This is a genomic window from Methylorubrum sp. B1-46 (assembly GCF_021117295.1).
Lineage (GTDB): Bacteria > Pseudomonadota > Alphaproteobacteria > Rhizobiales > Beijerinckiaceae > Methylobacterium.
In genome coordinates this window covers 4658176-4713291 of the sequence record NZ_CP088247.1, presented here as the reverse complement: position 1 = coordinate 4713291, position 55116 = coordinate 4658176, and the positions used below count along the sequence as shown (strand labels likewise).

Below are 55116 nucleotides of genomic sequence, written 5' to 3'. Positions count from 1 at the left end.
CCGGCCTCGATCGACTCCGCCTTCGCGGCGACCGCCGAGGTGTTCCCGGAAGGGATCGATTTCGTCGTCCACTGCATCGCCTTCTCCGACAAGGACGAGCTAACGGGGCGCTACCTCGAGACCTCGGAGGCGAACTTCACCAAGTCGCTGCTGATCTCCTGCTACTCGTTCACCGCGGTGGCGCAGCGGGCGGAGAAGATCATGCGCGAGGGCGGCTCGATGCTGACCCTGACCTATTACGGCGCCGAGAAGTGGATGCCTCACTACAACGTGATGGGCGTCGCCAAGGCCGCGCTGGAGGCCTCCGTACGCTACCTCGCCGCGGATCTCGGCCCGAAGCAGATCCGCGTCAACGCGATCTCGGCCGGGCCGATCAAGACGCTGGCGGCGTCGGGCATCGGCGACTTCCGCTACATCCTCAAGTGGAACGAGTACAACGCGCCGATGCGCCGGACCGTGACCATCGAGGAGGTCGGCGAGACGGCGGCCTACCTGTTCTCCGACATGTCCCGCGGCATGACCGGCGAGATCCTCCACGTCGATGCCGGCTACCACGTCGTCGGCATGAAGAACCCCGACGCGCCGGACATCACCCGCGAGCGGGACTGAGGCTCAGCCCTCTTCCCCGAGCCTGCGGCGCCAATCCTCCACCGCGCCGCTCGCGAGCCTGCGGGCGGCGAGCGAACGCCAGGATTCGGTGAGCGCCGCGAGGCCGGCGATCTCCCGCAGGGCCGCCGCATCGAGGCGATCGACGTAGAAGTGGTGCAGGAGCCGCGACAGCGGCCAATCCGGGTGCGGGCGCTCGACCAGGTCCAGCGCATCGCCGGCCGCCACGAACCCTTCCTCGATCACGCGATAGTACCAGCCGGTGCGCCCGCTCGCCTGCACCCTGCGCGCCATGTCCGACACGCCAAAGCGCAGGTTCAGCTTGAAGCAGGGCTGGCGCGCCTGAGAGACTTGGAGCAGGGCGCTGCCCGCGCGCCACAAGTCGCCGACGCAGACATCATGCTCGGTGAGGCTATGGGTCGAAATATTTTCACCGAAGGCACCGGGCCGCTCCAGCAGGTCGGGCAGGCCCGGCAGCTCCGCTCGCCAGGCGGCGGCGTGGTCGAGGGCGTAGTGGTGAACGGCCTTTTCCGGGCCGCCATGGAAGCGGCGGTCGGCCTGCGCGTCGCCTGAGAGACCGAGCGGCCCCACCGCGACGGGTCCTTCCACGGAGGTCTTGGCGATGGCGCTCGTCGCACTCCCATCCCCGAGCGGCGCGACGCGCCCGGTCAGAACGGCCCCGATCACGATCCGCATCGCTCACAAATCCTCGTCGGAAAACCCGCCAGAGCGCCGCAGGCCGTCGATCGCCGTCGCCCCCTCACGCTTGAGCACGAGGCGGGGGCTCACGCCACCGGTCTCGGCGACCGCCGCGGCGAGCCGCTCGGAATGGGTCACGAGCCAGACCTGGCTGCGCTTCGAGGCGTCCACGATCATCCGCGCCAGCGGCTCCATCAGGTCGGGATGCAGGCTGACCTCGGGCTCGTTGAGCGCGAGGAAGGGCGGCAGCCGGTAGGCGAGCAGCGCGCCCGCGAGCGCGAGGTAGCGCAGCGTCCCGTCGGAGAGTTCGGACGGATCGAAGATCCGCTTCGGATATTCGGAGAAGATCACGCCGAAGCGCGCCTCGCGATCCGGTGGCGGGACTACGAGGCGGGCGCCGGGAAAGGCGTCGGCGAAAGCCGCGTCGAGGTCGCCCGTGTCGCCACGGATATGGGCTAGCGTCGCGAAGACGGCAGCGAGGTCGGCACCGTCGGAGGCCAGCATCGGCGTCGTCACCGCGAGGCAGGGGCGGCGCAGCGGCGAGGCGGCATCGGTGCGCACGTCGTGGTAGAAGCGCCACGCGCCGAGCGCCTGCCGCACGATCTGCAATTCAGGAAAGCGCACCGCGTCCTGCAACGCGGCGAGCGCCGTCTCGGTCGGCAGCAGATCGGTGCCGAACGGGCGCTTGCGGCCCTCCTCGTCGCGCACGAAGCCAGCCGGCCCGTCGCGGTCGAGCACCGTGACCGGCCGCGTCCCGGCCTGCACGACGAGCCGCTCGGTCTTCACCTGCGGTTCCAGGGCGAAGGCCGCCCCGTAGGTCGCGCCGCCCACCTGCGGCACGAGGCCGACCTCGACCGCGTAGGTGAAGGTGTGGCCGGTCGCATCGTCGGACAGCTCGGCGGACAGCCGCACCCGTACCGGTTCGCCCCTGCGGCGGGCGCCGGCCCAGAGCACGGATTCCATGCCCCCCTCGGCCGCAAGCGCCCGCGTCAGCGTGCCGGCGGCGGCCGCCTGGAGCAGGGAGAGCACGCGGTAGAGGTTGGTCTTGCCGGTGCCGTTGCCGCCGACGAAGACCGTGAGCGGTCCGACCGGAAAGCGGATACTCCTCAGCGAGCGGTAGCCGGCCGCCTCGATCTCGCGAACCGTCGGCATCGGCGCTTCCCTCAAGCCTGGGTGGGCGTCGATCTAAACGGCCTCCAGAACGATTCTGGAAGGCGTTCCCGTGAGGACGCTCGAATTCAATCCGGTACCTTGATGCCCTCCAACCCCGCGCGCGGCTCGGGAAAGCGCGGATCCATCGCCTCCAGCGTGTCGGCGATGGTCTGGGCGACCATGACGTTGCGGGCCCATTTGCGGTTGGCCGGCACCACGTGCCAGGGGGCGTAGGGCGTCGAGCAGCGGGCGAGCGCGTCGTTGAAGGCGGTCTGGTAGGCGTCCCAGCTCTTGCGCTCCACGAGGTCGGCGGGGTCGAACTTCCAATGCTTCTCCGGGTCGGCGAGGCGCGCTTCCAGGCGCTCCTTCTGCTCGTCCTTGGAGATGTGGAGGAAGAACTTGAGGATCACGGTCCCTGAGAGCGTCAGCAGCCGCTCGAAATCGTTGATGAGCCCATAGCGCTCGCGCCACGTCTCCTCCGGCACAAGTCCCTTCACCCGCACCACCAGCACGTCCTCGTAATGGCTGCGGTTGAACACGCCGATCAGGCCGCGGCCGGGCGTGCGCAGGTGGTAGCGCCAGAGGAAGTCCTGATCGAGTTCCTCCGCGTTCGGCACCTTGAACGACCAGACCCGGCAGCCTTGCGGGTTCACCCCCTCCAGCACGTGGCGGATGGTGCCGTCCTTGCCGCCGGTGTCGATCGCCTGGAACACCACGAGCAGGGAGCGGCGGCGCTCGGCGTAGAGCTTTTCCTGAAGGAGCTTGATCCGTGCGCGCTGCGTTTCCAGCGCGGCCTTGGCCTCGGCCTTGTCGAGGCCGCCGGTGGCGCTGGGATCGATCGCGGCGAGATCGACGCTCCGGCCGGGCTCGACCGTGACGATGCCGGGCGCGGCCGGCGGCAGCACCGGGTGGAGATGCGGCGACAGGCTCGGCGCCGTGCCGCTGCCCGCGATCGCGGCCCGGGCCCAGCCGGCGAAGGAGGGCGGGTGGTCGCGCCAGCCCGCCTGCGACCTTGTTTCCACGGCCTTGTCGGCCGCATTGTCACCGGAGGAGCCTCTACCGTCCTTGCCGTTCTTGCGCGCCATACCGAAGATTATCCGCTCACGAGCCATTCGCGAGGCCACCGATGCGGGCCCGCAGGAAGGGAAAAGCTTGGAGCCCCAACAGATGCGCCGCCTACGCCGTTCCCGATCCGGCGCATCGGGGTCCGCGCGGGGATGGGCCGGCCGCGTCGGAGCGGCGGCATGAGCGGGGTGCCGACGATCTGGTTCGTGCGCCACGGCCAGACCGACTGGAACGCGGAAGGCCGGCTTCAGGGCCACCGCGACACCGATCTCAACGCCAGCGGGCTCGCCCACGCGGCGGAGGCGGCCGAGCGCCTGCGCCGCATCGCCGGGGCCGAACTGCCGACGGCCGATTACGTGGCGAGCCCGCTCACCCGTGCCCGGAAGACGATGGAGATCCTGCGTACCGGCATCGGCCTGCCCTCCGCCGGATACCGTGCCGACGGACGGCTGAAGGAGATCGGGTTCGGTGCCTGGGAGGGCCAGACCTGGGCCGAGATCCGGCGCCGCGATCCCTCGGGCGCCGCCGCGCGCGACCGCGACCGCTGGGGCTACCAGCCGCGTGGGGAGGGCGCGGAGAGCTATGCCATGGTCGAGGCGCGGGTGGAGGAGGTGGTGACCGAATTACGCCGCCCGACCGTGATGGTCGCCCATGGCGGCGTCGCCCGGGTGCTGCTGGTCATCCTCGGCCATCTCGACATCTACGCCGCCCCGCGGCTCGGCATCCGCCAGGGCAGCATTCTCGTCATCGAGCCCAAGGGCTGGCGCTGGGCGTGAGCCTTCGAGACAGGCGCGGACAGGGAAAAGCTGCCGCGCGGGCAGGTGTCCAGAGCCGCTTGCCGGACGTATCGTGGCCAGACGTGTCCTGGGCGAGGTGTCTTGGCCGAAGTGTCTTGACCGGACGCGTCCGGGGCCGGTCAGGCCCGCGCGGCGCGACCGCGGGCGAGCAGCCGCACGGCGGTGACGGGCAGGAGGAGCGTCTTGACCGTCGCGGTCACGGCAAGGACGGCGACGACGGGCAGGATTGCGAGACAGATTCCGCTCACGCGCATCGGACACTCCCTGAAGCTTCTAACTCGGCGGCGCCGCGCCGCCCGGTTGATGACAATCCGCCACTCAATCGCGGCAAGACCAAGGTAAACGGGGCACAGTCACGCATTTCTGCGCTCCGCTCCGTGATGTTTGTTCGGTTCTCGCAGGCCGCTTGGCCGGGCAGCATAGCCGGCATCGGCGCCCGAGCCTTGCTCCGCGTCAATGGATGTCGTCGACGCCGGACCCACTTCGGGCCGCGGCGGCAGCCGGCGAGCGCGGGGATGAGCGTCCTCGAAGGCGCTCATCAGGCGGGCGGCATCGACCTTGGTGTAGATCTGCGTGGTCGAGAGCGAGGCGTGGCCGAGCAATTCCTGGATTGCCCGCAGCTCCCCCTGCCGGGCGAGCAGGTGCGTCGCGAAGGAGTGGCGCAGGGCGTGGGGGGTCGCGCTCTCGGGCAGCCCGAGCGCGCCGCGGAGTGCCGCCACGGCGTACTGCACCACCCGCGGCGAGAGCGGGCCACCCTTCACGCCGACGAAGAGGGGGCCTTCCGGATCGAGGGAATGGGGGCAGAGCGCGAGATAGGCCGCCACCGCCTCGGACACCGCCGGCAGCACCGGCACGGCGCGAACCTTGCCGCCCTTGCCTGTCACCCGAACCTCATCGATGCCCGGCACCGGCGCGTCGCGGGCGGAAAGCCCCAGCGCCTCGGAGATGCGCAGGCCCGAACCGTAGAGCATGGCGATCACCGCCGCGTCGCGGGCGAGCACCCACGGCGCGCGGGCGTCGTCGGGGCGGGTCTCGGGCGCGGTCATCGCCAGGGCGGCGGAGACGGGAAGCGGTCGCGGCAGCCGCCGCTCGACCTTGGGCGAGCGCACCGCGCCGAGCGCCGCCACGCTGCCGTGCCCCTCGCGTTCGAGGAAGCGGGCGAAGGAGCGCAGGCCCGCCAGCATCCGCATCAGGGAGCGTCCGCCGACGCCCTCGGCGCGGCGCGCGGCCATGAAGGCGCGCAGGTCGCGGGGCTTGAGGGCGATCAGGCCGGCAAGGGTCGGCGTGCCGGCGCGGGCGGCGCGGTGGTCGAGGAACTGGCGCAGGTCGCGCTCGTAGGCCTCGACGGTGTTGGCGGCCATCCGCCGCTCCCGCACCAGCGCGTCACGCCAGCCCAGCACCGCCGCGCGCAGGGCGGCATCGCCCGGCGGCAGCAGGGCGTCGGGATCGACGGCTCGGGGGGACGCGGCGCGCATCATCGCCGACGAGCAAAGATCCCTTAAGGTTGACGAAGGGTTAAGCGGAAAGGCCCTTTCCGCGCGGCCGCCCTCGCGCCAGATGAGCGCCGATCCGCTCAAGGGAGAGAGGGCCGATGGCCAAGCCCGTCCACACCATGATCCGCGTTCGCGACGAGGCGCGCTCGCGCGACTACTACGCCCGCGCCTTCGGCCTGGAACCGGCCGACCGCTTCGACTTCCCGGACTTCACGCTGCTCTACCTGCGCGACCCGTCCTCGCCGTTCGAACTCGAACTGACGGTCAACAAGGACCGCGCGGAGCCCTACAATCTCGGCGACGGCTACGGCCACCTCGCCTTCGTGGTGGAGGATGCGGCGGCCGAGCATGCCCGCTTCGAGCGCGAGGGGCTTCCGGTCACGCCGGTCAAAACCCTCAAGCACGGCGACACCGCGCTCGCGACCTTCTTCTTCGCCACCGATCCGGACGGCTACAAGATCGAGGTGATCCAGAAGGGCGGCCGCTTCGCCTGAGTTTCTTGCCGGACGCTACGGTGCCTTCTCCAGGCGCTCGAAGGCAGCCAGCGCCTTCTCGCATCCTTGCGCGGAAGGCGCCGGCAGGCTCGTCTCCAAACGCATCGCGTCGTCGAGCGCCAGCACGTAGCGCTCCTCGGTCAGCGCCCGGCCGACCGCCGCCAGCATGCGCGCGCGACCGGCCCGAAGCACCGCCTCGACCCGCTCGCGCGTCGCGCCGCAGGCCAGCGCCCGGCCCAGGATCTTACCCTGGCGCTCGCCCTCAAGCTGGGGGATGACCAGCGGCCGGGCAGCACCCGTGTCGGGTGGCGTCTGCGCGCGGGCCGCTCCGGCGGCGAGGAGAACGAGCGCGAGCCCGGAGAGGCGGCAGGCCGTTGAACGCATCGAACCGTTTTCTTCCTGTCTCTTACGGTTTGCGGCTGATTGGTTCGGTACAATCCCACCACCGTCTCGGGGTCGTTGACAAGCGAACCCGGAATGAAGGGGGAGGCAGGACCGAAAGAACCACTCGAGAATGGTATCGGAATCGCACGGGCATCGCGGGCCGCGTGCGTTCCCTCACGCTCTCCGAAACGAAACTCCGCCACGGTCAAGCCGGAAACGATAGGGGGCGGCAATGAGTCCTTCCGGCAATGCGACGACGGCAGATCACCCCGCGATCGAGCGGGGCAGCGGACATGTCCGTTCCCGCATCCCCCTGAGCCTCAAGCTCGCCTACTCGGCCTTCATGGCGGTGCTGGTCCCGGTTTACCTCACCCATTACGGGCCCACGAACTTCCTCTATTTCTGCGACATCGCCCTGATCCTGACCCTCGTCGGCATCTGGGCCGAGAGCGCGCTGCTCGTCTCCGTCTGCGCCGTCGGCCTCCTCGCGCCGCAAACGCTCTGGGTCGTCGATTTTGTGGCCGAGGCTGCGGGCATCCCGCTGACCGGCATGACCGCCTACATGTTCAACCGCGAGACCTCGGCGTTCCTGCGGGGGCTGTCGTTGTTCCACGGCTGGCTGCCGTTCCTGCTCGTCTTCCTCGTCTGGCGGCTCGGCTACGAGCGCCGCGCCTGGACCGCGTGGTCGGCGCTGGCGGTCGTCGTCCTGTTCGTCTGCTTCTTCCTCATGCCGCAGCCGCGGCCCGATCCGGGGCTGACGCCGGTCAACATCAACTATGTCTGGGGGATGAGCGATCATGCCGCCCAGACGATGGTGCCGGCCTGGGCGTGGTTGACCGCTCTGGTGATCGGGCTGCCGCTGCTGATCTGGTGGCCGACCCACCGGCTGCTGATCCGGCTGGTGCCCGGCGTTCCCGCCTCGTCCTCGATCACGTCCCCCGCGGCTTCGCCCGCCGGGTCGGCGCTTCGCTGAGCGGATCCTCCGGCCAGGGGTGACGCGGGTAGCGCCCCCGCATCTCCGATCTTACGGCGCTCCAAGACCCGCGCCAGAATCCCGGCAGGTCGCGGGTGATCTGGATCGGGCGGTGGGCCGGCGAGAGCAGGTGGAGCACCAGCGGCACACGGCCTCCACCGAGCGTCGGGTGCCGGTCGAGGCCGAACAGCTCCTGCACCCGCACCGCCAAGACCGGTTCGGGGCCCGACTCGTAATCGACCGGGATGCGCGAGCCGGTCGGCACCTCGATATGGCTCGGCGCTTCCGCCTCCAGGCGCGCCCGCAGCGTCCAGGGCAGGCGGTTCTGCAGGGCCTGGGCGAGATCGTCGGCGGTGATCGCGCCAAGCGAGGCGCGGCCGACGATGGACGGCGCCAGCCATTCCTCGACATTTTCGGCCAGGGCCGCGTCGGAAAGGTCCGGCCATTCCCCGCCCTCCGTTCCCCCCTGCGCCGCGTGGAGGAAGCGGATACGGGCGCGCCACTGCGCCAGGGCGGGCGTCCAGGGCAGGCGGTCGAGGCCGAGCCCGGCAATGCCGCGGGCGAGCACTCTTGCGGAGTCCTCGTCGGCGGGGACGGGGAGGGTGCGTTCGTCCAGCGTCACGGCCCCGAGCCGCCGGCCCTCGCGGGCACGCAAGGCGCGCGCCTCCCTGTCGAAACTGACGCTGCGCGCGAACGCGATCCGGTCGGCGAACAGCGCGTCGATGGCCTCCGACGCGATCGCGGCCGCCGAGAGGATGCGGGCGGAGGCAGCAGTTCCGGTGAGGTCGGCGACGACGATGAAGGGCTCGCGGGCGAGCGGGCTTGCCGGATCGACGAGGCCGGCGCGGCCATTGGCCATCAGGAACGCGCCCTCCCGGCCCCGCGCCCGCGCCACCCGGTCGGGATAGGCGAGCGCCAGCAGGGCGCCGGGCTCGGCGAGCCAGGGATCGCCCCCGGCCTCCGCTCCGCTCGCCGCCTTGGCCGCCTGCCGCGCCCAGCCCTCGGCGAGGCGGCGCATGTCGGCGGCCCGCCCGCCGCGGTCGCGGCGGAAGCGGTCGAGGCGTTCGGACAGATCCACCGCGTCGCCGCCGAGCCCACGCTCGACCAGCACGGCGGCAAGATCGGCCGCCGTGCGGGCCTGACCGGATTCGGCGGCGCGGGCGACCATCCGGGCGAGCCGGGGCGGCAGCGGCAGGCTGCGCAGGGTGTGCCCGGTCGCGGTGAGCCGCCCGTCGGCATCGAGAGCGCCGAGTTCGGTCAGCATCGCCCGCGCCTCGGCGAGCGCCGGCGCCGGGGGCGGATCGAGGAAGGAAAGGGCCGTCGGATCGGTGACGCCCCAGGCGGCGCAGTCGAGGGTGAGGCCGGCAAGGTCGGCGGACACGATCTCGGGCCGGGCGAAGGGTTCGAGCGCGGCGGTCGCCGCCTCCGGCCAGAGCCGCCAGCACAGGCCGGGCTCGGTGCGGCCGGCACGGCCCCGGCGCTGATCGACCGAGGCGCGCGAGGCCCGCGCGGTGACGAGACGGGTCATGCCGTTGCCAGGCTCGTAGAGCGGCACGCGGGCAAGGCCCGAATCGACGACGATGCGCACGCCCTGGATCGTCAGCGAGGTCTCGGCGATCGACGTCGCCAGCACCACCTTGCGCCGCCCCGGCGGTGCGGGCGCCACCGCCCGGTCCTGCTCGCCTTGGCTCAGCGCGCCGTAGAGGGGCGCGAGGTCGGTGTCCTCGGGCAGGCGGTCGGCCAACCGCTCGGCGGTGCGGCGGATCTCCGCCTGCCCCGGCAGGAAGGCCAGGACCGAACCGGGATCGGCCCGCAACGCCCGCAGGATCGCGGCGGCCATGGCGTCCTCGATCCGCTCGTTCGGATCGCGGTCGAGGTGGCGCGTCTCGACCGGATAGGCACGCCCCTCCGATTCTACGACCGGCGCGTCGCCGAGCAGCCCCGCGACGCGGGCGCCATCGAGGGTCGCCGACATGGCGAGAATTCGCAGGTCGTCCCGCAACGCGCCCTGCGCGTCGAGGGCGAAGGCGAGGCCAAGGTCGGCGTCGAGGGAGCGTTCGTGGAACTCGTCGAACAGCACCGCGCCGATGCCGGTCAGTTCCGGATCGTCGAGGATCATGCGGGTGAACACGCCCTCCGTGACGACCTCGATCCGGGTGCGCGCCGAGATCTTGGAGCCGAGCCGGACCCGCAGGCCGACCGTGTCGCCGACCCGCTCGCCGAGAGTGGACGCCATGCGCTCGGCCGCGCCGCGGGCCGCGAGCCGGCGGGGCTCCAGCAGGATGATCTTCCGTCCCCCGAGCCAAGGCTCGTCGAGGAGGGCCAGCGGCACCCGCGTGGTCTTGCCGGCGCCCGGCGGCGCCACGAGCACGGCGGAGGCATGCTCAGATAGGGCCGCGCGCAGGGCGGGCAGGGCGGCTTCGATCGGGAGCGCGGGCGACGACATGATCCGCGAGGTGCCGCGGTTCGCGCGCAGGCGCAACCGCCCCGGCCCCGTCACGACATCAGCGGAACCGCCCACGAAGATTTGTTAACATAGCTTGATTTCCACGCGGAACGGACGAGCGAATTACGACTTGTGGGCTCGGCGTGCGTCTGATGCACGCGACGGAGAGACACGACGATGCGTATCGCCCTGACACTCGCAGCCGGTGTGCTGCTCGGCAGCTTCGGTCTGGGAATCGGGGCCGCGTCGGCCGCCCCCGCGATGCCCGCCCCCGGCGTGATCGCCGGCGACACCATGGAGGTCGTGCGCGACCACGGCCGGCACCACCGGCGCTGGCACCGGTCCCACCGCAGCGTGCTGGGCCACCATCACTCGACCAAGGCCGAGCGCCATCGCCGCCGCATGAACACCTACCGCCACGGCAACCCGAACGCCCGCAATCCGGAGCGGCCCGGCTACCAGCAGCAGCTCGGCAACACCACGGGCGGCCCCCGCTACTGAGCCTTACCCCAGCGGGACGGACCGACAAGCCCGCGCGGCGCTGAGCGAAGCGAAATCCGCATCCCGAAGGGATCCATCGGATTTGTTACGAAAGGGGCCCGTCCGGCGCGATGCCGGGCGGGCCCCTGCCGTTGTCACGGTCCGGCACCACCGCCGCTTGCGACGGCTGGGGAGAGCGTCCACTTGTCCACGGTCTTCACGGGTGGCCGGCGGTGCCCGGCCGGGGCGGGGCTGCTAGCCTCGTTTCCATGCCCAGACCCCAGCGCTCCCAACCCCTCGAACGGCGTGCCCAGGCGGCGGATACCGTGACCTCCTCGCCCCTCGACATCCCCGGCGCCACGCCGATGATGGCGCAGTACATCGAGATCAAGGCCGCCAATCCGGACTGCCTGCTGTTCTACCGGATGGGGGATTTCTACGAGCTGTTCTTCGAGGATGCGGAGATCGCCTCCCGCGCGCTCGGCATCGTCCTGACCAAGCGCGGCAAGCACGGCGGCGCCGACATCCCGATGTGCGGCGTGCCGCTGGAGCGGGCCGACGACTACCTTCACCGGCTGATCGCGCTCGGCCATCGCGTCGCCGTCTGCCAGCAGACCGAGGATGCGGCCGAGGCGAAGAAGCGCGGTCCGAAATCGGTGGTGCGGCGCGAGGTGATCCGCCTCGTCACGCCGGGCACCCTGACCGAGGACCGCCTGCTCGACCCGACGCGGGCCAACCTGCTGCTCGCCATCGGCCGGCGAAAGGTCTCCGACACCCGCGAGGCCTACGGGCTCGCAGCCCTCGACATCTCCACCGGCCGCTTCTCCTTGAGCGAGGTGGAGGGCTCGGAACTCGCCGCCGCGATCGCCCGGCACGAGCCGCGGGAGATCGTGCTCTCGGAAGTCATCCACGCCGACTCCGCGCTGGCCAAGCTGTGGCGCGAGACCAAGGCGGCGGTGGTGCCGCTGGCTCAAGGGGAGCTGGAGCCGGCCTCGGCCGAGCGGCGCATCCGCGAGCAGTTCGGCGTCAAGACCCTCGACGGATTCGGCAATTTCAGCCGGGCAGAGATCGCCGCGGCCGGAGCGGCTTTGCTCTATCTCGAGCGCACGCAGCTCGGCACCCGCGTGCCGCTCTCCGCGCCGAGCCGCGAGGCGAGCGGCGCGACGCTCGCCATCGACGCGGCCACCCGCGCCAACCTTGAACTCACCCGCACGCTCTCGGGCGAGCGCAAGGGCAGCCTGCTCGACGCCATCGATCGCACGGTCTCGGCCGGCGGCGCCCGGCTGCTGGCCGAGCATCTGGCCGGCCCGCTGACGGATCTCACGAAGATCGGCCGGCGGCACGACGCCGTCGCCTTCCTGGCGCAGGACGGGGCGTTGCGCGCGCATCTGCGCGACGCGCTGCACGCGGCCCCCGACATCGCCCGTGCGCTGTCCCGCATCGGCCTGAACCGCGCCGGCCCGCGCGACCTCGCGGCGCTCCGCGACGGACTCATGGCCGCCGCGACGATCAGCGAGCGGCTATCGCGGGAGGACCTGCCGGACGGGCTCGTCCGCCTCGCCCGCCGCCTCGACAAAGCCGACCGGGAACTGGCCGAAGAGCTGGCTCGGGCGCTCGCCGACGACCTGCCGCTCAACCGTCGCGACGGTGGGTTCGTACGCGCGGGCTACCACGCCGAGATCGACGAGGCGCGCGGGCTCGGCCAGGATTCGCGAAAGGTCATCGCCGCGCTCCAGGCGCGCTATGCCGAGGCCACCGGCTGCCGGACGCTGCGGATCAAGCACAACAACGTGCTCGGCTACTACATCGAGGTGCCGCAGGCGGTGGGCGAGGCCTGCCTCAAGGGACTGATGCAGGACTTCGTGCATCGCCAGACCATGGTCGATGCGATGCGCTTCACCAGCGTCGAACTCGGCGAACTCGAATCGAAGATTGCGGGCGCCTCCGACCGGGTGCTGGCGCTCGAATCCGAGGTTTTCGACCGTCTCGCTGCACGGGTAGGGGAGCAGGCGGAGGCAATCGCCGACATCGCCGAGGCTTTGTCCGGCCTCGACGTCGCGGCGAGCCACGCGGAACTCGCGGTCGAACTCGACTGGACCCGGCCGGTCATCGACGACAGCCTCGCCTTCGAGATCCGGGGCGGGCGCCATCCCGTTGTCGAAGCGGCGCTGATGCGGGCCGGCGAGGCCTTCATCGCCAATGCCTGCGACCTCTCCGGCGACGAGGCCGGGCGCATCCGCCTCGTCACCGGCCCGAACATGGGCGGCAAGTCGACTTTCCTGCGCCAGAACGCGCTCATCGCCGTGCTGGCGCAGATGGGCGCCTTCGTGCCGGCGGCCTCGGCCCGGCTCGGCGTGGTCGACCGCCTGTTCTCCCGCGTCGGTGCTGCCGACGACCTCGCGCGGGGCCATTCGACCTTCATGGTCGAAATGGTCGAGACCGCCGCGATCCTCAATCAGGCGACGCGCCGCTCGCTGGTGGTGCTCGACGAGATCGGGCGCGGCACGGCGACCTTCGACGGCCTCTCCATCGCCTGGGCCTGCCTGGAGCACCTGCACGAGAAGAACGGCTGCCGCGCCCTGTTCGCCACCCATTTCCACGAACTGACCGCGCTGAGCCAGCGCCTGCCCCGCCTCGACAACGCCACCCTCAAGGTGGCCGAGGACCGCGGCGACGTGGTGTTCCTGCACGAGGTGGTGCCGGGGGTGGCCGAGCGCTCCTACGGCCTTCAGGTCGCCCGCCTCGCCGGCCTGCCGCCGAGCGTGGTGGCGCGGGCCGGCGCGATCCTGAAAGGGCTTGAAAGCTCCGAGCGCGAGCGCCCCGCCCGCCGCACGATCGAGGATCTGCCGCTGTTTGCAAGCCTCGCCGCTGCCCCACCGCCCCCGCCGGAGCCGGTGAGCCCCGAGCCGGACGACCGCCTCGGCCGGCTGATCGACACCATCGATCCCGACGCACTGACCCCGCGCGAGGCGCTCGACGCGCTCTATCGCCTTAAGAAGGAGCGGGCCGCGGGGTGAAGGCGGCGCGGTTCGAGGCCGCGGGGCGACGCGGCTCACGGGACGGGGAAGGTCTGTTATAGAGCCCTTCGCTAATGACGGCCGGCCCGCTCCGGCCCGACAGGCGTGCCTCCCTCGGTGATTTCGGACTCGCCGGAGACCGGAACATCCGCGCAGGGGGAGGGGCGCCGGGCCGCCCGGAAAACAGATCGATGCTCCGCCTCCTCCTCGCCTTCCTCCTGACGCTCGCCGCCCCCGGCCTTGCCGGGGCGCAGGGTGCCATGACGGCGGCCAAGGCCAAGGATCTCGTCCGCGCCAGCCTCGTGGCCGAGAGCGAGGCGCTGGTGCCCGGCCGCACGGTGACGCTCGGCCTGCACATGGCGATGAAGCCGGGCTGGCATGTCTACTGGCGCAATCCCGGCGATTCCGGCCTGCCGCCGGAGATGGGTTGGCGCCTGCCCGCCGGATACACGGTCGGCCCGGTGCAATGGCCGGTCCCGGAGCGCATCCCGGTCCAGACCCTGATGAATTTCGGCTACGAGGGCGCCGTCACCCTGCTGGTGCCGCTCACCGTGCCCGAAGGCGCGAGGGTCGGCGAGTCCGTGCGGCTCGCCGGCACGCTGTCCTACCTCGTCTGCGAGGAGATCTGCATTCCGGGCTCGTCGGAGCTGAGCCTCGACCTGCCGGTGGCGGCCTCCGCCGAGCCTGCCTCGGGGCAGGCCGCCCTGTTCGCCCGCGCCCGCGCCGCCCTGCCGGAAGCGGCGCCCGGAGCGTTTCGCACCACCCGCGAGGGCGAGCGCCTCGTGCTGCATCTCGACCGGCCGGGCCTCGCGGACGTGAGCGCCGCCGCCTTCTTCCCCTACGCCGAGGGCGCGATCGAGAACGCCGCGCCGCAGGATCTCGCCGTCGATGGCAGCGGCCTGCGCCTGACGCTCACGCCGGGCGAGGCCAAGGAGCCGCCGGAGGCGCTCGCCGGCGTGCTCGCGCTCACCGAGGACGGTGTGCGCAAGGCCTACGCCCTCGGGCTGGAGCCCGCCCCCGCACCGACGACCGCCGCGGCCGTTCCCACCGCGGAGGCGCCGGCCGCCGCGCCGGAGGACGAGAGCCTGACGCTGTGGAGCGCCGCCGGGCTGGCGCTCGTCGGCGGGCTTCTCCTCAACCTGATGCCCTGCGTCTTCCCCGTCCTCTCGATCAAGGTGCTGAGCCTCGTTCGGCAGGCGGGCGAATCCGCCACCCGCGTCCGCCTGCATGGCCTTGCCTACACTCTGGGCGTGCTCGCGAGCTTCCTCGGGCTCGCCGGCCTCCTGATCGCGCTGAAGGCGGGGGGCGCCGGGATCGGCTGGGGCTTCCAGCTCCAATCGCCGGTCGTGGTGGCGCTGCTCGCCTACGGGCTGTTCGCCATGGGTCTCAGCCTGTCGGGCGCGGTGCATCTCGGCGGCGGGATCGTCGGCCTCGGCGACGGGCTGACCCGGCGGGCGGGCTATCAGGGCTCGTTCTTCACCGGCGTGCTGGCAACGCTCGTCGCCACGCCGTGCACCGCGCCGTTCATGGGTGCGGCGGTGGGGTTTGCCCTGACGCAATCGACGCCCGCTGCGCTCACCGTCTTCGCCAGCCTCGGCCTCGGGCTCGCCCTGCCGTTCCTCGGGCTGACGCTGTTCCCGCAGGCGCTGCGGCTGCTGCCGCGGCCGGGCGCCTGGATGGACGTGCTCAAGGGCACGCTCGCCTTTCCCGTCTACGCCACGGTGGCGTGGCTGGTCTGGGTCCTGGCGCAGCAGGTCGGGCCCAACGGGCTCCTCGCCGGGCTGACCGGCCTCGTGCTGGTGGCGCTCGCCGCCTGGGCCTGGGAGCGGGCGCGCGGCGCCGGCCGGATCGGCACCGGCCTCGGCCGGGCCGCCGCCGTCGCGGCCCTCGTCGCAGCGCTCGGCCTCGTCGCCCTCCTCGACGGCGACCGCGCCGACGCGCGGAGCACCGCGTTGGCCCAGGGCGAGGAGGCGTTCACGCAAGCCCGCCTCGACGCGCTGCGGAGCGAGGGCCGCACGGTGTTCGTGGATATGACGGCGGCGTGGTGCATCACCTGCCAGGTCAACGAGCGCACGGTGCTGGCGCGCGACGGCGTGCAGGCGGCGTTCCGGGCCGGCAACGTGGCCTTTCTCAAGGGCGACTGGACCAACCAGAACCCGGAGATCACCCGCCTCCTGGAGCGCTACGGCCGCAGCGGCGTGCCGCTCTACCTCGTCTATCACGGGCAGGGCGAGGCCCAGGTGCTGCCGCAGATCCTGACGGAAGGGATCGTGCTCGCGGCGATCGGGCAGAAGGACGTCGCGGCGGCTCAGTAGGGGGCTCCAAGAGCCCCGTGTGTCCCCTCTCCCTATAGGTGGGGAGAGGGGAACGCGTTCAGCCTGCGAGCTTGGCCGCGATGCCGGCCACGTGGCGGCCCTGGTAGCGGGCGCCGTCGAGTTCGATCGCGGAGGGCTGGCGCGAGCCGTCGCCGTCGGCGATCGTGGTGGCGCCGTAGGGGGAGTTGCCCTTCACCTGCTCGACGCCGTTCTGGCCCGCGAAGCTGTAGGGCAGGCCCACCACCACCATGCCATGGTGGAACATCACCGTGTGAAAGCTCGTCAGCGTGGTCTCCTGGCCGCCATGCTGCGAGGCGGTCGAGGTGAAAGCGGAGCCGACCTTGCCGACCAGCGCGCCCTTGGCCCACAGGCCGCCGGTCTGGTCGATGAACTGCTTCATCTGCGAGGCCATGTTGCCGTAACGGGTCGGCGTGCCGAAGATGATCGCGTCGTAATCGGCCAGTTCCTCGACGGTGGCGATCGGCGCCTCCTGGTCGAGCTTGTAGTGGAACTGTCGGGCCACCTCGTCCGGCACCAGTTCCGGCACGCGCTTGACCGCGACCTCGGCCCCGGCCTCGCGGGCGCCCTCGGCCACGGCCTTGGCCATCTGCTCCACATGGCCCCAGGACGAGTAGTAGAGCACCAGAACCTTCGCCATCGTCGTCTCTCCTGTTCGCGGGCCCTGTGCCTCGCCCGAAACGGGTGTCCGCCCTGGGACGGAGGCGAGGCGCTCCATTCGAGCCCGAGCGTCGAATGCACCACCCATATGAAGGTTCGCCCTGTTTGCAGAAACGCCCTGCCGTGCAAGATCGTCCTTGCGAAGATGCAAGGAGGGCGCGGTGCCGGTGGCCTGGGACGAGTTTCGCCTCGTGCGGGCGATCGCCGATCGGGGCGGGCTGGCGCCGGCCGCGGCGCATCTCGGCATCAATCCCTCCACCGCCTTCCGCCGGCTCGCCGCGGTCGAGACCGAACTCGGCGCGCGCCTGTTCGAACGCCATCGCTCCGGGTACGTGCCGACGCCCGCGGGCGAGGCGATGGCGGCTGCAGCCGCGCGGATGGAGGAGGAGGTCGCCCGGTTCGACCGGGAGGTGGCCGACCGGGCGCAAACGCCCTCGGGCCTCCTGCGGGTCACCGCCGCCGCGACGCTGGTCACCGATCTCCTGATGCCGATGCTCGGCCGCTTCCGGGCGCGCTTCCGACAAGTCCAGATCGAACTCATCACCTCCGAGGAGGCGCTGAACCTGTCCCGCCGCGATGCCGACGTGGCGCTGCGCGCGACCCGCGAGCCGCCGCCCAACCTCGTCGGTCGCCGGCTCGGCACCATCGCCTGGGCGGTCTACGGACCCGCCCAGGGAAAGGCGGACGGCGCCGACGCCGACTGGGTCAGCCCGAGCGAGGCGGTGGCCGGCGGCCAATTCGCCCGCTTCGTCGCCGCCCGCGCCGGGCCGGAGCGCGTAGCGCTTCGTCTCAACAGCGTGCAGGGGCTGTGCGAGGCGATTTGCGAGGGCGTCGGCATCGGCCCGCTGCCCTGCTACCGCGGCGACCGGATTGCCGGCCTGCGCCGCCTCTCGGGACCGGAGCCGGAGTTGGCCGGCACGCTCTGGCTCCTGACCCATCCGGACCTGCGCCACGCGGCGCGGGTGCGCGCCTTCATGGATCACGTCGCCGCCGAGGTCGCCCCCTTGCGGCCGGCCATGGAAGGGCGTGCGGGCGGCCGTTCCGCATGATGAAGCAGACCCGGAACCAGATTGCGCAACGGCCGGTCCCGCCTGTATAAGCGGCGATCCCCTCATTCATCGCGACATGGGATCCTTCGGACCTGACCGGGCCGGAGGCCGCGGGAGAGCCTTTCCGGGCTCCCGCGCCACTCCCCGCCGCGAACCACGAAGAACCGCCTGGAGCTTTGTCCGATGTCCCAAGGTCCGCTGATGCCCAAGGCGACCGCCGTGTGGCTCGTCGAGAACACCTCGCTCGCCTTCGAGCAGATCGCCGACTTCTGCAAGCTGCACCCGCTCGAGGTGAAGGGCATTGCCGACGGCGAGGTCGCGGCCGGCATCAAGGGCCTCGACCCGATCACCACCGGCCAGCTCACCCGTGACGAGATCGAGAAGGCGCAGAAGTCGCCGCATTACCGGCTCAAGGTCGCGGTCTCGAAGGTCAAGCTGCCCGAGGTGAAGCGCACCACCAAGGGCCCGCGCTACACCCCGCTCTCGCGCCGCCAGGACCGGCCGAACGCCATCCTCTGGCTGATCCGCAACCATCCCGAGTTGAAGGACGCGCAGATCATCCGTCTGGTGGGCACCACCAAGGCGACGATCCAGCAGATCCGCGAGCGGACCCACTGGAACTCCGCCTCGCTCCAGCCGATGGACCCGGTGACGCTCGGCCTGTGCTCGCAGATCGACCTCGACTTCGAGGTGCAGCGCGCCGCCAAGGACCGCCCCGCCGTGCTGCCGACCGACGGCGGCGCCAAGCTGCTGCCGACCGAGATCTCGACTGCCCCGGCCGCCGCGGAGCGCGAGGAGGACCGCGAGGAGGAGGATCTGAACGCCGACGCCGTCTTCGCCAAGCTCAAGGGCATGAGCCGCATCGACGAGGACGACGACGAGGATTGATGTCTTTTCCAGGCCGACGCTGCGCAGCCGCCGCTAGAGCATCGTGCTGGATATCGGATCCAGCACGATGCTCTCACCTCTTGCTTTTGCATCGTCTTTTTCCCGAAAGCCGGCGGCCACCTTTCGGGACGATGCTCTAGCGGGTGAGCGGCCGCCCCCTTGAAAGAAACTGCTCGCGCCTACGCGCCAAATGCGAAATAATGCCTCTTTTCCGCTCTCGCGGAGCGGAGGCAGGCGCGAGGACGTGGCATGATCCACGGTGGCGTGACCGAGAGCGGCTCTCCCCCGAACGGCGCGAACCCCGGCGGCTTGGTCGAGGGCGGCGTAACCGACCCTCCTGCGGCTGCGTTCGATGGGCAGGCACCCGTCGCGCCTCTCGGCGAACCGGTGACGCTCGCCGAATCCCTCATGCGGGAAGCCGGCTGGGGGCCGGAGAATTTCGACACGGACGGCTCGAACCCGCCCTACCTGCGCATCGCCGGCAAATTGCGGGTGACCCTGACCGAATTCGAACCCTGCTTCGCCTCGTTCCGGCGGGACCGCGGCCCGTTCCGCTCGAAGGTCGCGATCGTCGATCATCTCGCCAAGTACGACGCGATCATGGTCGATCCCCTCGCCTTCGAGGAATGCTTCGGGCCGGGCGAGGGGACGGAGACGGTGTTCCCGTTCGGCGCGTGGCTGGAGATCCGGCGCGTCGGCTTCGGCGGCCTCGAACTGTGGGGCAAGCGCCAGGGCCCCGTGACGCTGCCGCTCGACGCGCTGGCGGTGGCCTCGGCGATCTGGCTGCGGCGGAAGGATACGGCACCGTTCTCAGGGCCGACATAAGCACCGAAGTCTTCGAGATGTATCGTTTGTAATCCGCCGGGCTCCCCCTCTCCCCGCGAGCGGGGAGGGGGATGCACGCCTGCTCTTCTGGAGACGTTACGCCGAGGCCAGCGGCTTCGACACGTCCTCGAGCGACTTGCCCTCGGCCGCCGTGCCCCAGATCCAGCCGACCACCGCCGCCACCGCCATCAGGGCCGCGCCGATGAAGTAGCCGACCAGCACGAGGTCGCGCGAGCCGGTCTCGACCAGGGCTCCGAACAGCAGCGGGCCGGAGACGCCGCCGATGCCGGTGCCGATGGCGTAGAAGGCGGCGATCGCCAGCGCCCGGATCTCGAGGGGGAAGGTCTCGGCGACCGTCAGATAGGCGGAACTCGCGGCCGCCGAGGCGAAGAAGAACACGCCCATCCAGGCGGCCGTCTGCCCCCAGGGGCCGAGCAGGTCGGCGCGGAAGACGAGGCCGACCACCACCAGCAGCACCGCCGAGATGCCGTAGGTCAGGCCGATCATCGGGCGCCGGCCCACCGTATCGAACAGGCGGCCGAGCAGCAGCGGGCCGAGGAAGGAGCCCAGCGCGAAGGGCAGCAGGTACCAGCCGACATCGCCGCCGGGCACATCGTAGAAGCGCTCCAGCACCAGGGCGTAGGTGAAGAACAGGGCGTTGTAGAAGAAGGCCTGGGCGATCATCAGCGCGAGCCCGACCATGGTCTGGCGGCGGCTCGTGACGAACATCGCCTGCGCCACCTCCGAGAGCGGCGTGTGGCTGCGGACCTTGAGCTTGAGGCGCCGCGACGGGTCGGGCGGGGGTAGGGTGATGCCCTCGTCCGTGAAGCGCTTCTCGATACCCGTCACCACCCGGTCGGCCTCCGCGGCGTAGCCGTGGGTGACGAGCCAGCGCGGGCTCTCGGGGATCCAGGTGCGCAAGAGCAGGATCACGAGGCCGATGCCGCCGCCGACGAAGAAGGCGATGCGCCAGCCCCAGGCCGGGTCGATCCATTCCGGGCGCAGGAGCGCGATCGACAGGAAGGAGCCGAGCGCTGCGCCGATCCAGAACGAGCCGTTGATGACGAGGTCGGTCCAGCCGCGCACGCGGGCCGGGATCAACTCCTGGATGGTCGAGTTGATCGCGGTGTACTCGCCGCCGATGCCCGCCCCCGTGAGGAAGCGGAACAGGCAGAAGCTGTAGATATTCCACGACAGGCCCGTCGCCGCGGTCGCCGCGAGGTAGAGGGCCAGCGTGATGAAGAACAGCTTCTTCCGCCCGATCCGGTCGGTGAGCCAGCCGAAACCGACGGCGCCGACGACGGCACCGATCAGGTAGGAACTCGCCGCCAAGCCGACGTCGAACTCGGTAAACGACATCGGCTCCTTGCGCAGCGCCCCGACGAGGGCGCCCGCCAGGGTCACTTCGAGCCCGTCGAGCACCCAGGTGATGCCGAGCGCGACGATGACGAGGGTGTGGAAGCGGCCGAAGGGCAGGCGGTCGAGCCGGGCGGAGATGTCGGTGTCGATCACCGTGCCGGCCGCGACCCGCTCAGGCGCCACCGCCCCGGCCTGACCTTCCGCTCGGCTCGTCATGGACCCTCCGTTTACCCTGACTCGGCAAAAGTGTTCGCAATTCCGGCCCAGCAAGGGTCTGCAGAGGGCGCGCGACAGCGTTCGGAAACGCTTCAGGTTGCGGAATGGCCCCATTCGCCGGGCCGCCCGCCATGACTTTTTTCGCACACCGTTCCGTCAGAACCCTGCTCCCCCCGATGACGGCCGGACTGGCCGCCATGGGAGCCGTGATCGCGGTCTCCACGCTGGCCAGTGCCAGCGGGGCCGAGCGCTGGGCGCTGCGCCCCAAGGCGCCGCCCGCCGCCTCCGAACCCGCCTCGATCGAGCCCGCCCCCGCCCTGCGCGGGTCGAAGGCGATCCCCGTATCGGATTTGCCCGGAGAGCGCCGCACGGTGCGCATCGTCTACCAGGGCTACCTGCCGGCCGAGTCCCGCTGAAGCCTGGGGTCGAGCGCCTCGCCGAGCCCGTCGCCGAGGCGGTTGAGCGCCACCAGGGTGACGACGAGGAAGCCTGCCGGTGCGGCGAGCATCCACGGCGCGGATTCGAGCGCCCGCGATCCTTCGGCGATCAGCACGCCCCAGGAGGTGTCGGGCTCCTGCACGCCCAGGCCGAGGAACGACAGGAAGCTCTCCAGCAGGATCACCCGCGGCACCAGCAGGGTCGCCGCGGCGATGATCGGGCCGAGGGTGTTGGGCACGACGTGCCGGGCGATGACCGCGCGCATCGAGAGCCCCAGGGCGTAGGCCGCGCGGACGAAGTCGCGGCCCTTCAGGGAGAGCGTCTGCGTGCGGACGATGCGGGCCATGTCGAGCCACTCGACCGCCGCCACCGCCACCAGCACCAGCCACAGCCCGGCGCGGAAGAACACCAGCAGCATGATGACGAAGAACACGAAGGGCAGGGCGTAGAGGATGTCGAGGAGGCGCATCATCAGCGCATCGACCGTACCCCCGGCCATGCCGGAGACCGCGCCGTAGGCGACGCCGATGAGGAGCGCGGCGAGCGCCGCGGTCAGCCCGATCAGCAGCGAGACCTGCCCGGCCGCGAGGCAGCGGGTGAGAAGGTCGCGCCCCAGCCCGTCGGTGCCGAGGAGGAAGTACATCCTTCGGATCGGGGCCTCGGCCACGATCCGGCGGCCGTCGGCGGACCGCTCCAGCACTCTAGCCTCGCCGAACAGGCCGGAGCGGGACAGCAGGCGGAAGGCGCGCGTGTCGATGGGTTTTGGCGCGGTCAGCGTCAGGCGCACCCGATCGCCGTCCTGCGCCACGTCCACCAGCGTCACCCGCATCCGGAAGGCGAGGCGCTGCAGCGCCGGGCGCAGCGCGTCGGGGCGCGGATGGGCAACGAGGCTCGGGGGCACCCGAACGAAGTCCGGATAGATCCGCTCCGGCGGGTGGCCGGTGAGAGACGGGCCGATCAGGCAGGCGAGCACGATCAGCCCGAGGCTCGCCAGCGCCGCGAGCGCCGGCCGGTCACGGGTGAGGCGGCGGCGGGCGAGACCGGCGAGCACGAGGCTCATGCGGTCACCCTCACCCGCGGGTCGAGGGCGGCGGCGATCAGGTCACCGATCAGGTTGAAGACGATCACCAGCACCGCCACCAGGATCACCGTGCCCATCACCAGGGTGTAGTCGCGGTTGAGCGCCCCCTCGACGAAGTAGCGCCCGATGCCGGGCAGGCCGAAGATGGTCTCGACCACCACCGAGCCGGTCATCAGCCCTGCCGCCAGCGGCCCCAGCGTCGCGACCACGGGGAGCAGTGCGCCGCGGAGCGCATGCCGGGCGATGCGGGCGCGCGACAGCCCCATGGCGCGCTGCGTGCGGATATGCGGCTGGATCAGCACCTCAGCCAGCGAGGCGCGGGCGAGCCGGGCGATGCCTGCCGCGTGGGGCAGAGCCAGCGTAAGGACCGGCAGGACGAGGTTTCGCGGCGCGCCGTCGGCCCAACCGCCGACGGGAAGCCAGGCGAGCCCGAGGCCGAACACGATCTGGAACAGGGGGGCGGTGACGAAGCTCGGCACCGCGAGCCCGAGGGAGGCGGCGAGCCCCACCATCCGGTCGGCCGTCCCGCCGCGGTTGAAGGCAGCGAGGCTTCCCAGCCCCAGGCCGATGGCGAGCGCGAGGACGAGCGCGAGGCCGCCGAGCGTCACCGAGACCGGCAGGCCGCGGGCGAACAGGTCGGTGACGGTGAGGTCGCGAAAGGTGAAGGAGGGGCCGAGATCGCCCCGCAGCAGGCTCGTGAGATAGCGTCCGAATTGCACGAAGAGCGGCTGATCGAGGCCGTAGACCCGACGCAGATTCTCCATCGCCGCCGGCGGCAGCGGCCGCTCCAGATCGAACGGGCCGCCCGGCGCCAGCCGGATCAGGAAGAAGCTGCCCGCCACCACGAGGAACAGCGTCGGCAGGCTCTGGGCGATCCGGCGCAGGATCAGCGGGATCATATCAGCGGGATCATGGATCGAGTCGGAGATAGCGGGTGGGGGCGACGTTGCGGATGTTCGGATGCATCCCGTGCAGCCGCGGCGAGACTAGCGCTTTGGAGCGGTAATGCAGCAGCGGCACCCAGGGCAGCTCGTCGAGCACGATTTCTTCCGCCTCGAACAGCATCCGCGCGCGGGCCTCCACGTCGCGTTCCCCCGCGGCTTGGCTCAGCAGGCCGTCGAAGCGCGGATTCGACCAGCGTCCCGCGTTGAAGCCGTCATTGCCGGTGCGGAGCAGGAACAAGAAGTTCTGCGGGTCGGAGTAATCCGCGACCCAGGACATCCGGGCGAGGTCGAAGGCGCCGCCGTCGCGCAGATAGGCGAAGTGGGTCTTGGCGTCGGTGGAGACGAAGCGGGTCTCGACGCCGATGCCGCGCCACGCATCCGCCAGCGCGATCGCGGTGTTGCGGTTGTTGTCGGTGACGTTGAAGCGATACTCGACCCGCAGCGGGTTGCCCGGCCCGTAGCCGGCCTGCGCCAAGAGCCGCAAAGCCTCCTCCTCGCGGTCGATCGGCCCGTCCTCGCGCCCCGGCAGGAGCGGCGGCGGCAGGGCGTTGTCGAGGCCCGGCGGGCAGAAGGAATAGGCCGGGGCCATGGTCTGCCCCCACACGATCTCGGCCAGGAACTCGCGGTCGATGGCGAGCGAGAGGGCGCGGCGCACCCGCGGGTCGTCGAAGGGCTTCTTGCGCAGGTTGAAGGCGATGGCGAGCAGGCCGAGCCCCGGCCCGAGCCGCACCTGCGCGCCGAAGCGCTGTTTCAGCGAGGCGATCTGGTCGGCGGGCAGGTCGGAGAGGGACTCGATCTCGCCGGCCGCATAGCGCCGCACCGCCGCGGCGAGGTCCGGGGTCGGGACGAAATCGACCCGCTCGATCGGGATCGCGGCGGCGTCGCGGTAATGCGGGTTTTTCGTGAGCGTGATGCGGTCGTTCGGCACCCAATCGACCAGGGCATAGGGGCCGTTCGAGACGAGGTTGCCGGGCCGCGCGAAGGCATCGCCCCAGCGCTCCAGGGACGGGCGGTGGACCGGCAGCGAGGTCTGGTGGGTGAGGAGTTCGAGCAGGTAGGGCACCGGCTCGGCGAGCCCGATCTCCAGGGTGCCAGGATCGGAGGCTGCCACGGCCACCGTCTCCGGCGGCTGCGCGCCCGCATTGACGGCAGCCGCGCCGCGGATCGGGAACAGCACCTCGGCGTATTTTGCCGCCGTCTTCGGATCGAGGATGCGGCGCAGCGAGAACAGGAAGTCGTCCGCCGTCACCGCATCGCCGTTCGACCATCGTCCGTCCGGGCGGAGATGGAAGCGGTAGGTGAGGCGGTCGTCGGAGACGGTCCAACGCTCGGCCATGCCGGGGATGATGGCGCCGCGGTTGTCGTAGGTCAGCAGGCCCTCGAAAAGATCGCGCAGGAGATGCGCCTCGGCGACCGTCGAAGTCTTGTGCGGATCGAGCGTTTCCGGGTCGGCGTCGTTGCCGCGGCGGTAGACGGGAGAGTCCGCCCGCGCGGAAGCGGGCAGGGCGAGCCCGGCGGCGAGCGCAACGCCGGTCTGCAGGAGGGTGCGGCGAGGGAGGGTCATCGGGTCACGTTTTGCCACAGCATCCCTTCTCCCCGCTGGCGGGAGCAGGGGACACGCGGCGCGCGCCTTCAAACACTGCCTTCAGACCCTCAAGCCCCCGTATCCCCCTTCAGCCCCGCCGCCTCGATGCCGGCCAGCGCGCAGATCTCGTCGTTGTCGGAGGTGTCGCCGGATACGCCGACCGCGCCGAGCAGGCGGCCGCCAGCGTCGCGGATCAGCACGCCGCCCGGCACCGGCACCAGGGCATCCGGGCCGACGAGGTGGCTCACCGCGGCCACGAAATGCGGCTGCTCCTCGGCGCGCTTGGCGATCGCCCGCGAGCCGAGACCGAGCGCGAGCGCGCCGTTGGCCTTGCCGCGGGCGATCTCGGCCCGGCGCAGCGAGGTGCCGTCCTCGGCGGCGAGGCACTTGAGCGCGCCGCGGGCGTCGTAGACCACCACCGCCAGCGGCTTGAGATTCCGTTCGCGGGCGGTCTTCAGGGCGGTCGCCACGAGGGTCTGGGCGGCGGCGAGGGTCAGGTCGGTCATCCGGATGTCCTCGAAGGATCGTGTCTTCGAGGACATGCACCGGCGGGACCGGTTGTGCCAAGCGCGCCTCAGGCGACCGTCACCTCGGTGCGCACGGAATTGGCGATGAAGCAGGTCTCGTGCGCCTGCGTGTGGAGGGCGGCGAGCCGCTCCGCATCGGGCGCCGGGCCGGTCCACGCGATGCGCGGGTGCAGCACCACCCGCGTCACCGCCTGCCGGCCGGGGGCGATCTCCGCCATTGTGCCCTCGGCATGATCGCGATAGGTGCGGGCAGAGAAGCCGGCGAGCCGGGCGACGTGGAGGAAGCTCAGCATGTGGCAGGAGGAGAGCGCTGCCACCAGCATCTCCTCGGGATCGACCGCGGCCGCCACCGCCCACTTGCCGACGACATGGGGCGAGGCCGAGCCGGCGAGTTCGACGCCGCCGTCGAAGCGCAGGGTATGACCGCGGCTGTAGCGCCCCGCGGAAAAGTCCTCGCCCGCCGCGAGCGCCCAGCGGACATCCGCGGTGTAGGTCGCCATGATGCTTCTCCCTCGCTGCTGCCAGCCTATCCGCGGCGCCATGCCCGGCAAAGGCGTCCGGATCGGCCCTGGCCGGCGGGTCAAGGCGGTCTAGTTCCGGCCTTCGATCCCGAACAGCAGGAAGCCCGCCGCCATGGCCGACACCTCGGAGCGCCCCTACGTCCTGTGCCACATGACGACCTCGGTCGACGGGCGCATCAAGGTCCGGCGCTGGACCACCATCGACGCGGATTCGCAATACGAGGCGGTCCACAAGCGGCTGAAGGGCGATGCCTGGATGTGCGGGCGCATCACCATGCAGGGCTATGCCGACAGCGCGAAGCCGCTCGCCTCGGCGCCGACAGAGGAGCCCGTTTCCCGTCAGGATCACGTCGCCCGCACCGACGCCGCCGGCTACGCAGTGGCGCTCGATGCCCGCGGCGCGATGGATTGGGGTGCACGCAACGACATCGAGGGTGATCACGTCATCGTGCTGACCACGGGGCAGGTCTCCGACGACCGCCTTCGCTGCCTGAAGGCGGGGGGCCAATCCTACATCATCGCCGGCGAGCGCGAGGTCGATTTCGCCCTGGCTTTGGCCAAGCTCAAGCGCCTGTTCGGCATCGAGCGGCTGCTGGTCGAGGGCGGCGGACGCATCAACGGCTCGATGCTGAAGGCCGGGCTCGTGGACGAACTCAGCCTGCTGCTGGCGCCCGCCGTCGACGGCGTGATCGGCACGCCGGCCCTGTTCGACTTCGAGGGCGGGGAGGGTGATTCCATGGGCTCGCGGCGCCGCCTCACCCGCACCGCCTGCGAGCCGTTCGACGACGGCACCGTCTGGCTGCGCTACCGGATCGAGGTGGTCGGCTGATCCCGGTGCGGCTGGGCGGCGAGGAAGGCGTCGTAGGCGCCTGTCACCGCCGCTTGGTCCTCGAAATGCGGGAAGGCGCCGGTGGGCAGCCGCCGGATCGTCCAGTTCGGGCGGCCCGCCACCTCGCCGACATAGCGATAATCGACGAAGTCACCCCGTGATCCGTGCACCATGAACACGGGCAGGCGCAGGGCCTCGTAGACCCGCGTGGTGTCGTCGGGAAACAGGTAGCCGGAGAGGAACGAGAACGGCGCGTGCTCGGCGCCCGGCTGATGGGCCGAGATCTGGTCGTAGGCGAGCAGGCCCTCGTCGATCTCACGGCTGCCCCAGGTCTTTTCGAGGAAGAAGCGCATGCTCGGCCGGCTGACCAGCGCGTCGAAGAGCGGGCGGCCCCAGAGCGGAAAGGCGGCGAGCCCGCGCGCCAGCGGCTTGCCGCGGTTGGTGTCTTCGGGTCCGTATCCCGACAGCCGGGCGTCGAAGCCGGTCGGGCTGATGAGGCCGAGGGTCGCGAACAGGTCCGGCCGCTCCAGAGCGGCGCGGGCGAGATAGGCGCAGGGCAACGAGAGCGCGATCGCGTCGAGGCCGGCGCCGCCGTGGCGGTCGGCGATCTCGGCCGCCGCGTCGAGGATCGCGTCAGTCATCAGCCGGGGTGTGTAGATCCGGTCCGCCCGCTCGGAATGGCCGAAGCCCGGCAGTTCGAGCGCGTAGACCGGGCGGTGCCCCCGGTAATGCTCGTAGAGCGGCTTGACCTCGTAGGCGTTGGCCGCCGCGTTGATCGAGTGGAGCAAGAGAAGCGGCCGCCCGCCCTGGGCATCCGCGGCGTAGAGGTTCACCCGGCCGGAGCGCGTGCGCAGGGTGCTTCGCCGCCCCGGCAGGGCCGGGGGCAGGGGGCCGGCCCGGTTCAGCCCGAGATGGCTCCAGGCGATCCAGGCGCCGGCCGCGGCGAGCGGCAGCAGGGCGAGGGCGCCAGCCCTGCCGCTGCGACGGGTCACGGGATGGCTCGGGCCGCGCATGATTCCTCCGTTCGGGATTCGCGACGGACAACGCGGGGCGGGGCCCTGCGTTGCCGATCGCCCATGACTCGCCTGCCACCCACGGTTCACGCCGCGGCGGCTTCCCGTTAAGCCTGTATCGAAGCGAAGGGGGGAAGGAACTGAATGCAGGATCGCAAGCCCGAGCGCCGTGTCCTCGCGATAGCCGCCGTCCTGACGGGCCTCGGGATGGCGGCGCTGCCGACCACGGGGATGGCGGTGCTGATGCCGTGGGTGATGCAGCAGGGGGCCTATCCGGTCGCCACGGCCGGTGTGATCCAGACGGCGCATACCTACGGCCTGATCCTGGCCGCACTGCCGATGGCGGCGCTCGCCGCGCGGCTGGGGCCGCGCCGCGGCTTCCTCGCCGCGCTCCTCGCGCTCGCCGTCCTCGTCCCCGCCGCTTCCCTGCCGCTCGACCTCGTGCCGCTGCTGGCCCTACGCCTCGCGCAAGGGGCGGGCTCCGCGCTTCTCCTCTGCGCGGGCTGGAGCCTGCTGCGCCGCCTCTTCGGCGAGGCGCGCCTCGGGCTCGGCCTCGGCAGCGCGGAACTCGCCGCCCTGCCGGCGTTGCTGCTGGTTCAGATGGGGGCCGGGTTTGCGCTCTCTTTCCTGGGCAGCCTCGGCATCCTCGTCCCCACCCTGATCCTGGCTCTACCGAGCCTGATCCTCGGTCTGGTCGCCCTGCCGAAGGACGACGCGCCACGGCCGCGCTTCGACGGGCTTGGCGCCGTCCTGTCGGTGCTCTGTCTCGGGCTGCTCCTGGCCGCCGTGCCGCTCGCGGTGATCCGGCCGGTCGCAGCGCTGCTCGTGCTCAATCTTGGCCTGATGCTGTCGGCGCTCTGGATCTGGCAGCAATGGCGGCGGCCGGCACCGCTGCTGCCGCTCGATCTTCTCGCGCGCCCGCAGACCGGATGGCTGCTCGCCGCGGCGTTCGCGGGCAACGTCGCGCTCACCGCGGCGGATACGGGCCTGCTCGCCCGGCTCAGCGGCTTCGCCGGCCTGTCGCAGGAGGGCATCGGCTTCGTGTTCCTGGGGCTCGCTGCCCTCACCGCCGGGGCGGGCTTCCTCGCCGGCCGGTCCGGCGCACCGCCGCTGGCCCGGATCGGGATGGGGCTGACCGCGGCCGGTCTCGCCGCCCTTGCCGTGGGCCTCCCAGGCGGCGGGACGATAGACGCGTGGCCGATTCCGGTCGCCGGACTCGTCGCCTTCGGCCTCGGCCGCGGGCTGTTCATCGTCGCCAACGCGCTGGCCCTGCTGCGAGCCGCGCCACCCGAGCGCAATGCCGCGGCGACCGGGCTGTTCGTCCTCGCGGGCGGGATCGGGACGCTCCTCGGCCCGCTTTATCTGACGCAGCTCCCGGCCCTGGTCCTTCCGCCCGGCGCAATCTCCACCGAGCTCTGGCTCGGGCTTGCGGCGGGGGCGGCCGGGATCGCGGCCCTGCTCAGCCGGTCGGGCGCAAAGACCGAACCGCATGGCGGGCGCCTCGCGCGTGAACCCGTCTGAGAGACGCTTCCCCACGCCGTTTCCGGCACTCTGGACGCACCTCTCATGCTGAGGTGCTCGCGGCGGGCGAGCCTCGAAGCACGCCGCGACATTTCTCCCGGCAGCCCGATGCCGTGGGATCGACCGTTCCGGGGTGCTTCGAGGCCGAGCTTTGGCTCGACACCTCAGCATGAGGAGTGGTGGCCTTGCCTAGAGCATCATCCTGGATATCGGATCCAGGACGATGCTCTAGATCATTGTTTTTGCATCGTCTTTTCCCGAAAGCCGACGGCCACCTTTCGGGACGATGCTCTGGAAGCCTTGGCCGCGCACGCTGCGAGCGGCTGACACGGGTGTGGCGCGGAGTTCAGGCCGCCGCCTCGATCTCGCCGCTCACCTCCAGCCACTCCTCCTCGGCCCTGGCCAAAGCCTCGGCCGCCTCGGCGCGCATGCGGGCCAGTTCCCCGGCTTTGGCCGCGTCCTTGAGGAAGGCGGTGCCGTCAGCGAGCGCCGCATCGATCTTCTCGATCGCGCCCGAGAGCTTGGCCATGCGCGCCTCGATCGCCTCGAGGCGCTTTTTGAGGGGCGCGAGCGCCGCGCGGCGCTCCACCGCCGAGCGCCGCGCCTCGGCCTTCTGGCCGCCGGTGCCTTCGCCCCCGCTGTCCGTCCGTTCGGGACCGGCCAGCACGAGGCGGCGGTAATCGTCCATGTCGCCGTCGAAGGTCTTCACCGAGCCGTTGCCGACGATCCAGAGCCGGTCGGCGCAGGCCTCGATCAGGAAGCGATCGTGGGAGACGAGGATCACCGCCCCCTCGTAATCGTTGATCGCCTCGACCAGGGCCTGCCGGCTCTCGATATCGAGGTGGTTGGTCGGCTCGTCGAGAATGAGGAGATGCGGCCCGTCGAAGGCGGCGAGCCCCATCAGCAACCGCGCCTTCTCGCCGCCCGAGAGCTGCGAGACCGGCGTATCCGCCTTCGAGGCGGGGAAGCCGAGGCGCGCGGCGGCCGAGCGCACTTTCGCTTCCGGCGCGTCGGGCATCCGATCGCGCACATGCGCCACCGCGCTCTCGGACGGCCGCAGCTCGTCGAGTTGGTGCTGGGCGAAATAGGCGACCTCCATCTTGGAGGAGCGCTTCAGCTCGCCGGCGAGCGGGGGAAGCCGGCCACCGATCAGCTTACAGAAGGTCGACTTGCCGTTGCCGTTAGCGCCCAGCAGCGCCACCCGGTCGTCGGGGGCGAGGCTGAGATTGAGCCCCGAGAGCACGACCCGCTCGCCGTAGCCGGCCTGCACCCGCTCCATGGCGACGATCGGCGGCGAGAGCGGCTTTTCCGGGCTCGGCAGATGGATCACCGGCGCCTCGTCCTCAAGGAGCGCGGCGATCGGCTCCATCTTGGCGAGCCGCTTCATCCGCGATTGGGCCTGGCGCGCCTTGGTCGCCTTGGCCTTGAAGCGGTCGATGAAGCTCTGGAGATGGGCCCGCTCGGCGTCCTGCTTGGCTTTCGCTTTGGCCTGCAGCACCCGCTTCTCGGAGAGCTGGCGCGAGAAGCTGGTGAAGCCGCCGCGATAGATCGTCAGCTTGCCGCGGTCGAGGTGGAGGATGTGGTCCACGCTCGTGTCGAGCAGTTCCCGGTCGTGGCTGATGATGATCGCCGTGCGCGGGTATTTCTCGAGGTAGTCGTAGAGCCAGAGCGTGCCCTCGATGTCGAGGTAGTTGGTCGGCTCGTCGAGAAGCAGCAGGTCGGGCTCGGAGAACAGGATCGCGGCGAGCGCCACCCGCATCCGCCAGCCGCCGGAGAAGTCCGAGCAGGGCCGCGCCTGGGCCGCCGCGTCGAAGCCCAGCCCGTGCAGGATCGCCGCCGCGCGGGCCGGGGCCGAATGCGCGCCGATATCGACGAGCCGCGTCTCGATCTCGGCCCGGCGCAGGCCGTCGGCGTCTTCCGCCTCCCGCATCAGCCGGGCCCGTTCGAGGTCGGCGGCGAGCACCACCTCGTGCAGGGCCTCGGGGCCGGCCGGCGCCTCCTGCGCCACCGCGCCGATGCGCATGCCCTTCGGGATCGAGACCGCGCCGGCATCGGTCGGCAAGTCGCCGAGGATCGCCCGGAACAGGGTGGTCTTGCCCGCCCCGTTGCGGCCGACCAGCCCGACGCGGGCGCGGTCGGGGATCGCGAAGGTGGCCGAATCGAGGATGACCCGCTCGCCGATGCGGTAGGTGAGATCGTTGACGCGCAGCATGGGCGGCGTTCTGGGGGCGGGCGGGCCTCAGCGCAAGAGTGTCCGCCGCCCACGGCCCATTCCGGCGAAGGGGCCGCCGGTTCGGCGAGAGCAGGCGCGTCGCGCTGTGGCGGCTCGGCCATGCGCCGATGGCCCCGCCATCCTCATCGAGGCCGTCCGGTCGGAGGCGGATCAGCCCCCTCCGCAGCGCCCCGCGCGAACGTTTTGCCAGCTTGAGCGTTCGGCTCGCACGAACGACAACAAAAGACGCGGAGGAACCATGGCCAAGCCCGATTCTGGGAAGCCGGACTTCAAGGCGCCGCGCCCGCCGGAGCTGCTCTCGCCCTGGCGCACGGACAGGCGCGCCGCCCTTCAGGCGGAGGCAAGGGCGTTTGCCCGCGACGTGATCCTGCCCATCGCCGATGAACTGGACCCGCAGAAAGGCGAGATGCCCCGCTCGCTCATCGACGCGATGGCGGGGAAGGGCTGGTTCGGCATCACCATTCCTGCCGAGTACGGCGGGATGGGGCTCGGCGTGTTCGAGTACTGCCTCGTCTCCGAGGAACTCGCCCGCGCCTGGCTCTCGACCGGCTCGATCCTGGCCCGCGGCCAGGGTCTCGGCACGCAGACCCTCGACGAGGAGCGCCGCCGGGCCCTGCTCGCCAAATCCGCCAAGGGCCGATGGATCGGCTCGATCGCGCTGTCCGAACCCACGGCCGGCTCGGATCTCGCCGGGGTGCAGACCCGCGCCGTGCGCGAGGGCGACGAATGGGTGCTCACGGGCACCAAGCGCTGGGCCGGCTTCGCGCAAGGGGCCGACTTCATCGAGGTGCTGGCCCGCGTGCGCGATCCCGAACCCGGCGAGCCGCGCTCGGCCGGGCTTGAGCCCTTCCTCGTCGTCAAGGAGCCCGGCACCTTCCCGCCGGGGGTGACGGGCACGGTCATCGACAAGATCGGCTACCACGGCTTCCTCACCTTCGAGCTGAGCCTCGACGGCGTTCGGGTGCCCGAGCGCGACCGGCTCACCGGCCTCTACGGCGACGAGGGGGCGGACGCCGATTCCGGCGGCTTCGCCTCGGTGCAACGCGGCCTCAACATCGCCCGCGTCCACACCGCGGCGCGGGCCGTCGGCGTGGCGCGGGCTGCGGTCGAAGATTGCACCGCCTACCTGCAAGAGCGCGAGCAGTTCGGCCAGCCGATCGGCCAGTTCCAGGCCCTGCGCTTCGCGCTCGCCGACATCGCGGCCGAGGTGGCCCAGGCCCGCGCCTACTGGCAGCAGGTCGCCCACCTCCTCGACGAGGGCCTGCCCGCCGAGAGCGAGTCGGCGGCGGTGAAGCTGCTCGCCACCGAGATGGCGGTTCGGGTGACGAACCAAGCGATGCAGCTCCACGGCGGCAACGGCTACACCACCGAGCGGCGAATCGAGCGCTACTGGCGCGATGCCCGCCTCACCACGATTTTCGAGGGCACCAGCGAGATCCAGCGCCGCATCATCAGCGACCGGATGCTGCCGCGGGGATGAGGTCAGAGGTGAGGATACCGGCGACCGCTCGCTATCGGGCGGTTCTTGGACCTCCTATATTTCGCCCGTCATGTCCGCCGCCCCCGATTTCCGCGATCCGCCGCGTGCCGCAGTCCGCCGCCTCGACCCGATCCTAGTCGACCGCATCGCCGCGGGCGAGGTGGTCGAGCGGCCGGCCTCCGCGGTCAAGGAGCTGGTCGAGAACGCGATCGATGCCGGTGCGCGCAGCATCGAGGTGGCGATCGAGGGCGGCGGGCGCCGCCTGATCCGCGTCATCGATGACGGGATCGGCATGGGGGCCGACGACTTGGCGCTCGCGGTCGAGCGCCATGCCACCTCGAAGCTGCCCGACGGCGATCTCACCCGGATCGGCTCGCTCGGCTTTCGCGGCGAGGCCCTGCCCTCGATCGGCGCGGTCTCGCGGCTCACCCTCACGTCGCGCACCGCCGAGGGGGAGGGGGTGAGCCTGACGATCGATTCCGGCACCAAGGGCCCGGTGCGCCCGGCGCCCGCGACCCGCGGCACCCGGATCGAAGTCACCGAACTCTTCGCCGCGACCCCGGCCCGGCTGAAATTCCTCAAATCCGACCGGGCCGAGACCGCCGCCGTCGCCGAGATCCTGCGCCGGCTCGCGGTGGCGCAGCCGCAGATCCGCTTCACGCTCCGCACCGAGAGCGGCAACCCGCTGGTGTTCCCCGCCGAGAGCGAGCCGGGTCCGGCGGCGCTGCTGCGCCGGCTCGGCGCGGTGCTGGGGCCGGACTTTCCCGGCAATTCCGTGCCCGTCGACATGGCCCGCGAGGGGTTCGCGCTCGCCGGCCATGTCGGCCTGCCGACCTTCCACCGCGGGGCGGCCAACCACATCCACTTCGTCGTCAACGGGCGCCCGGTCCGTGACCGGCTGCTGCTCGGCGCCGTGCGCGGGGCCTATGCCGACACGATGAGTTCCGACCGGCATCCGGTGCTGGCGCTCGCGCTCACCTGCGATCCCGCCCTCGTCGACGTGAACGTGCATCCGGCCAAGACCGAGCTGCGCTTCCGCGAGCCGGGGCTGGTGCGGGCGCTGATCGTCAGCGCGATCCACGAGGCACTGCGCCGGGCCGGCGCCCGCTCGTCCAGCACGGGCACCCATGCGGCTCTGGACGCGCTTCGCGCCGGCGGGAGCGCTCCGCCGATGGCGGCGGGCCGGTTCGCCGTGCATTCGGGCGCCTCTGCCGCGAGCTCCCTGAGCCCGCGCCCGGCCAGCCGCCTGTTCTCCGGCCCCTCGGTGGCCGCGCCCGCGGGCTACCGAGCGGCGCCGCGTCCGGATTTCGACGCGGGGCGAACGGGTTTCGCCGAGACGCCGCAGGCGCTGTTCGCCGCCGACCTCGCCCCGCCGGGCGCCGACCTGCGGCCCGAGCCGGAAGCGGCCCCGGAAGTCGAGGCCCATCCCGACGCGCATCCGCTAGGCGCCGCCCGCGCGCAGATCCACGAGACCTACATCCTCGCTCAGACCCGCGACGGCATCGTGCTGGTCGATCAGCACGCCGCCCACGAGCGGCTCGTCTACGAGCGGCTGAAGCGCGAGCGGGCCGGCGGCGGCGTGCTCGCCCAGGGGCTGCTGATCCCCGACGTGGTCGAGATGGCGCCCGAGGAGGCCGACCGCCTCGTCGAGGCCGCCCCCGATCTGGAACGGCTGGGTCTCACCCTGGAAGCGTTCGGCCCTGGGGCGGTGCTGGTACGCGCCGTGCCCTCGGCGCTCGCGGGCGGCTCGGTGAAGGGGCTCGTGCTCGACGTGCTCGACGCACTCGAAGCCAGCGGCGTCGAGGAGGGCGGCCCGGCCGGCGCGGGCGATCCCGACCCGGTGAGCCGGCGCCTCGACGCGATCCTGTCGCGAATGAGCTGCCACGGCTCGATCCGCGCCGGCCGCCGCCTCAAGCCCGAGGAGATGAACGCGCTCCTGCGCGAGATGGAGGCGACGCCGCTCTCCGGCTCGTGCAACCACGGCCGCCCGACCTTCGTCACGCTCGGGCTCGCCGATATCGAGCGGCTGTTCGGCCGCCGGTAAGGCTCAGGCGGGGCGCCACCGCGCATCAGGCCGGGATGCCGACCGCCAGGGCCGCACCGCTCGGCGGCGTCCGCGGACGCGGCATGGCCGCCGCCGGGCAGGGGGGCGGATCGTCGTCGTCGTTCCGGCGGCGGCGAAGGAATCGGTGCAGGTTCGACGATCGCCGCGCCCGCCGGGGCAGGGCCCGGCCGCCCGGCGAGACCGCCTTTGCCGGGGAACGCTCCGGGTCGAGGGTGCCGAGCGCGGCGAGGACGGCATCGACCGGCACCGGCTCGGCCCGGCAACCGGCGAGGCATCGCAGCGCGGGCGCGTTCTCCAGGGCGCAGGCATCGGAGGCCCAGGAGGCCAGGATCGCCCGCTTGTCCGCACGGGACAGGAGCGGGTGGGCCAGCACCTCGCGCGGATGGCGGAACACGTCGCCGGGGGCGACGAGCGCCTGCCACGCGTCGAACGAGGCAGCCGGCGTTCCAGCCGAGTTCATGCCAGCCGAGTTCATGCCAGCCGGGTTCATGGGGCCGGAATGGTGCGAAAACGTCTCGATCATCGTCACGGGTCATCTCCCTGAAGGCACGGAGTGGCGTGCGAAAAGGAAGCGATCCCCGGAAAGCGCAGGCTCCCGGGGAGGCCGGCTCGTGCTGTGGTTCGCGCGTCGGGTCAGGCGGCCTTGGAGCGATCCGCGACCTGCGCCGCCGTCTCATTCGGCGCGTTGTCCTGCCCGACGGCGGTCTGCGCGCCGCCGATGGCGATCCGGCGGGGCTTGAGCGCCTCCGGCACCTCACGCTTCAGCTCGACCGTCAGCAGGCCGTTCTCCAGGCTGGCGCCCGTGACCCTGACGTGCTGGGCGAGGTTGAAGCTCTGGCGGAACGTGCGCCCGGCGATGCCGCGATGCAGGAATTCCCGCTCACGCTCCTGGCCCTTCTTCTGGCCCAGGACGAGGAGCGTGGTGTCGTGCTGGGTCAGCTCGATCTCGTCCTGCGCGAAGCCGGCCACCGCCATGGTGATGCGGTAGGCGTCCTCGGTCAGCTTCTCGATGTCGTAGGGCGGCCACGCGGCCGAGGTCTCGGCCTGGTCGAGCCCGGAGAACAGCCGGTCGAAGCCGACGGTGGAGCGGTAGAGGGGAGCGAAGTCGAAGGTTCTCATGACCACATCCTCCTTGGAGCAACGTGATGACGAGGGCCGCCGGACACCCTATCCGGCGCCCAACCCGCGAGCCCGTCAGGGCCTCGCACGCGCGTAACGCGCTGGCTTGGGCCGGGTTCCGGGCTTCTGACATCTTTTCGCGGATCTCGATACGAGAGCGCTCGGTTGCCGTCCCGGCCCGAGGCGGGAGGTCGTTGCCCTGACCGGATGCCGTCATGACGGGCGGGACCGCCTCACCGGCTCTCTGCCGCCACGCCCCGCAGCAGCGGCACGAAGGAGACCGGGCCGAAATCGGTGCTCTCGAACCGGTCCGGCCCGCGCCGGGTCAGCCGCAGCAGCGTCTGGCCGCCGGGCGGGCCGACCGGGATGACGAGGCGGCCCGCCTGTTTGAGCTGGGATTTGAGCGCCTCCGGGATCGCGGGGCCCGCCGCGGAGACGAGGATCGCGTCGAAGGGCGCGGCTTCCGGCCAGCCCGCCCCGCCATCGCCGACGCGCAGGCGCACACAGGCGAAACCGAGGGCGGCAAGACGGGCGCGCGTCGTCTCGGCCAGAGCCGCCTGGCGCTCGACGGCGTAGACCTGCGCCCCCATCCGCGACAGCACGGCGGCCGTGTAGCCGCAACCGGCCCCGACCTCGAGCACCCGCTCGCCGGGGCGCAGCGCCAGCGCCTCGATCATCAGGGCGGCGATGTAGGGCTGGGAGATCGTCTGCCCCGCACCGATCGGCAGCGGCCCGTCGCTGTAGGCCTCTGCCGCGCCATCGGGCGGCACGAAGGCCTCGCGCGCCACATTTCCCATCGCGTCGAGGACGGCGGCATCGCGGATGCCGCGGGCGATCAACTGCGTCTCGACCATCCGGGCGCGGGCCTCGTCCGGCACCGCCTCACTCCGTGCCGGCGCCGACCGTCCGGTCGTCGGACGAATCGTCGGCGGGAGGCAGGGTCGGCGGCGGCAGACGGCCGGGGCTCGGCGGCGTCGGCAGGCCGGCATCCTCGTCGGCCGGCGGAAGCGGGGCGGGTTTGGTCTCGGGCATCGATCCATCGCAAGCTGCGGCGGTGCCGGGCGCGCCGCCTTCCCGGAATCAACGCCGAGAGGACGGCCCGGTGGCATACCGGATCCGGTTCCCGATCCGGGCCGCTCCCTGCATCCCGAGGAGAACCCTGCGCATGACCGCTTGCCCCAACCTGTTCGCCGGCCTGCCGGCGCAGGCGGATGAAGAGATCTTCGAGACGCTGCTCGCGCGGCCCGGCCTGCGGGTCGAGCGCATCCTCTCGGCCGGTCAAGCGAGCCCGCCGGGCTTCTGGTACGATCAGGACGGGGACGAATGGGTGGCGGTGCTTCAGGGCAGCGCCGACCTCCGCTTCGCTGACGAGCCCGCGCCGCGGCGTCTCACGGCGGGCGACCACCTGCTGATCCCGGCCCACCGCCGGCACCGCGTCGAGCGCACGGCCAATCCGACGATCTGGCTCGCGGTCCACTGCGCGCCGCGCTAGATCCTTGTTGTGGCGCGCATTCTTGCGAGGAACCGCATTCTTGCGACGACCCGGTTGCCACTTCGTCGGAATGCGCTCTAACGCGTTGCCTCATGATCGCGTGTCGCATCGAGCCGAAGGGACAGATCGAGCCGGAGGGGGAGGGCGTCTGGCGCTCCACCGGGTCCGATCCGCAATTCCGGCTGACCCATCCCCGCGGCGGGCGGCTGTTTCCGTTCCGGCTCACGGGAGGATGGGTGCGTATCCGCGCCGACCTCGAAGGGTTGGGCGCGACGAAGCCGGTGCCGCTCCTCTACGTCGATGACGGCTCGGGTTTTCGCGAGGAGGAGGCCGTCCGCCTGGAAATGCGGGACGGCGGCATCGACGACCTCGTGCACCTGCCGCGCCGGGTGCGGGGCCTGCGCCTCGATCCGCTCGCTGCGAGCGGCCGGTTCCGTCTCGCGCGGGCCACGCTGGAGCCTCTGCCGGGTCCCGCCGCCGCGCTCGCCGTCGCCCGCCGGCTCGTGGCGCGGCTGCCGGAGGAGGAGAGGGGGCCCGGCGCCCTTCTCGGCCGCCTCGCCCGCCTCGCCCGGAGCCGCCGGCCCGCCGCCCTGTGGCGGGCGTTCTGGAACAGCGCCCGGCCGCGCCCGGCGGCGGCCTCCTACGCCGCCTGGATCGCGCAGGTCGAGCGCCCGGCCCTGCCCACGCCGGAGGCGATGCGGGCGGCGATCGCGGGTTTTCGCCGGCGCCCGCGCATCTCCATCGTCATGCCGGTCTACAACACGCCCCGGCCCTATCTGGAGGCGGCGCTCGCCAGCATCCGGGCGCAGGCCTATCCCGATTGGGAGCTGTGCCTCTGCGACGATGCCTCCACCGCCCCGCATATTGCGCCGATGCTCGACGCGCTGGCGGCGGAGGAGCCGCGGGTGCGCCTGCACCGGCGGACCAAGAACGGTCGCATCGTCGGGGCGAGCAACGACGCCCTGGCGCTCGCCACCGGCGACTGGATCACCCTGATCGACCACGACGACGTGATCCCGCCGCACGCGCTCTTCGCCCTCGTCGAGGCCCTGAACGCCGATCCGCAGATCGATTTCCTCTACTCGGACGAGGACAAGATCACGGTGGACGGCGAGCGCTACGAGCCGTTCTTCAAGCCGGACTGGTCGCCCGAGACGCTGGAGGCCTGCATGTACACGGCCCATCTGGCGCTCTACCGGCGGGACATCGTGGACCGCATCGGTGCCTTCCGGGCCGAATGCGAGGGCGCGCAGGATTACGACTTCGTGCTGCGCTACACCGAGCACGCGACCCGCGTGCATCATGTGCCGCAGGTGCTCTATCACTGGCGGGCCATCCCCGGCTCGACCGCCCAGGCCATGGACAACAAGGGCTACGTGGTCGCCGCCGCCGTTCGGGCGCTGGAGGATCGGGCGCGGCGCACCGGTGGGCTCGATGTCGTGCGCCCCACGGCGTTTGCGGGCAGCTTCCACCTGCGCCGGCCGCTGCGGGAGCGTCCCCTCGTCTCGATCGTGATCCCGACGGCCGGGCGCGACAGCGAGGTTCGCGGCCGCACCGTCGATCTCCTGGCCGCCTGCCTCGCCAGCATCCGCGAGCGCAGCCGCTACGAGGCGATCGAGATCGTCGCGGTCGACAACGGCGATCTGCGCCCGGCGACGAAGGCCGCACTGGAGCGGTTCGGAGCCCGCTCCGTCACCTGGGACCAGCCGGATTTCAACGTCGCCGCCAAGATGAATCTCGGGGCGCGGGCGGCAACCGGCGAGGTCCTGATCTTCCTCAACGACGACATCGAGATCATAAGCCCCGACTGGATCGAGGCGATGCTGGCGCTGCTGCAGATTCCCGGCGTCGGCGCGGTCGGTCCCAAGCTGCTGTTCGAGACCGGCGAGTTGCAGCATGTCGGCGTCACCGTCATCGACGCGACCCCCGACCATCCCCGCCGCTCCTATCCGCGGGAAGATCCCGGCCACTTCTTCTCGACCGCGGGCAACCGCAACTACCTCGCGGTGACGGGCGCCTGCGTGATGGTGCGGCGGGCCGATTTCGAGGCGATCCGGGGCTTCGACGAGGAGTTTGCCGTCAACTACAACGACGTCGATCTCTGCCTGCGCCTGCGCGAGCGGGGCCTGCGCAGCGTCTACTGCGCGGAGGTCGAGCTCTATCATTACGAGAGCCGCAACCGGGCCCGGACCGTGGCAGAGGACGAGCAGGCCCGCTTTCGTGCCCGCTGGGCGGAGAAGATCCCGTACGACCCCTATTACAGCGAGTGGTTCGAGGCGCTGCCGCCGACCTTCGAGCTCGATCCGGCGCGGTTCTGAGTGCCGGTGCCGGCTAGCTTCCCCCCTCTCCCCGCACGCGGGGAAAGGGGCCTCGGCATCGGTCCGCCGACAAAAACAGGGGCTTACCTTCTCCTCACCGCGTGTTGATCATCTCCTTGATGCGCGCGGCCAGCACCTCCATCACGAAGGGCTTGGTGATGACCTGCATGCCGGGCTCGAGGTGGCCATTGCCCACCGCCGCGTTCTCGGCGTAGCCGGTGATGAACAACACCTTCAGGTCCGGCCGCAGCACGCGGCCCGCATCCGCCACCTGCCGCCCGTTCATGCCGCCGGGGAGCCCGACATCGGTCACGAGCAGATCGATGCGCACGTCCGATTGCAGCACCTTGAGGCCGGAGGGGCCGTCGGCCGCCTCGATCGCGGTGTAGCCGAGATCCTCCAGCACCTCGGTCACCAGCATCCGCACCGTCGGCTCGTCGTCGACGATCAGCACCGTCTCGCCCTGCTCGGCGCGGGGCGCGGCAGCCAGATCCGGAGCCGCGTCCGGTTCCTCCGCCGCCCCGTAATGGCGCGGCAGGTAGAGGCACATGGTCGTGCCCTGGCCGACCTCCGAGTAGATCCGCACCTGCCCGCCCGACTGGCGCACGAAGCCGTAGATCATCGAAAGGCCGAGCCCCGTGCCCTGGCCGATCGGCTTGGTGGTGAAGAACGGGTCGAACGCCTTGGCGATCACGTCCGGGCTCATGCCGGTGCCGGTATCGGTCACGCAGAGCGACAGGTACTGGCCGGGATCGAGATCGCGCTCGCGGGCGCCGCGGTCGTCGAGCCACTTGTTGGCGGTCTCGATGGTGATGCGACCGCCGTCCGGCATGGCGTCGCGGGCGTTGATGCAGAGGTTCAGCAGCGCGTTCTCGAGCTGGCTCGGATCGACCAGAACCGACCACAGCCCGCCCGCGGCCACCACTTCGAGGGTGACCGAGGGACCGATGGTCCGGCGCAGCAACTCCTCCATCCCCATCACCAGCCGGTTCACGTCGGTGGGCTTGGGGTCGAGGGTCTGGCGGCGTGAGAAGGCGAGGAGGCGGTGCGTCAGGGCCGCCGCGCGCTTGGCGGCGCCCTGCGCGGCGTTGACGTAGCGGTCGATCTCGGTGATCCGCCCCTGCGCCAGGCGGGTCTGGAGCAGTTCGAGCGAGCCGGTGATGCCGGTGAGCAGATTGTTGAAGTCGTGGGCGAGGCCGCCGGTGAGCTGGCCCACCGCCTCCATCTTCTGGCTCTGGCGCAGGGCCTCCTCGGTGCGCATCAGTTCGGCGGTGCGCGCCGCGACCTGCTGCTCCAGGCTGGCGTTGAAGGCCTCGAGCTGCGCCTTGGCCCGCAGCTCCGCCTCGATGTTGCGCGCCTCGATCACGGTACCGATCGGCGTGCCGTGCTCGTCGCGGATCGGGCTCGCGGTGAAGGCGACGGGGTAGAACGAGCCGTCGCGGTGGACGAAGACCTCCTGGCCCTGCTCCTGGTTGTTCTCGGGGAAGGCCTGATCGATCGGGCATTCGTGGAGCGGGTAGGGGCTCCCGTCCGGCCGGGTATGGTGGACGACGTCGTGGAGCGCTTGTCCCCGCGTCTCGTCCAGGGTGTAGCCGGTCAGCCGCTCCGCGGCGCGGTTCATGTAGGCGCAGTGCTGGCGCTCATCCATCATGAAGATGGCCTGCGTCGCGTTGTCGAGCACCGCGTCGAGGCGGCGGGTGGTCTCGACGAGACGCTCCTCGGTGATTTTGCGCGCGGTGATGTCGATGGCGCTGCCGACGCCGCGCAGGCAATACCCCTCCGCGTCGAACACGCCGCGCCCCTTGGCCGCGATCCAGCGGACAGCGCCGTCGCTGCGGCTGACCGTGCGGAACTCCTCGTCGTAGAGGGCGCGGGTCGCGGGATCGAGCGCGGCGGCGAAGGCGGCGGTGACCCGCGCCCGGTCGTCGGGGTGGAGGCCGTCGGCGAAATCGTCGAGGGTCACGTCCATGTCGGGCGGCAGCCCGAACATCGCCTTGATCCGCGGCGGCCAGAACAGGGTGCCCGCCCGCGGATCGAAGTCCCACAGGCCGATCTCGCCGCTCTCGACGGCGAGCCGCAGGCGCTCCTCGCTCTCGGCGAGCGCCAGCTCGGCGGCCCTGCGTTCCTCGATATCGACCACGGAGCCGATATAGCCGAGGAAGCTCCCGTCGGCGGCGAAGCGCGGGCTCGCCGTGTCGATCGCCCAGCGATAGGCGCCGTCGCGGCGGCGCAGGCGGTATTCGAGGCTGAACCCCTCGTGCTGGGCGTTCGCCCGCAGGAAAGTCTCGCCCGACCAGCCGCGGTCGTCCGGGTGCACGGCCTCGAGCCAGCCGAGGCCGAGCGCTTGCGTCTCGGTCTGGCCGGTGAACTCGTACCAGCGCCGGTTGAGGTACTGGCAGGCGCCGTCCGGGTCGGTGACCCACATCATCACCGGCGCGTCGTCGGCCATGGTGCGGAAGCGCGCCTCGCTCTCGGCCAACGCCGCGTTGCCGGTGATCCGCTCGGTCACGTCCGAACCATCGACGAACACGCCAGTGATCGTCCCGCTCGCGTCCCGCATCGGCTGGTAGACGAAATCGAGGAAGCGTCGCTCGGGCACGCCGCCGGGCTGGCGCAGGAGCGTCACCGGTGCTCCGTGCGCCGTGTGGCTGCGGCCGCTGGCGAACACTTCGTCCAGCAGTTCGAAGAAGCCTTGGCCCTCGACCTCCGGCAGGGCGACGCGCACCGGCTTGCCGAGAACGTCGCGGTGGGCGATGAGCCCGCGATAGGCGGCGTTGGCGAAGGCGAAGACGTGGTCCGGCCCGTCGAGCACCGCGACGAAGCTCGGCGATTGCTCGAACAGTTGCGCGAAGCGCTCGCGCTCGGCCTGCATCTGCCGGCCGGCCCGCACCGCGGCAGTGGTCTCGGAGCAGGCGCAGAACATGCCCGCCACGCTGCCGTCCTCGACCCGCACCGGCGTGTAGCCGAAGGCGAAATGCGTCTCCTCCGGATAGCCGTTGCGGTGCATCGTGAAGGTGATGTCCTCCATATGCGTGGCCTCACCCGCATAGGCCCGCGACAGGATCGGCTCCACTTCGTCCCAGATGTCGTGCCAGACCTCGTCGAAGGGGCGGCCCAGCGCGTGCGGGTGGCGGGCGCCGCACATCGGCGCGTAGCCGTCATTGTAGAGCGTGACATGGGCCTCGCCCCAGACGATCAGCATCGGCTGCTGCGAGCCGAGCATGACACCGACCAGGGTCGTGAGCGCGGTCGGCCACACGTCCGGCGGCCCCAGCGGGGTCTTCGCCCAATCGATCCCGCGCATCAGCGCACCGGTCTCGCCGCCGCCGGCGAGAAAGTAGGGCATGGCGCTCACGCCGCCGCCTTCCGGAACAGCAGCGGCTCGCCGGGACGCGGAAGGGGCCGAAGGACGAGCGAGCGGGGAAGATTCGGACAAGAGGGCCAGCGCGGAGACGAGAGGGAAGCGGGCGAGGGGGCGGGCAAGGAGGCAGACAAGAGGACGGACAAGGGCGAAGCGAGACCGTGTGTTCGAGAGCATTCAACGCGGTACCCGGCCCGCCGTGCCATCGCCGGGGGCAGGAAGGCGCGTCGAAAGCGTTCCCGGCGCCTGCCATGGCGCTAACGGGTGGCCATGCCAAGGCATTTGATCGACACCGTCGATCACGTCGGCCGGTCGGAGGGATTTGAGGCTGTCGGCGCCTTGCACGAGCGCACCCACCGCGCCAGCATCCGGTCACCGCGGCGCGGGATCGACGCCGCATGCCGTAAAGCCCGCCTCGCGAACGGATTTCCGGCCGGCGTCTAGTAACGCGGCCTGTCGCCTGGGAGAGCCCTTTTCGTGGATGCGCTGCCTTCCTTCTACGACGACCTCGACGGCTTCCGCGCCGAGGGCTGGCGCCGCCTCGCCGAGGGCGTGACGAACCGGTACAGCCCGTTCCATACGCCGTCTCTCGCGACCGTCGATGCGGCGGGCCGGCCGCGGCTGCGCACGGTGGTGCTGCGTGCGGCGGACGCCGGGGCGGGAGCCTTGCGCTTCCACTGCGACCGGCGCTCTGACAAGGCGCGGGAGATCGCCGAGAACGGCCTCGCCGCCCTCCACGTCTACGATGGGAGGGCCAAGCTCCAGCTCCGCGTCGAGGGGCGGGCGCGCCTGCACCAGGACGACGCGGTGGCCGACGCCGCCTGGGGCGCTGCTCTGACGATGAGCCGGATCTGCTACGGGGTCGAACCCGGCCCCGGCACCGCGCTCACGGCGGGCGACGCCTACACCATGCCCGACGAGGACCCGGAAGCCCGCATCGGCCGCGAGAACTTTTGCGCGGTGGTGCTAAGCGCTGAACGGATGGATCTGCTCTACCTCGACCGGCGCGGGCACCGGCGGGCAGTTTTTCGCCGCGGAACCGAGACTTGGACGGGAACGTGGGTGGCGCCTTAGGCCGCCCCCATCCGCGCGAACCCGGCCTCCAGATCCGCCTTCAGATCCTCCGGATCCTCCAGCCCGATATGGAAGCGCAGCGCCGGCCCGCCCGGCTGCCAGCGTGTGGCGGTGCGGTAGACGGTCGGGTCGAAGGGAATGACGAGGCTCTCGAAGCCACCCCAGGAAAAGCCCATCCCGAACAGTTCGAGCCCGTCGAGGAAGGCGGCCAGGGCATCTTCCGAGACCGGCTTGAGGATCACCCCGAACAGGCCCGAGGCGCCTGAGAAGTCCCGTTTCCAGATCGCGTGGCCGGGATCGTCGGGCAGGCCCGGATGCAGCACCCGCAGCACCTCGGGGCGGGCCTGGAACCACTGCGCCATGGCAAGGCCGCGGGCGCCGTGCTCGCGCAGGCGCAGGCCCATGGTGCGCAGGCCGCGCAGACCCAGAAAGATGTCCTCGGGACCGGGGCAGCTGGCGAAGTGCTCGTAGGTGCGCTTGAGCGCGGGATAGTGCTCGGCATTGGCCGAGACGAGGCCGAGCAGCAGGTCGGAGCCGCCGCTGAGATACTTGGTGCCGGCCTCCACAGCCAGATCGACGCCGCGCTCATGCGGCGGGAACAGCAGCGGCGTCGCCCAGGTGTTGTCCATCACCACCGTACCGCCGCGGGCGTGCATGGCCGCGGCGATGGCCGGCACGTCCTGCATCTCGAAGGTCTGCGAGCCCGGCGCCTCCACGAGCACCGCCCGCGTGGTGTCGCGCATCAGCCCGGCGATCCCGGCCCCGATCACCGGATCATAGTACTCGACCTCGACGCCGTAGCGCGTCAGCACGCCGTCGCAAAAAATGCGGGTCGGGCGGTAGGCGGAATCGGTGACGAGGAGGTGATCGCCTGCGCTGACGCAACTCATCAGCGCCAGGGTCAGAGCCGAGAGGCCCGAGGGCGCCAGCACCGTGCCGGCCGCGCCCGCGATCTCGCTCCAGGCCTCGCACAGCGCGTCCATCGTCGGCGTGCCCGACGTGCCGTAATTGTAGCGCCCGCGCCGGTGCTTGATGTCGTCGTAGGTCGGGTAGAGGACCGTCGAGCCACGGTAGATCGGCGTGTTGACGAAGCCGTGCTGGGCGCCGGGGTCACGCCCGGCCAGCACGAGGCGGGTATCGGCGCCGAAGCGGCCGCGATCGCGGGGAGGGGTCTTGGACATCGGCCTCGGAGGACGTGAGCAGGCGTTGCGGCCCTTTCAGCCCTCCGGGGCGGGAGGCGTCAAGGCATCCCTTACGCCTCCGGGTCGTCGGCGGCCGCCTCCTCGTAGGCCTGGATCCAGGCCGCGCGGTCTTGGGAGCCCTCCGCATAGGGGCATTCATCGATGCTCTTGCCGTAGAGCCGGGCGTTGCGGCCCTGGATGAAGGGACTGTCGCTCGCCGTCGCCTGCTCGTTCATGGTCAAGCCCTCTGCCCGTTGCTGTGCCGGTGTCCTGAATAGGGCCGGTCCGCACTGCGTCCGCCCTTCGGTTCATTAACGACACCGGGCGCATCCTGTTTCCGGGGCCGCCGTTCACGGTCCCGCGTACCCCGCGTATCCGAGTTGCCTATCGTGAGCATTCTGCGCGTCATCACCTTCGGCACGGTCATCGCCTTCGGCACGCTGTCGGTCGTCCTCGTGAGTGCGGACCGCATCGCGCATCAGGCGGTCGCCGCGGTGCCGCCGCCGACGATGGCGCGGGCCGCGCCGATCCTGCCCGATCCCGTCACGACCGGCACGGTGACGCAGGGCCCTGCGGCCGAGTCGAAGAAGGAGCGCATGCTCACCGGCTTCGACACCGAGCGCCTCAACGCCCTCATGCGCGGCGAGATCGCCCCGGCCCCCGCCCGCAAGCGCTGACCGCGCCGCCGCTCCGGGCTACAAGCGGCGCCCCGCCACGCCGCTGACCGTGCAACCTTGGGCCTGATCTACGCGCTCGCCGCCTATCTGAGCTGGGGCCTCGTCGTCCCGGTGCATTTCCGCCTCCTCGACGCCATCCCGCCCGGCACGATCCTGGCGCAGCGCATCGCGTGGTCGGCACTGCTCGTCACCGGCCTGATCGCGCTCCTGCGCAACCGGCTCGCCAACCCGTTTCCGTTACGGCCGCGCCACGGCCTGCTCGTCGTCTCGGCGGGGCTCATCGCGATCAACTGGATGCTCTACCTCGTGGCGGTATCGAGCGGGCACATGCTCGATGCGAGCCTAGGCTACTTCATCAACCCGCTGGTCTCGGTGGCGCTCGGCGCCCTCGTCCTCGGCGAGCGCCTGCGCCCGGTCCAGACCGTCGCGGTCGCCATCGTCGTGCTCGGCGTGGTGGTCGCGGTGGCGATGGCGGGGCGCCTGCCGCTGCTGTCGCTCGGGCTGGCCGTCAGCTTCGCGCTCTACGGGCTGGTGCGCAAACTCGTCGCCGTCGACGGCACCGTCGGCTTCTGCGCCGAAACCTTCCTGCTCCTGCCCGCGGCTCTCGCCTACCTCGTCTTCGCCGCGCCGCCGGTGCCCGACGACGCCCGCACCTGGGGCCTGCTGGCGCTCACCGGCGTAACCACGGCGCTGCCCCTGATCTGGTTCGCCGCCGCGGCAACGCGCCTGACCCTCGCGACCCTCGGGCTGATGCAGTACATCGCGCCCTCCTGCCTTTTGGGGCTCAGCACACTGGTCTACGGCGAAACCCTGACGCCGGATCGGGTCGTGCTGTTCGGGCTGATCTGGCTGGCGCTGATGCTCTACGCCACCGATGCGATCCGCCACGAGCGCCGGCGCCGCGCGGCACTCCCGGCCGCGCGGGCAGCCGCCCTGGCACTGGAGGGACGATGACCCGGCTCAATCGCATCACCGACATTCCGGGAATCCGCGTCGGCCACGCGGAGGACGGGCGGATCGCCAGCGGCGTCACCGCGCTCGTGTTCGACACGCCCTTCACCTGCGCGGTGGATGTCCGCGGCGGCGGACCCGGCACCCGCGAGACCGACCTGCTCGATCCCGCCTCCACCGTCCAGGCAGTCGACGCCCTGGTGTTGTCGGGCGGCTCGGCCTTCGGGCTCGACGCGGCCGCCGGCGTGGTCGCCCATCTCAGGCAAGCGGGGCGCGGCTTCGCCGTCGGCGACGCGCGGGTACCGATCGTGCCCGGCGCGATCCTGTTCGACCTGCTCAACGGCGGCGACAAGGCCTGGGGCCGCTTCCCGCCCTACCGCGACCTCGGCTACGCGGCAGCGGAGGCCGCACGCGGCGGCGCGATTCCTCTCGGCTCGGTCGGGGCCGGATTCGGGGCGCGCACCGCCAACCTCAAGGGCGGCCTTGGCTCGGCCTCGAGCGCGGTGCCGTGCCTCGCGGCGCAGGTCGGCGCGCTGGTGGCGGTCAACGCGTTCGGCCGGGTGACGATGGGGCAGGGGCCGCATTTCTGGGCCGCCCCGTTCGAGCGCGGGGCTGAGTTCGGCGGCCTCGGCCTGCCGCAGCCGGTGCCCGACGACGCCCTGTCCTGGCCGCGCGAGCCGCTGCCCGGCGCCAACACCACGCTGGCCGTCGTCGCCACCGACGCGAGGCTCACCAAGGCGCAGGCCAAGCGCCTCGCCATCGCCGCCCAGGACGGCCTCGCCCGCGCGATCCACCCGGCGCACACGCCGCTCGACGGCGACGTGGTGTTCGCGGTCGCCACCGGCGCGGTGCCGCTCGCCGACGAGGTGGCCGATCTCGCCCGCCTCGGCACGGTGGCGGCCGAGACCCTGGCGCGGGCGGTCGCCATCGGCGTCCACGCCGCGACCCGGCTGCCCTGCCTCGACCTGCCGACGTGGCGGGAGCTGTACGGACAAGAGTGAGCCCGTCCGTCATCGCGAGGCTTCAGCCGAAGCGATGACGGGGAGGGGCTTAGAGTGCCTCACAAAACTCCCGGTCACCGACCGTTCTCACACTGGCGAGGCCAGTGCGGCGGGAGTTTTGTGAGAGACACTCACAGGTTGGTGTAGTTCGGCCCGCCCGGTCCCTCCGGGGTGACCCAGTTGATGTTCTGGTTCGGGTCCTTGATGTCGCACGTCTTGCAGTGGACGCAGTTCTGCGCGTTGATCTGGAAGCGCACGCCGTCGCTGGCGGCCTTATCCTCCACCCACTCGTAGACGCCGGCGGGGCAGTAACGGCTCGACGGACCGCCGTAGACATCGTGCTCGGAGGCCTTCTGCAGCCCCATATCCTTCACCTGAAGGTGGGGCGGCTGGTCCTCCTCGTGGTTGGTGTTCGACAGATAGACCGAGGAGAGCCGGTCGAAGGTCAGCTTGCCGTCGGGCTTGGGATAGACGATCGGCGTCACCTCCGAGAGCGGTTTCAGGCAGGCGTAATCCGGCTTGCCGTGGCCCAGCGTCCCGAACAGCGAGGCGTCGGCAATCGCGTTCATCCACATGTCGAGCCCGCCGAGCCCGACGCCGACCAGCGTGCCGTATTTCGACCAGAGCGGCTTGACGTTGCGCACCGGCTTGAGGTCGCGTCCAATCGGGCTGTCGCGCCAGCCCTCCTCGTAGGCGGTCAGTTCGTCGCCCTGGCGGCCGGCGACGAGGGCCTCGAAGATCGCGTCCGCCGCCTGGATGCCCGACAGGATCGCGTTGTGCGAGCCCTTGATGCGCGGCACGTTCACGAAGCCGGCGGAATCGCCGACGAGGCAGCCGCCGGGGAAGACGAGCTTGGGCACCGATTGCCAGCCGCCCTCCATGATCGCGCGCGCGCCGTAGCCGATCCGCTTGGCGCCCTCGAAGGTCTCAGCGATCATCGGGTGGGTCTTGAAGCGCTGGAACTCCTCGAATGGCGACAGGGTCGGGTTCTCGTAGTTCAGGTGCGTGACGAAGCCGACCGAGAGCAGACCATCGTCGAAATGGTAGAGCCACGAGCCGCCGCCCGCCTTGTTCGGCAACGGCCAGCCCATCGTGTGCTGCACCAGCCCCGGCTCGAACTTGTTCGGCGCGAGCTGCCACAGCTCCTTGACGCCCAGGCCGTATTTTTGGTGGTCGCTGTTGCGATTGAGCCCGAACCGGTCGATCAGCGTCTTGGTGAGCGAGCCGCGGGCGCCCTCGCCGAACACCGTGTACTTCGCCTTCAGCTCCATGCCGCGGGTGAAGTCGTCGCGCGGCTCACCGGTGCGGGAGATGCCGAGATCGCCCGTGGCGATGCCCGTCACCGTGCCGCGCTCGTCGTAGAGCACTTCGGAGGCCGGAAAGCCGGGGTAGATCTCGACGCCGAGCCCTTCCGCCTTGGCACCGAGCCACTTCACCGTGTTCGAGAGCGAACCGACGAAATTGCCGTGGTTCGACAAAAGCTTGGGGAAGAACAGGTTCGGCATGCTGACGCCGCTGTTCTTGGTGAGAAACAGGAACTCGTCGCGCTCCACCGCCGTCTTGAGCGGGCGTTCCGGGTCGTCGCGCCATTCGGGGAGCAGGGTGTCGAGGCCGATCGGATCGACCACGGCGCCGGAGAGGATGTGGGCGCCGACCTCGCCGCCCTTTTCCACCACCACCACCGAGATCTCCTCGCCCTTCTCAGCGGAGAGCTGCTTGAGGCGGATCGCGGCGGCGAGGCCGGCGGGGCCCGCGCCGACGATCACCACATCGAAATCCATGCCTTCGCGTTCGGGCAGCGCCATCCTCGTCCCTCCTGCGGCCGTTGGTTCGGGCGCCGTCCCAGGCCGCCCCGGCCCCTGCAATTGTCAAGATGTCTCTCAAGCGATTCCAAGGTAGGAAGGCAAGGCCGTTCGGGTAGCGGCAGGGCGGCGCAGGAGGCGCCCGTGCGACGATCCGCAGGGCACACTCGGGCGTTGTCCACAGGGCGCCCCCACGCCACATGGAATCGATGACTGCCAGCCACGCGGATACCGACGCCCGAGCCGACCTGATGTCCTACCTCGACTTCCACGTCGAGGCGGGCGTCGACGCGGCCCTTGATGAGCGTCCCCACGACCGCTTCACCGAAGCCGAGGCGGCGGCTCAAGCCCCGGCGCCCCGCGCCGAGCCGGCTCCGCGCCGTGAGCCCCTGCCGCGCGAGCCCCTTCCCCACGAGCCCCTGCCCCGCGAGCCCCTGCCCCAGCGCGATCCCGCCCCCGGCGAGGACGCGCCCCTGGAGTTCCGGCGCGAGCTGCCGAGCCGCGATCCGCCGCCGCGCGAGCCGCCCCGCACCTACGGCAACGCGGCCGGCGCCAAACCCGGCGAGGCGGCGGACGACGCCCGCGCGCGGGCCGCGCAGATGACGACGCTCGAGGAGCTGGAAGCGCTGCTGCGCGGCTTCGAGGGCTGCGGACTGCGCTTCACCGCGAAAAACCTCGTCTTCGCCGACGGCAACCCGCAGGCGCGGGTGATGTTCGTGGGCGAGGCGCCCGGCGCCGACGAGGACCGGATCGGTAAGCCGTTCATGGGCCGCTCGGGCCAGCTCCTCGACCGGATGATGGCGGCGATCGGCCTCGACCGGTCGAGCGCCTACATCTCCAACGTCGTGCCCTGGCGCCCGCCGGGCAACCGCAACCCGACGCCGCAGGAGATCTCGATCTGCCGGCCCTTCGTCGAGCGCCAGATCGAACTCGCCAACCCCGACATCCTCGTCTGCCTCGGCGCGCCCGCCACGCAGACCCTGACCGGCACCAAGGACGGCATCCTCAAGGCACGCGGGCGCTTCTATCCCTACCGTCTCGGCGACGGCCGCGAGATCCGGGCGCTCGCCACCCTCCACCCGGCCTACCTTCTGCGCCAGCCGGTGCAGAAGCGGCTCGCTTGGCGCGACTTCCGCATGCTGAAGAGTGCCCTCGACGGAAGCGCTCCGGCCAAGTAGGCCGGGGCAGGCGCCAAGCGGAACCGTATCCTCCGCGCGGCCATTTAGAAGCAGGCCCGGAATCCCGATCAGGCCGGGCAAGACGCGGGGCGGCGGGAGACTCTATGCGCTGGGACGATTTTCGCGCCTCTGAGAACGTCGAGGATCGGCGCGGCGAGGGCGGTGGCGGCGGCGGCTTCCCCGGCGGCGGCATGGGGGGCCTCGGCATCGGCACCATCGTCGTCGTGCTGCTGATCTCCTGGGTCACCGGCATCAACCCGGCGATCCTGCTCGGCGGCGCACAGCAGATGGCCGGCGGCGGCCAGCAGCGCGAGCAGCGGGTCGATCCCGAGACGCAGGCCCGGCGCCGCGAGGCGCCGACCGACCGCGCCGGCCAGTTCGCCACGAAGATCCTCGGCAATACCGAGGATGTCTGGAACGAGATTCTGCCGAACCAGACCGGGCGGCAATACAAGCCGACCACGATGGTGCTCTACCAGGGCGGCACCCGCTCGGGCTGCGGCATGGCGCAGGCGGCGATGGGCCCGTTCTACTGCCCGCTCGACAAGAAGGTCTATATCGACCTCGGCTTCTTCAAGGAGATGCAGACGAAGTTCGGTGTGAAGGGCGACTTCGCCTACGCCTACGTCATCGCCCACGAGGTCGGCCACCACGTGCAGGACGTGCTCGGTATCCTCGGCAAGGTGCAGAGCCGGCAGCAGAACGCGAGCAGCAAGACGGAAGCGAACCAGCTCTCCGTGCGCGTCGAGCTGATGGCCGATTGCCTCGCCGGTGTCTGGGCCAAGAACTCCAACGACCGCTGGAATTCGCTCGACCAGAGCGACATTCAGGAGGCGCTCAATGCGGCGAGCGCCATCGGCGACGACAAGCTGCAGGAGAAGTCGCAAGGCTACGCCGTGCCGGATTCCTTTACCCACGGCTCGTCCGAGCAGCGGATGCGCTGGTTCATGACCGGCTACAAGAGCGGCCAGACCAAATCCTGCGACACCTTCCGCGCCAGCCGCGGCTGATTCTTTCGGGATTTTCGGGGAGGCGGACATGGCCGAGACCGCGCGCGAGCGGATGCTCGCCGGACAACTCTATCGCGGCGACGATCCGGAGCTGGTCCAGCTCCGCAACGCCGCCAAGAAGCGTCTGCTGCGGCTCAACGCCATGGAGCCCGAGGACGCGGCCGGCCGGGAGGCGGTGGTCCGGGAACTTCTCGGATCGGCCGGGCGCAACCCGACGATCTGCCCCGGCTTCGCCTGCGATTACGGCGGCAACATCAGCGTCGGCGACGACTTCTTCTGCAACTTCAACTGCGTCTTCCTCGACTGCGCCCCGATCACCATCGGCCACCGGGCGCAGATCGCTCCGGCGGTGCAGATCTACACCGCCGAGCATCCCCTCGACCGCGCCAGCCGCGCCGCCTTCTGGGAATCGGCCCGGCCGATCACCATCGGCGACGACGTGTGGATCGGCGGGGGCGCGATCCTGCTGCCCGGCATCACCGTCGGCGACGGGGCGGTGATCGGCGCGGGCGCCGTGGTGACCCGCGACGTCCCGCCGGGCGCGGTCGTGGCGGGCAACCCGGCGAAGGTGGTGAAGTGGACCCAGGAATGATCGCGGCAGACGGCTGAAGGCGGCAGCGCCGCCCGCTACTCCACCCGCACCCAGCCCTGCGGCATCAGCCGCTCCTGGGGCAGGAACTTGGACTTGTAGTCCATCTTGCGGGAGCCATCGACCCAGTAGCCGAGGTAGAGATACGGCAGGCCGAGCGCGCGGGCGCGCTGGATGTGGTCGAGGATCATGTAGGTGCCGAGCGAGCGGCTGGCCTGCTCGGGGTCGTAGAACGAGTAGACCATCGACAAGCCGTCAGCGAGCACGTCGGTGAGGCAGACGGCGACCGGGGCGCCGACGCCGCGGCCGTGGATCGCGCTGTCGGGGCCGCGCTCGCGGTAGACCACGAGATGCGTGTCGACGTGGCTGTCCTCGATCATCATCGCGTAGTCGAGCACGGTCATGTCGACCATGCCGCCGTCGCCGTGGCGGGCGTCGAGGTAGCGGCGGAACAGGGCGTATTGCTCGGAGGCCGGGCGGTTGGGCTCCGGCGTGCCGATGAGCCCGGCATTGCGCTGAAGGATGCGCCGCTGGCTGCCGGTGATGGCAAAATCCTCGACTACGACCCGCACCGAGACGCAGGCGCGGCAGGATTCGCAGGCCGGACGGTAGGCGATGGTCTGCGAGCGGCGGAAGCCGCCCTGGGTCAGGATCTCGTTGAGGTCGCGGGCGCGGCGCCCGACGAGGTGGGTGAACACCTTCCGCTCCTCCTGGCCCGGCAGGTAGGGGCAGGGGGAGGGCGCCGTGAGATAGAATTGCGGTGTGTCGCGCGGATGGCTCGTCACGCTGGGAAGGCTCGCCCTCGGGGCCGGCGGCATCGGGCGCCGAAGGCCTCCGTCAATGTAGCGGGATCGCGGCCGCGCTCAACCGGATTGATGGAGGATCGAGCATCCATGACGGCGGCCTTCCGCCGCCATGGCTCCCCCGAAGGAGGGAGCGACCGGTTGATCCCTTCGGGATGGCGGGTTTGGCTTCCGGCGGGATCCCATCGCGCCCGCGCGATGGGTGCCCTCCTCAAGCGCCGCGCGGGCTGGCTGATCCGCTCCCTGCTCTGACCAAGCGAGACCGGATCAGTCGCGCACCACTGCAAGGCCAAGCAGCAGGTCGTGGCCGAGGCGCCGGTCGGAGCGGACGAAGCCGAACAGGACGTCGAGGCACCAGAGCAGGAAGGTCGAGATCGCCACATAGAACAGCAGCGCGTGAATCGCCGCCGTCAGGACGTCGACCGGGCGGCCGCTCTCGGGCGCCACCACCCGCAGGCCGAGCATGCGCATGCCGAGCGTGCTCTGTTTCGGGCCGCCGACGGTGATCGCGCTGTAGAGGATGCCGCTGATGCCGAGGATCGGGAACAGCATCCAGGCGAAGCCGAAGGTGAGGACGCCGAGGATGGCGATGGCGGTGGCGAGCACGGCGGTGAACACGAAGATGAAGGCGAGGTCGAGCAGGTAGGCGACCGTGCGTCCGCCGAGGCTCGCCCGCACATAGGGTACGGGAAAGCCGCCGGAGCCCTGCATCCCCGCCGGGTTGGTGTAGCCGGGGTGATAACCGGGCTGAAAATCCGTCATGGCCGGTATGTCCTCGACCGTTGCTTGCACATCCGGTCAAGTGGGGAGACGGTGCGGCGCTGCCAAGAGCGGGACCGAGAGCCGAAACCAAGAGCGGGACAGGGCGTGACACCCTCGACGTGACGCCCTCACTCGGCTCACTCACTTGGCGCCGGGATCGGCGGCCTCCGCCTCGGGCGTCGCCAGATAGTAACGCCTGAGCAGGTAGAGCGAGGCGCCGTTCACCGGCCCCTGCTCGGTGGTCAGCGCGGTGAGGTCGTCGCCCGCGCCGAACTGGCAGACGAGATGGCGGGGCCGCGTCGCCTCGGCCTTCGGCAGCGATCCGGATCCGCCCGTGAGGCGGTAATCGACGCGCACGCTGCCGCTTCTCGCGCCCGGCCCGACCCGCAGCAGGTCGATCTCGGCGCCGGGCGGGGCGAGCGCCGGCACCGCCCGGCGGCAGAGAGTCGCCCGGTGCGCATCGAGCGCCGTGTCGCAGCCGGATCCGGCCACGAGCCAGAAAGCGAGGGCCCCCAGCAACGCCGCGACGCGGCCGTGAGGACGCCGCCGAGGCATGTTCGTCCGATTCCCGCAGGCAGGCCGATCAGGCGCCGGCTCGCAGGCGCTCGGCCACGCGGGGTGCGTA

Annotated in this window: 52 protein-coding genes (2 of these 52 cut by a window edge); 24 read left to right on the top strand and 28 right to left on the bottom strand. The window is 71.1% G+C overall.

Going from position 1 to position 55116, the window contains the following annotated elements; genetic code table 11:
• Positions 1-609, top strand: the 3' portion of a protein-coding gene (gene fabI / locus LPC10_RS21915; protein WP_012456504.1) for an enoyl-ACP reductase FabI. It extends 219 nt beyond the left edge of the window; the window shows 609 of its 828 coding nt (coding positions 220-828); its start codon lies beyond the left edge, outside the window; its stop codon occupies positions 607-609.
• Between the two features lie 3 nt (positions 610-612).
• Here the strand turns inward: fabI and LPC10_RS21910 are convergent, their stop codons facing one another.
• From LPC10_RS21910 to LPC10_RS21900, 3 genes are all read right to left on the bottom strand, one after another.
• Positions 613-1302: an MOSC domain-containing protein gene (locus LPC10_RS21910; RefSeq protein WP_231344360.1), complete on the bottom strand. Its 690-nt coding sequence runs from the start codon at positions 1300-1302 to the stop codon at positions 613-615.
• A gap of 3 nt (positions 1303-1305) precedes the next feature.
• Positions 1306-2457 carry an AAA family ATPase gene (locus tag LPC10_RS21905; RefSeq protein ID WP_231344359.1) on the bottom strand — a complete coding sequence of 384 codons (1152 nt, stop codon included), beginning with the start codon at positions 2455-2457 and terminating at the stop codon, positions 1306-1308.
• A gap of 86 nt (positions 2458-2543) precedes the next feature.
• Positions 2544-3542 (bottom strand): polyphosphate kinase 2 family protein, encoded by a 999-nt coding sequence (locus LPC10_RS21900; protein ID WP_231344358.1) that lies wholly within the window; start codon positions 3540-3542, stop codon positions 2544-2546.
• A gap of 159 nt (positions 3543-3701) precedes the next feature.
• On the opposite strand from LPC10_RS21900, the gene LPC10_RS21895 reads away from it, so the two are divergent.
• Positions 3702-4298, top strand: coding sequence for a histidine phosphatase family protein (locus LPC10_RS21895; protein WP_231344357.1), 597 nt, complete (start codon positions 3702-3704; stop codon positions 4296-4298).
• Between the two features lie 140 nt (positions 4299-4438).
• On the opposite strand, the gene LPC10_RS25565 is transcribed toward LPC10_RS21895, so the two are convergent.
• Positions 4439-4573: a hypothetical protein gene (locus LPC10_RS25565; RefSeq protein WP_255700725.1), complete on the bottom strand. Its 135-nt coding sequence runs from the start codon at positions 4571-4573 to the stop codon at positions 4439-4441.
• 99 nt (positions 4574-4672) lie between these two features.
• Entirely contained in the window at positions 4673-5797 is a 1125-nt protein-coding gene (locus LPC10_RS21890; RefSeq protein ID WP_231344355.1) for a tyrosine recombinase XerC, read from the bottom strand.
• 113 nt (positions 5798-5910) lie between these two features.
• On the opposite strand from LPC10_RS21890, the gene LPC10_RS21885 reads away from it, so the two are divergent.
• Positions 5911-6306, top strand: a complete 396-nt coding sequence (locus tag LPC10_RS21885; RefSeq protein WP_166060771.1) for a VOC family protein — start codon at positions 5911-5913, stop codon at positions 6304-6306.
• Between the two features lie 15 nt (positions 6307-6321).
• Here LPC10_RS21885 and LPC10_RS21880 read toward each other — a convergent pair whose 3' ends face one another.
• The gene (locus LPC10_RS21880) at positions 6322-6690 is read right to left on the bottom strand and encodes a hypothetical protein (RefSeq protein ID WP_231344354.1); all 369 of its coding nucleotides are present in this window, start codon (positions 6688-6690) and stop codon (positions 6322-6324) included.
• Between the two features lie 232 nt (positions 6691-6922).
• Between LPC10_RS21880 and LPC10_RS21875 the strand changes: the two genes are divergently transcribed.
• Positions 6923-7663, top strand: coding sequence for a hypothetical protein (locus LPC10_RS21875; RefSeq protein ID WP_231344353.1), 741 nt, complete (start codon positions 6923-6925; stop codon positions 7661-7663).
• Here the strand turns inward: LPC10_RS21875 and hrpB are convergent.
• Positions 7620-10109, bottom strand: coding sequence for an ATP-dependent helicase HrpB (gene hrpB, locus LPC10_RS21870; RefSeq protein ID WP_231347116.1), 2490 nt, complete (start codon positions 10107-10109; stop codon positions 7620-7622). The two genes, LPC10_RS21875 and hrpB, sit on opposite strands and share 44 nt — an antisense overlap.
• A gap of 177 nt (positions 10110-10286) precedes the next feature.
• Here hrpB and LPC10_RS21865 point away from each other — a divergent pair, with 177 nt between their 5' ends.
• The 3 genes from LPC10_RS21865 to LPC10_RS21855 all read left to right on the top strand — a co-directional run bounded on the left by LPC10_RS21865 (position 10287) and on the right by LPC10_RS21855 (position 15921).
• Positions 10287-10610 (top strand): hypothetical protein, encoded by a 324-nt coding sequence (locus LPC10_RS21865; RefSeq protein ID WP_231344352.1) that lies wholly within the window; start codon positions 10287-10289, stop codon positions 10608-10610.
• 248 nt (positions 10611-10858) lie between these two features.
• Entirely contained in the window at positions 10859-13606 is a 2748-nt protein-coding gene (mutS, locus tag LPC10_RS21860; protein WP_231344351.1) for a DNA mismatch repair protein MutS, read from the top strand.
• 191 nt (positions 13607-13797) lie between these two features.
• On the top strand, positions 13798-15921 hold the full coding sequence (locus LPC10_RS21855) for a protein-disulfide reductase DsbD (protein ID WP_231344350.1): 2124 nt from the start codon (positions 13798-13800) through the stop codon (positions 15919-15921).
• Between the two features lie 58 nt (positions 15922-15979).
• Here LPC10_RS21855 and wrbA read toward each other — a convergent pair whose 3' ends face one another.
• A complete protein-coding gene (gene wrbA, locus LPC10_RS21850; RefSeq protein WP_231344349.1) occupies positions 15980-16579 on the bottom strand; it encodes an NAD(P)H:quinone oxidoreductase in 600 nt (199 codons plus the stop codon).
• Positions 16580-16760: 181 nt separating this feature from the next.
• Between wrbA and LPC10_RS21845 the strand changes: the two genes are divergently transcribed.
• The 3 genes from LPC10_RS21845 (at position 16761) to LPC10_RS21835 (ending at position 19361) form a co-directional block, all read left to right on the top strand.
• On the top strand, positions 16761-17648 hold the full coding sequence (locus LPC10_RS21845; RefSeq protein ID WP_231344348.1) for a LysR family transcriptional regulator: 888 nt from the start codon (positions 16761-16763) through the stop codon (positions 17646-17648).
• 183 nt (positions 17649-17831) lie between these two features.
• Positions 17832-18536 (top strand): DUF1013 domain-containing protein, encoded by a 705-nt coding sequence (locus tag LPC10_RS21840; protein ID WP_231344347.1) that lies wholly within the window; start codon positions 17832-17834, stop codon positions 18534-18536.
• 249 nt (positions 18537-18785) lie between these two features.
• The gene (locus tag LPC10_RS21835; RefSeq protein ID WP_231344346.1) at positions 18786-19361 is read left to right on the top strand and encodes a hypothetical protein; all 576 of its coding nucleotides are present in this window, start codon (positions 18786-18788) and stop codon (positions 19359-19361) included.
• Between the two features lie 96 nt (positions 19362-19457).
• Here LPC10_RS21835 and LPC10_RS21830 read toward each other — a convergent pair whose 3' ends face one another.
• On the bottom strand, positions 19458-20936 hold the full coding sequence (locus LPC10_RS21830) for an MFS transporter (protein ID WP_231344345.1): 1479 nt from the start codon (positions 20934-20936) through the stop codon (positions 19458-19460).
• 176 nt (positions 20937-21112) lie between these two features.
• Here LPC10_RS21830 and LPC10_RS21825 point away from each other — a divergent pair, with 176 nt between their 5' ends.
• Complete coding sequence (locus tag LPC10_RS21825; RefSeq protein ID WP_231344344.1) at positions 21113-21352, top strand: hypothetical protein; 240 nt, start codon at positions 21113-21115, stop codon at positions 21350-21352.
• Here LPC10_RS21825 and LPC10_RS21820 read toward each other — a convergent pair.
• The 5 genes from LPC10_RS21820 to LPC10_RS21800 form a co-directional block, all read right to left on the bottom strand.
• Positions 21328-22434, bottom strand: coding sequence for an ABC transporter permease (locus LPC10_RS21820; protein ID WP_231344343.1), 1107 nt, complete (start codon positions 22432-22434; stop codon positions 21328-21330). The two genes, LPC10_RS21825 and LPC10_RS21820, sit on opposite strands and share 25 nt — an antisense overlap.
• Positions 22431-23354 carry an ABC transporter permease gene (locus LPC10_RS21815; protein WP_231344342.1) on the bottom strand — a complete coding sequence of 308 codons (924 nt, stop codon included), beginning with the start codon at positions 23352-23354 and terminating at the stop codon, positions 22431-22433. The genes LPC10_RS21820 and LPC10_RS21815 overlap by 4 nt, the downstream gene beginning before the upstream one ends.
• 10 nt (positions 23355-23364) lie before the next feature.
• On the bottom strand, positions 23365-24963 hold the full coding sequence (locus tag LPC10_RS21810; RefSeq protein WP_231344341.1) for a peptide ABC transporter substrate-binding protein: 1599 nt from the start codon (positions 24961-24963) through the stop codon (positions 23365-23367).
• A gap of 89 nt (positions 24964-25052) precedes the next feature.
• A complete protein-coding gene (locus LPC10_RS21805) occupies positions 25053-25490 on the bottom strand; it encodes a heme-binding protein (RefSeq protein WP_096487988.1) in 438 nt (145 codons plus the stop codon).
• 68 nt (positions 25491-25558) lie between these two features.
• Positions 25559-26011: an OsmC family protein gene (locus tag LPC10_RS21800; protein WP_231344340.1), complete on the bottom strand. Its 453-nt coding sequence runs from the start codon at positions 26009-26011 to the stop codon at positions 25559-25561.
• A 133-nt stretch (positions 26012-26144) separates the two neighbouring features.
• Here LPC10_RS21800 and LPC10_RS21795 point away from each other — a divergent pair, with 133 nt between their 5' ends.
• Entirely contained in the window at positions 26145-26861 is a 717-nt protein-coding gene (locus tag LPC10_RS21795) for a dihydrofolate reductase family protein (protein ID WP_231344339.1), read from the top strand.
• Here LPC10_RS21795 and LPC10_RS21790 read toward each other — a convergent pair.
• A complete protein-coding gene (locus tag LPC10_RS21790; RefSeq protein ID WP_231344337.1) occupies positions 26837-27874 on the bottom strand; it encodes an alpha/beta fold hydrolase in 1038 nt (345 codons plus the stop codon). The genes LPC10_RS21795 and LPC10_RS21790 overlap by 25 nt on opposite strands.
• Positions 27875-28018: 144 nt before the next feature.
• Here LPC10_RS21790 and LPC10_RS21785 point away from each other — a divergent pair, with 144 nt between their 5' ends.
• Positions 28019-29395, top strand: coding sequence for an MFS transporter (locus tag LPC10_RS21785; protein ID WP_231344336.1), 1377 nt, complete (start codon positions 28019-28021; stop codon positions 29393-29395).
• Positions 29396-29741: 346 nt separating this feature from the next.
• Here the strand turns inward: LPC10_RS21785 and LPC10_RS21780 are convergent, their stop codons facing one another.
• Positions 29742-31607: an ABC-F family ATP-binding cassette domain-containing protein gene (locus LPC10_RS21780; RefSeq protein ID WP_231344335.1), complete on the bottom strand. Its 1866-nt coding sequence runs from the start codon at positions 31605-31607 to the stop codon at positions 29742-29744.
• Positions 31608-31866: 259 nt separating this feature from the next.
• Between LPC10_RS21780 and LPC10_RS21775 the strand changes: the two genes are divergently transcribed.
• On the top strand, positions 31867-33108 hold the full coding sequence (locus tag LPC10_RS21775; protein WP_231344333.1) for an acyl-CoA dehydrogenase family protein: 1242 nt from the start codon (positions 31867-31869) through the stop codon (positions 33106-33108).
• Between the two features lie 70 nt (positions 33109-33178).
• Positions 33179-35152, top strand: a complete 1974-nt coding sequence (gene mutL, locus LPC10_RS21770) for a DNA mismatch repair endonuclease MutL (RefSeq protein WP_231344332.1) — start codon at positions 33179-33181, stop codon at positions 35150-35152.
• A 25-nt stretch (positions 35153-35177) separates the two neighbouring features.
• Here mutL and LPC10_RS21765 read toward each other — a convergent pair whose 3' ends face one another.
• The 4 genes from LPC10_RS21765 to LPC10_RS21750 form a co-directional block, all read right to left on the bottom strand.
• The gene (locus LPC10_RS21765) at positions 35178-35702 is read right to left on the bottom strand and encodes a hypothetical protein (RefSeq protein ID WP_231344331.1); all 525 of its coding nucleotides are present in this window, start codon (positions 35700-35702) and stop codon (positions 35178-35180) included.
• A 104-nt stretch (positions 35703-35806) separates the two neighbouring features.
• Positions 35807-36292, bottom strand: a complete 486-nt coding sequence (locus tag LPC10_RS21760; protein ID WP_231344330.1) for an Hsp20 family protein — start codon at positions 36290-36292, stop codon at positions 35807-35809.
• 233 nt (positions 36293-36525) lie between these two features.
• Complete coding sequence (locus LPC10_RS21755) at positions 36526-37146, bottom strand: protein-L-isoaspartate(D-aspartate) O-methyltransferase (protein WP_370644740.1); 621 nt, start codon at positions 37144-37146, stop codon at positions 36526-36528.
• A 28-nt stretch (positions 37147-37174) separates the two neighbouring features.
• Positions 37175-37324, bottom strand: coding sequence for a hypothetical protein (locus tag LPC10_RS21750; RefSeq protein WP_231344328.1), 150 nt, complete (start codon positions 37322-37324; stop codon positions 37175-37177).
• A 133-nt stretch (positions 37325-37457) separates the two neighbouring features.
• Between LPC10_RS21750 and LPC10_RS21745 the strand changes: the two genes are divergently transcribed.
• Positions 37458-37784: a cupin domain-containing protein gene (locus tag LPC10_RS21745; protein WP_231344327.1), complete on the top strand. Its 327-nt coding sequence runs from the start codon at positions 37458-37460 to the stop codon at positions 37782-37784.
• Between the two features lie 92 nt (positions 37785-37876).
• Positions 37877-40102, top strand: coding sequence for a glycosyltransferase (locus LPC10_RS21740; protein WP_231344326.1), 2226 nt, complete (start codon positions 37877-37879; stop codon positions 40100-40102).
• 94 nt (positions 40103-40196) lie between these two features.
• On the opposite strand, the gene LPC10_RS21735 is transcribed toward LPC10_RS21740, so the two are convergent.
• Entirely contained in the window at positions 40197-43448 is a 3252-nt protein-coding gene (locus LPC10_RS21735; protein ID WP_370644739.1) for a PAS domain S-box protein, read from the bottom strand.
• A 492-nt stretch (positions 43449-43940) separates the two neighbouring features.
• Between LPC10_RS21735 and LPC10_RS21730 the strand changes: the two genes are divergently transcribed.
• Positions 43941-44537: a pyridoxamine 5'-phosphate oxidase family protein gene (locus tag LPC10_RS21730; RefSeq protein WP_231344324.1), complete on the top strand. Its 597-nt coding sequence runs from the start codon at positions 43941-43943 to the stop codon at positions 44535-44537.
• On the opposite strand, the gene metC is transcribed toward LPC10_RS21730, so the two are convergent.
• Together metC and LPC10_RS21720 are read right to left on the bottom strand one after the other, a co-directional pair.
• Positions 44534-45718, bottom strand: a complete 1185-nt coding sequence (metC, locus tag LPC10_RS21725; protein ID WP_231344323.1) for a cystathionine beta-lyase — start codon at positions 45716-45718, stop codon at positions 44534-44536. The genes LPC10_RS21730 and metC overlap by 4 nt on opposite strands.
• Before the next feature lie 71 nt (positions 45719-45789).
• Entirely contained in the window at positions 45790-45954 is a 165-nt protein-coding gene (locus LPC10_RS21720) for an Rmf/CrpP family protein (RefSeq protein WP_166060744.1), read from the bottom strand.
• Between the two features lie 153 nt (positions 45955-46107).
• Here LPC10_RS21720 and LPC10_RS21715 point away from each other — a divergent pair, with 153 nt between their 5' ends.
• The 3 genes from LPC10_RS21715 to LPC10_RS21705 are packed head-to-tail and all read left to right on the top strand — an operon-like array spanning position 46108 to position 48347.
• A complete protein-coding gene (locus tag LPC10_RS21715) occupies positions 46108-46395 on the top strand; it encodes a hypothetical protein (protein WP_231344322.1) in 288 nt (95 codons plus the stop codon).
• Positions 46396-46452: 57 nt separating this feature from the next.
• The gene (gene rarD, locus LPC10_RS21710; protein WP_231344321.1) at positions 46453-47349 is read left to right on the top strand and encodes an EamA family transporter RarD; all 897 of its coding nucleotides are present in this window, start codon (positions 46453-46455) and stop codon (positions 47347-47349) included.
• Positions 47346-48347 carry a P1 family peptidase gene (locus LPC10_RS21705; RefSeq protein WP_231344320.1) on the top strand — a complete coding sequence of 334 codons (1002 nt, stop codon included), beginning with the start codon at positions 47346-47348 and terminating at the stop codon, positions 48345-48347. Before rarD ends, LPC10_RS21705 begins: the two co-directional genes overlap by 4 nt.
• 131 nt (positions 48348-48478) lie before the next feature.
• Here LPC10_RS21705 and LPC10_RS21700 read toward each other — a convergent pair whose 3' ends face one another.
• A complete protein-coding gene (locus LPC10_RS21700) occupies positions 48479-50152 on the bottom strand; it encodes an electron transfer flavoprotein-ubiquinone oxidoreductase (protein ID WP_231344319.1) in 1674 nt (557 codons plus the stop codon).
• Positions 50153-50349: 197 nt separating this feature from the next.
• On the opposite strand from LPC10_RS21700, the gene LPC10_RS21695 reads away from it, so the two are divergent.
• From LPC10_RS21695 to LPC10_RS21685, 3 genes are all read left to right on the top strand, one after another.
• Positions 50350-51327: a uracil-DNA glycosylase family protein gene (locus tag LPC10_RS21695; RefSeq protein ID WP_231344318.1), complete on the top strand. Its 978-nt coding sequence runs from the start codon at positions 50350-50352 to the stop codon at positions 51325-51327.
• Positions 51328-51431: 104 nt separating this feature from the next.
• On the top strand, positions 51432-52337 hold the full coding sequence (locus tag LPC10_RS21690) for a neutral zinc metallopeptidase (RefSeq protein WP_231344317.1): 906 nt from the start codon (positions 51432-51434) through the stop codon (positions 52335-52337).
• Positions 52338-52365: 28 nt separating this feature from the next.
• On the top strand, positions 52366-52929 hold the full coding sequence (locus LPC10_RS21685) for a sugar O-acetyltransferase (RefSeq protein ID WP_231344315.1): 564 nt from the start codon (positions 52366-52368) through the stop codon (positions 52927-52929).
• Positions 52930-52964: 35 nt separating this feature from the next.
• On the opposite strand, the gene LPC10_RS21680 is transcribed toward LPC10_RS21685, so the two are convergent.
• The 4 genes from LPC10_RS21680 to hemB all read right to left on the bottom strand — a co-directional run.
• Positions 52965-53711: an arginyltransferase gene (locus LPC10_RS21680; protein ID WP_231344314.1), complete on the bottom strand. Its 747-nt coding sequence runs from the start codon at positions 53709-53711 to the stop codon at positions 52965-52967.
• A 285-nt stretch (positions 53712-53996) separates the two neighbouring features.
• Complete coding sequence (locus tag LPC10_RS21675; protein WP_231344313.1) at positions 53997-54491, bottom strand: RDD family protein; 495 nt, start codon at positions 54489-54491, stop codon at positions 53997-53999.
• Between the two features lie 141 nt (positions 54492-54632).
• Positions 54633-55046, bottom strand: a complete 414-nt coding sequence (locus LPC10_RS21670; protein WP_231344312.1) for a hypothetical protein — start codon at positions 55044-55046, stop codon at positions 54633-54635.
• A gap of 28 nt (positions 55047-55074) precedes the next feature.
• Positions 55075-55116, bottom strand: the final stretch of a protein-coding gene (gene hemB, locus LPC10_RS21665) for a porphobilinogen synthase (RefSeq protein WP_231344311.1). Its footprint extends 1014 nt past the window's final position; 42 of the gene's 1056 nt are visible here — the last part of the coding sequence; its start codon lies beyond the right edge, outside the window; the stop codon is at positions 55075-55077.

Excerpts from the sequence above, each read along its gene's own strand:
- LPC10_RS21910 (WP_231344360.1), bottom strand. The coding sequence starts at position 1,302 with ATGCGGATCGTGATCGGGGCCGTTCTGACCGGGCGCGTCGCGCCGCTC.
- LPC10_RS21905 (WP_231344359.1), bottom strand. The coding sequence starts at position 2,457 with ATGCCGACGGTTCGCGAGATCGAGGCGGCCGGCTACCGCTCGCTGAGG.
- LPC10_RS21900 (WP_231344358.1), bottom strand. The coding sequence starts at position 3,542 with ATGGCGCGCAAGAACGGCAAGGACGGTAGAGGCTCCTCCGGTGACAAT.
- LPC10_RS21895 (WP_231344357.1), top strand. The coding sequence starts at position 3,702 with ATGAGCGGGGTGCCGACGATCTGGTTCGTGCGCCACGGCCAGACCGAC.
- LPC10_RS25565 (WP_255700725.1), bottom strand. The coding sequence starts at position 4,573 with ATGCGCGTGAGCGGAATCTGTCTCGCAATCCTGCCCGTCGTCGCCGTC.
- LPC10_RS21890 (WP_231344355.1), bottom strand. The coding sequence starts at position 5,797 with ATGATGCGCGCCGCGTCCCCCCGAGCCGTCGATCCCGACGCCCTGCTG.
- LPC10_RS21885 (WP_166060771.1), top strand. The coding sequence starts at position 5,911 with ATGGCCAAGCCCGTCCACACCATGATCCGCGTTCGCGACGAGGCGCGC.
- LPC10_RS21880 (WP_231344354.1), bottom strand. The coding sequence starts at position 6,690 with ATGCGTTCAACGGCCTGCCGCCTCTCCGGGCTCGCGCTCGTTCTCCTC.
- LPC10_RS21875 (WP_231344353.1), top strand. The coding sequence starts at position 6,923 with ATGAGTCCTTCCGGCAATGCGACGACGGCAGATCACCCCGCGATCGAG.
- hrpB (WP_231347116.1), bottom strand. The coding sequence starts at position 10,109 with ATGTCGTCGCCCGCGCTCCCGATCGAAGCCGCCCTGCCCGCCCTGCGC.
- LPC10_RS21865 (WP_231344352.1), top strand. The coding sequence starts at position 10,287 with ATGCGTATCGCCCTGACACTCGCAGCCGGTGTGCTGCTCGGCAGCTTC.
- mutS (WP_231344351.1), top strand. The coding sequence starts at position 10,859 with ATGCCCAGACCCCAGCGCTCCCAACCCCTCGAACGGCGTGCCCAGGCG.
- LPC10_RS21855 (WP_231344350.1), top strand. The coding sequence starts at position 13,798 with ATGCTCCGCCTCCTCCTCGCCTTCCTCCTGACGCTCGCCGCCCCCGGC.
- wrbA (WP_231344349.1), bottom strand. The coding sequence starts at position 16,579 with ATGGCGAAGGTTCTGGTGCTCTACTACTCGTCCTGGGGCCATGTGGAG.
- LPC10_RS21840 (WP_231344347.1), top strand. The coding sequence starts at position 17,832 with ATGTCCCAAGGTCCGCTGATGCCCAAGGCGACCGCCGTGTGGCTCGTC.
- LPC10_RS21835 (WP_231344346.1), top strand. The coding sequence starts at position 18,786 with ATGATCCACGGTGGCGTGACCGAGAGCGGCTCTCCCCCGAACGGCGCG.
- LPC10_RS21830 (WP_231344345.1), bottom strand. The coding sequence starts at position 20,936 with ATGACGAGCCGAGCGGAAGGTCAGGCCGGGGCGGTGGCGCCTGAGCGG.
- LPC10_RS21825 (WP_231344344.1), top strand. The coding sequence starts at position 21,113 with ATGACGGCCGGACTGGCCGCCATGGGAGCCGTGATCGCGGTCTCCACG.
- LPC10_RS21820 (WP_231344343.1), bottom strand. The coding sequence starts at position 22,434 with ATGAGCCTCGTGCTCGCCGGTCTCGCCCGCCGCCGCCTCACCCGTGAC.
- LPC10_RS21815 (WP_231344342.1), bottom strand. The coding sequence starts at position 23,354 with ATGATCCCGCTGATCCTGCGCCGGATCGCCCAGAGCCTGCCGACGCTG.
- LPC10_RS21810 (WP_231344341.1), bottom strand. The coding sequence starts at position 24,963 with ATGACCCTCCCTCGCCGCACCCTCCTGCAGACCGGCGTTGCGCTCGCC.
- LPC10_RS21805 (WP_096487988.1), bottom strand. The coding sequence starts at position 25,490 with ATGACCGACCTGACCCTCGCCGCCGCCCAGACCCTCGTGGCGACCGCC.
- LPC10_RS21800 (WP_231344340.1), bottom strand. The coding sequence starts at position 26,011 with ATGGCGACCTACACCGCGGATGTCCGCTGGGCGCTCGCGGCGGGCGAG.
- LPC10_RS21795 (WP_231344339.1), top strand. The coding sequence starts at position 26,145 with ATGGCCGACACCTCGGAGCGCCCCTACGTCCTGTGCCACATGACGACC.
- LPC10_RS21790 (WP_231344337.1), bottom strand. The coding sequence starts at position 27,874 with ATGCGCGGCCCGAGCCATCCCGTGACCCGTCGCAGCGGCAGGGCTGGC.
- LPC10_RS21785 (WP_231344336.1), top strand. The coding sequence starts at position 28,019 with ATGCAGGATCGCAAGCCCGAGCGCCGTGTCCTCGCGATAGCCGCCGTC.
- LPC10_RS21780 (WP_231344335.1), bottom strand. The coding sequence starts at position 31,607 with ATGCTGCGCGTCAACGATCTCACCTACCGCATCGGCGAGCGGGTCATC.
- LPC10_RS21775 (WP_231344333.1), top strand. The coding sequence starts at position 31,867 with ATGGCCAAGCCCGATTCTGGGAAGCCGGACTTCAAGGCGCCGCGCCCG.
- mutL (WP_231344332.1), top strand. The coding sequence starts at position 33,179 with ATGTCCGCCGCCCCCGATTTCCGCGATCCGCCGCGTGCCGCAGTCCGC.
- LPC10_RS21760 (WP_231344330.1), bottom strand. The coding sequence starts at position 36,292 with ATGAGAACCTTCGACTTCGCTCCCCTCTACCGCTCCACCGTCGGCTTC.
- LPC10_RS21755 (WP_370644740.1), bottom strand. The coding sequence starts at position 37,146 with ATGGTCGAGACGCAGTTGATCGCCCGCGGCATCCGCGATGCCGCCGTC.
- LPC10_RS21750 (WP_231344328.1), bottom strand. The coding sequence starts at position 37,324 with ATGCCCGAGACCAAACCCGCCCCGCTTCCGCCGGCCGACGAGGATGCC.
- LPC10_RS21745 (WP_231344327.1), top strand. The coding sequence starts at position 37,458 with ATGACCGCTTGCCCCAACCTGTTCGCCGGCCTGCCGGCGCAGGCGGAT.
- LPC10_RS21740 (WP_231344326.1), top strand. The coding sequence starts at position 37,877 with ATGATCGCGTGTCGCATCGAGCCGAAGGGACAGATCGAGCCGGAGGGG.
- LPC10_RS21735 (WP_370644739.1), bottom strand. The coding sequence starts at position 43,448 with ATGCCCTACTTTCTCGCCGGCGGCGGCGAGACCGGTGCGCTGATGCGC.
- metC (WP_231344323.1), bottom strand. The coding sequence starts at position 45,718 with ATGTCCAAGACCCCTCCCCGCGATCGCGGCCGCTTCGGCGCCGATACC.
- LPC10_RS21720 (WP_166060744.1), bottom strand. The coding sequence starts at position 45,954 with ATGAACGAGCAGGCGACGGCGAGCGACAGTCCCTTCATCCAGGGCCGC.
- LPC10_RS21705 (WP_231344320.1), top strand. The coding sequence starts at position 47,346 with ATGACCCGGCTCAATCGCATCACCGACATTCCGGGAATCCGCGTCGGC.
- LPC10_RS21700 (WP_231344319.1), bottom strand. The coding sequence starts at position 50,152 with ATGGCGCTGCCCGAACGCGAAGGCATGGATTTCGATGTGGTGATCGTC.
- LPC10_RS21695 (WP_231344318.1), top strand. The coding sequence starts at position 50,350 with ATGGAATCGATGACTGCCAGCCACGCGGATACCGACGCCCGAGCCGAC.
- LPC10_RS21690 (WP_231344317.1), top strand. The coding sequence starts at position 51,432 with ATGCGCTGGGACGATTTTCGCGCCTCTGAGAACGTCGAGGATCGGCGC.
- LPC10_RS21685 (WP_231344315.1), top strand. The coding sequence starts at position 52,366 with ATGGCCGAGACCGCGCGCGAGCGGATGCTCGCCGGACAACTCTATCGC.
- LPC10_RS21675 (WP_231344313.1), bottom strand. The coding sequence starts at position 54,491 with ATGACGGATTTTCAGCCCGGTTATCACCCCGGCTACACCAACCCGGCG.
- LPC10_RS21670 (WP_231344312.1), bottom strand. The coding sequence starts at position 55,046 with ATGCCTCGGCGGCGTCCTCACGGCCGCGTCGCGGCGTTGCTGGGGGCC.